The sequence below is a fragment of the Bradyrhizobium sp. Mp19 genome (assembly GCF_029952935.1).
In the GTDB taxonomy this organism is placed as follows: domain Bacteria; phylum Pseudomonadota; class Alphaproteobacteria; order Rhizobiales; family Xanthobacteraceae; genus Bradyrhizobium; species Bradyrhizobium elkanii.
Genome location: NZ_JASAUT010000043.1, coordinates 1 through 57671 on the forward strand (window position 1 = coordinate 1; position 57671 = coordinate 57671).

A 57671-nucleotide genomic window follows, 5' to 3' on the forward strand; every position below is an offset into this window, starting at 1 on the left:
GCTCGCCCGTAATTTTTTGGCCGCTGTTCATCTCGCCGCTCTCGTCGCATATTGGCTCAATTGAGTCTGGACCCTAACACGCCGCAGCTGTTCGTCGACATCGATCGCGTCAAGGCGCAGAAGCTCGGCGTTCCGATCGCCAACATCAACGACACGATCCAGACCTATTTTGGCTCCACCTACGTCAACGACTTCAACCTGTTCGGCCGCACCTATCATGTCACCGCGCAGGCCGACCTGCCGTTCCGGAAGGACAGCCCCGATCTTGCCCGGTTGCGTACCCGCAACGTTGCCGGCGACATGGTGATGCTCGGCAGCATCGTGGACTTCAAGGACGTCTCGGGACCCGACCGCGTTGCGCGCTATAATCTGTACTCGGCGTCCGAACTGCAGGGTGAGCCGGCACCGGGCGTGAGCTCGACGACGGCGCTCAACACCATCAAGCAACTCGCCGACCAGACCTTGCCGTCGGGCTTCTCCTTCGAATGGACCGATCTGTCCTATCAGCAGGTGACGGGCGGCAATGCCGGCCTCTACGTGTTCCCGATCTGCGTGCTTTTCGTCTATCTGGTGCTGGCCGCTCAATACGGTAGCTGGACGCTGCCGTTCGCGGTGATCCTGATCGTGCCGATGTGCCTGTTCGCGGCCACCATCGGCGTGCGCATCATGGGCCAGGACGTCAACATCCTGACCCAGATCGGCTTCGTGGTGCTGGTGGGGCTTGCGGCCAAGAACGCGATCCTGATCGTCGAATTCGCGCGCGACATCGAGCTCGAGGGCCGGCCGCGGCTGGACGCGGTGATCGAGGCCTGCCGGCTCCGCCTGCGGCCGATCCTGATGACCTCGTTCGCCTTCATCCTCGGCGTGCTGCCGTTGGTGGTGTCGACCGGCTCGGGTTCCGAGATGCGTCAGGCGGTCGGCGTCGCCGTGTTCTTCGGGATGCTCGGTGTCACGCTGTTCGGCCTGATCTTCACGCCGATCTTCTACATGGTGGTGCGCAACCTTGCGGAAGGAAAGAACGAGGGCAAGAAGGATCAGACGACCGCGGCTGCAGCCGAGTGAACCGCCCCGGGTTCCCCTGCGTCAGCGGGCATGCGGTTATTGGTCCGCGTGTGCCACCCTGCCAGCCGCAAGACCGAGGGGCGACTGGCTTTTCCGGACCGATGGAGTACGCTTTCTCGAGTGGCCGCGTGCGTGCTGCGCGGAGAGCTTGATTAGCCGACTTCAAGCTGAAGCCCGACGCCGGGATCTGACAGATGGTGCAGCAGTTGCTGAACGTCGCGTACTCGCATGGTAGCTCTCAGGTGTTGTGGGCGGACGGCGAGCGCGTGTTCAGCCGAGGCTGGCGACTGGATGACAATGGCAACCGGCTCGCCGTTCTGCTCGTTGCTCCTGCCGCCGACCAACCGTCGCGCTCAAGGCTCGATCGCCTCACGCACGAATACGAGCTGAAGGATGAGCTCGATAGCGCATGGGCGGCACGGCCGCTCGGTCTCATACGTGACGCCGGTCGGACCGTGTTGGTGATCGATGATCCGGGCGGCGTGCCGCTCGACCATCTGCTCGGTGCGCCCATGGATGTAGGGCGCTTTTTGCGGCTGGCTGTCGCTATCACTTCGGCTCTGGGAAAGCTTCATCAGCGCGGGCTTATTCACAAAGACATCAAGCCAGCCAATATCATGGTGGACTGCGCAGATGGAGAGGTGCGGCTCACCGGGTTTGGTATCGCATCGCGCCTGTCCCGCGAGCGGCAGGCTCCCGAACCGCCCGAGACCATCGCCGGTACGCTTGCCTACATGGCGCCTGAACAAACCGGGCGGATGAACCGCTCGGTCGATACCCGCAGCGATCTCTACGCCCTCGGCGTCACGCTGTATCAGATGCTCACGGGTGTCCTGCCCTTCACAGCGGCCGCCCCGATGGAGTGGGTGCACTGCCATATTGCAAGATCACCAGCGCCTCCCAGCGAGTGGTCAACGAATCTCCCAGGCATCGTCTCCGCGATCATTATGACGCTGCTCGCCAAGACGGCTGAGGAGCGTTACCAGACAGCTGCCGGCGCCGAGAGCGATCTACGGCGTTGCCTAGCTGAATGGGAAGGCCGACGCGACATCAACGAATTCCCGCTCGGGGAGCACGACACTCCAGACCGGCTGCTGATTCCCGAGAAACTGTATGGTCGGACTGCCGAGATCGATACCCTGCTTGCTTCCTTCCATCGTATCGCCGCCGGCGGCAGGCCGGAGTTGATGTTGGTTTCCGGATACTCTGGCGTCGGCAAATCCACAGTCGTCAACGAGCTTCAGAAGCGGCTCGTTTCGCTTCGTGGCCTTTTTGCATCGGGCAAGTTTGACCAGTACAAGCGCGACATTCCTTATGCCACACTTGCACAGGCCTTCCAGAGCCTGATCCGCCCGCTGCTGAGCAAGACCGAAGCGGAACTGCGGCAATGGCGGGAGGCACTGCTCAAGGCGCTCGAACCGAACGGCCGGCTCATTGTTGATCTCGTCCCGGAATTGAAGCACATCATCGGCGAGCAGCCACCGGTCCCCGAATTGTCGCCGCAGGATGTGCAGGGCCGCTTTCAGCTGGTGTTCCGGCGATTCATCAGCGTGTTCGCGCGGCCGGAACACCCGCTCGCCCTGTTCCTCGACGATCTCCAGTGGCTCGATGCAGCAACGCTCGATTTGCTCGACGATCTGTTGAGCCGGCCGGATGTGCGGAATCTGTTGTTGATTGGCGCTTACCGCAGCAACGAAGTCGATCTCGTCCACCCGCTGATGCGCAAGCTCGAAGCGATGCGCCAGGCTGGAGCGCGATTGCAAGACATCGAATTGGCCCCCCTAACCGGTGGAGACCTCAGACAACTCATTGCGGATTGCGTTCACAGCGAACCCGAGAGAATCGCGCCGCTGGCACGGCTGATTCACGAAAAGACAACCGGCAATCCGCTTTTTGCTATTCAGTTCATTTCGGCGCTCGTTGACGAAGCATTGCTCACTTTCGATTATGGCGAGGCACGATGGTGTTGGGACCTGAATCGCATTCACGCCAAGGGTTACACCGACAATGTCGTGGACCTAATGGTTGGGAAGCTGAATCGCCTGTCTGCCGAATCCCGGAACGCGTTGCAGAAGCTCGCCTGCCTGGGCAATGACGCAGGGTTCGCCATGTTGCGGATCATCTACCAGAGCTCCGAGGAGGAGATGCATGGCCAGCTTTGGGAAGCGGTGCGAGCAGGGCTGATCTTTCGTTCGGACAGTTCCTACACGTTTCTGCACGACCGTGTTCATGAAGCGGCCTACTCCTTGATTCCGGAAGAATCTCGCGCCGAAACCCACCTCCGAATAGGGATGCTGCTCGCAGCGCGAACCCCTCCAGAACAGCTGGAGGAGACGATTTTCGAAATCGTCAATCAGCTCAACCGCGGCTCGCGTCTTATCACGTCAATTGAGGAGCTTGAGCGGGTCGCCGAGTTGAATTTCATTGCAGGTAGACGCGCCAAGACCTCGACGGCGTATACCTCGGCGCTGAACTATCTGCTCTCCGGCGCGGCCCTGTTGCCTGCGGGCTCTTGGGAACGCCGTCGCGACCTGATCTTTGAGCTCGAGCTGCACCGGGCCGAATGTGAGTGCCTCACTGGTGCACTGGCGGAGGCAGAGCAGCGGCTGGCGGCGCTGTCAACCCGAGCCGCAACGACGATCGAACGAGCCCGCGTCACGTGCCTGCAGGTGGATCTTTACACGACACTGGACCAGGGCAGCCGTGCGATCGCAGTCGGTCTCGACTATCTCCGTCACCTCGGCATCGACTGGTCGCCGCACCCGACGGAAGACGAGGCTCGGCGCGAGTATCAGCGGATCTGGTCGCAACTCGGCTGCCGCACAATAGAAAGTCTTATTGATCAGCCGTTTATGAGCAATGCCACTTCGCTCGCGACCCTCGATGTCCTGACGAAGCTCGGGCCGCCTGCCCATTATACTGATGCGAAGTTGCGTTCGATGGTCATCTGTCGGGCGGTCAATCTTAGTCTCGAGGGCGGTAATTGCGACGGCTCGTGCTACGCCTATGCGGTGCTTGGCAGGCTTGCTGGACCGGAATTCGGCGACTATCAGGCGGGACTTCGATTCGGCCGTCTCGGCTATGAACTGGTCGAACGGCGGGGGTTAAGGCGCTTTCAGGCCAGGACCTATTTGAACTTTGGATATCTGCTCATGTTCTGGACGAGACATGTCCAGGAAGGCCGTGATCTGCTGCGGCATGCGTTCGAGACCGCAAACCAGATCGGCGACCTGACTTTTGCCGCATATTACTACACCCACCTGAACACGTATCTTCTCGCGGCGGGCGATCCGCTCGATGACGTGCAAATCGAGGTTGAGCATGGTCTCACCTTCGCGCGCAGCATGCGGTTTGGTTTTGCGGTTGATTCAATCGCCGGTCAGCTTGGGCTGATTCGGACACTCCGCGGCTTGACGCCGATTTTCGGTCGCTTTGACGACGGTCAGTTTGACGAACGTCTGCTGGAGTCTCGCTTCTGTAGGAACCCGGATCTTGCGTTGGCAGCGGGCTCGTATTGGACCCGCAAGCTGCAGGCACGCTTCTTTGCCGGCGACTATGCCGGCGCCCTCGAGGCGTCATTGAGGGCGCAACAGCTGCAGCCGACATCGGCGTCCTTTTTCGAATGCGCGGAATACCACTTTTATAGTGCGCTCTCCAGAGCTGCATTCTGCGAGCCCGCGGCGGCCGACCGATGCCAGGAGCATGTCAGGGCACTCGCCGTGCATCACCGGCAGCTCGAGGTCTGGGCGACGGCTTGCCCGGACAACTTCGAGAATCGCACCGCACTCGTCGGGGCTGAGGTCGCCAGGATCGAGGGTCGTGCGCTTGATGCCGAGCACCTTTACGAACATGCTATCCACTCGGCACACACGCATGGTTTTGTTCACAACGAGGCGCTCGCCAACGAGCTCGCTGCACGCTTTTATGCCGCACGCGGCTTCAGGAAGATCGCGAATGCCTATCTGCAAGATGCGCGGTCCGCGTACATCCGATGGGGAGCCGACGGCAAGGTACGCCAACTCGACGAGTTGTATCCGCACCTAGGAGAGGAGAAGCCGATTGCCGGATCCACCAGCACGATCGGAGCATCTGTTGAACAGCTGGATCTAGCTACCGTTATCAAAGTCTCGCAAGCGGTGTCGGGCGAGATCGTTCTAGACAAACTTGTCGACACACTTATGCGTACGGCGATTGAGCACGCGGGTGCCGAACGAGGGCTGTTGATTCTGGCGGTAGGTGATGTCTATCGGATTGAGGCGGAAGTTACGACAAGCAATAATAAGGTGACCGTCGGTCAGCGACGAGCGACTGTAACCGCCGCGGATCTGCCGGAGTCCATCCTACACTACGTGATCCGGACGAAAGAGAGCGTTCTTCTCAAGGATGCTGCAGCTCCGAGCTCGTTTTCTGCCGATAAGTACATTCATCAGCATCACGCCCGTTCAATTCTCTGCCTGCCGTTGCTCAAACAAGGCACGCTTGCTGGTTTGCTCTACCTCGAGAACAACCTGGCGGCCTACGTCTTCACACCCGATCGCGTCGCGGTGCTGAAAGTTCTCGCGTCGCAGGCGGCGATCTCGCTGGAAAATTCGCGGCTCTATCGCGACGTCGCAGATCGCGAAGGTAAGATTCGGCGTTTGGTCGACGCCAACATCATCGGAATCATCATCGCCGACGGCGAAGGCCAAATTCTTGAAGCCAATGACGCGTTTCTACGCATTTTGGGATATGACCGCGAGGATTTGGTTTCGGGCCGTATGCGCTGGACCGAGCTGTCCCCGCCCGAATGGCGCGAGCGCGACATGCTGACTCAAGCAGAACTGAGCTCGACCGGGAGAGTTCAGCCTTTCGAAAAGGAGTATATTCGGAAAGACGGCAGCCGTGTGCCCGTGCTTATTGGCGCCGCTTTGTTCAAGGAGGGAGGCGACGAAGGCCTTGCATTCGTACTCGACTTGACGGAGCGCAAGCGGGCCGAGGAAGCGCTGAGCCAAGCACAAAGGCTAAGCCGCACCGGAAATTGGATCTACGACGCGACAGCGATGCGTTATCTCTACTGGTCGGATGAGAGTTACAGGATTTGGGGGTTTGATCCGCTGCAAGGACTTCCAAGCCGGCAAAGTATGTGGGAACGCATTCACCCGGAGGACCGCGACAGAGTGTGGGCCGCGGTCCAGGGGGCCGTGCACCAGAAGAAAGATTTGATTACCGAGTTCAGACTCCTCCTGCCGGATGGGACGATCAAATGGGTCGAAGGAACCAGCTATCACGTGTTTTCCCCCCGGGGTACGCTGGCTGAGGTTATCAGCACAACCGTCGATGTGACTGAACGAAAGCTGGCACAGGAGGAACGTGAAAAGCTGCGCCAGCTCGAGCTGGATTTCGCCCACATCAACCGCGTGAGCATGATGGGGGAATTGGCAGCTTCGCTGTCTCACGAAATTCTGCATCCGATTGCGACCGCTCGCAACAATGCTCGTGCGGGGGTGCGTTTTCTGGAAATGAATCCACCAAACCTGGGGGAGGTCAGGGAAGCACTCGGTTGTGTCGTCCGGGACGTGGACCGGGCCAGGGACATCGTCGGACGGATGCGTGATCACGTCAAGAAAGCGCCAACGCGGAAGGAGTGTTTTGACCTCAACGCGGCCATCAACGAAGTGCTCATATTGGCGCAGAGCGTGACACATCGGAATGAGGTTTCAGTCAAAACCCGGCTTGTGGATGGACTGCCTCCAGTTCTGGGTGATCGCATTCAGCTGCAGCAAGTCTTGCTGAATCTGATTCTCAACGCGGTCGAGGCGATCAGCTTGGTTGCAGATGGAGCAAGGGAGCTGTTGATCGGCACAGAGCAGGATCCGACAGGCGTCCTCGTGGCCGTAAGGGATTCGGGGCCGGGCATTGATGCGCAGCATTTGGATCGGATCTTCGACGCCTTTTACACCACGAAGTCCAGCGGAACAGGGATGGGGTTGTCGATATGCCGATCTATCATCCACGCTCATGGGGGCAAGTTGTGGGTAGAAGCAAACGAACCTCGTGGAGCCGTATTTCGGTTCACTCTGCCTGCGGACGACGACTCATGAATTGTCTTCAATGGGCCGGCCCGGCTGCAGAGCCCAACGAAGGCATCGCTCGAGATGGTCGTCGTCCACCGGCTTGCTGAGGTAGCAAGCAACCCCGTCTTTAAGAGCCTGATGCCTGATGACCTCATCGGGGTAGGCGGTAACGAGGATTGTCGGGATCTGGTACCCTGCATCGACCAAATGCCTGTGCAACTCGAGTCCGGTCATTCCGGGCATGCTGACGTCGGTGATCAGGCAGGCGGTTTCAGCCAAGACAGGCGATGCCAGGAACTCGGCCGCCGACGGGAACGCTTCGACAATGTAGCCCAGAAACATTATGAGCTTCCGCATCGACTCACGATAGGGCTGGTCGTCGTCGACGATAGATATCACTGTACGGTTCAACATTGCGGGTTCCAGGCACGTCCACCGACCGGCACGGCGACACCTCGCAGCATGCAAGTTAATGTCACGGACATTCCCCGATAGCGCAAGGCCGCCGTTCCTAAGCTATGGCTTAGGCTTTTGGCTATCCGCTTAGGCGACGGATATTGTTCATCGCGACAGATCGGGCGTAGAATGACGCCGGAAATAGGGAAAATGTGCTTCCTCAACGCAGGATTACCGAGAATGGGTGAGGCAGATCCCAGTGTCTTGGTTATCGATGACGATCCCGAGTTTCGCGACTCGGTCGTGCGGCTGTTGCGGACAGTCGGCTTATCTGCCCGACAATTTTCGTCTGTTTCAGATTTTCTCAAGGCCGATCCGCCGGACGGTCCCACTTGCCTGGTGCTCGATGTGAGAATGCCGGGGCGAAGCGGTCTTGAGCTTCAACGTGATCTTGTCACCGCAAACAGGCAGGTGCCGATCATCTTCATTACGGCGCACGCGGACGTACCGATGACCGTGCAAGCAATGAAGGGCGGCGCGATCGAGTTCCTCACAAAGCCATTTCGTGATCAGGACTTGCTTGATGCCATTCAAGCCGGCCTCGATCGCGATCGCGCCCGTCGCGAGAGTGATAGCGCATTGGCCGCGCTCAAGGATCGCTTCGGCACGCTCAGCTCCCGCGAGCGTGAAGTCATGCTCGGCGTCGTGGCCGGTCGCCTGAACAAGCAGGTTGCCAACGATATCGGCATCACCGAATCCACGGTAAAGGTACATCGCGTGAATCTGATGCGAAAGATGAAGGCGCGTTCGCTTCCCGAGCTCAGCCGAATGGCGGACCTTCTCAAGGTAAGACACCAGCAACCGCAAAGCTCCTGACCTCAAGGGGCATGTCGTCAGCTCTGTTGTGCGAGCGCAGCCGTCTAATCGCAAATTGTGTCTGCCGCGTTTTGCCGCGCCGTTGATTCCCTCCCTCACGTGCCCATCCGGCTAACGGACACGTCGCGCGATCGCTTCTAAGCGAACGCTTAAAACGGGCGGCGACAAGCGAACCGCACAATACCTGCGTGCAATCGACCGCAGTACCCCAAGCTGCCAGACTGCGCTCAACAAGGTTCTCGTTGGAAAGCCGCCTTTCTAACTAAGCGAGCTTACAATGCGCCCAGTTATCGGCCGCTCGGCGCAGCCCGAACCGGGATTTGATGTGCATTACGGCACTCTTAGTCCGGATAGGGATCGGCAATCGTGTTCCATCAACTTGACGGAGATCAACCGTGGAGCTTCATCAAGTTCGCTACTTCCTCGCTGTGGCATCCACGCTCAACTTCACCCGCGCTGCCGAGCAGTGCAACGTTGCGCAACCCGCCCTGACCAAGGGAATACAGAAGCTGGAGCAGGAACTCGGCGGCCAGTTGATCTACCGCGAACGCCGGCTGACGCAGCTGACCGACCTTGGAAAGGCAGTCCTTCCAATGCTGGAGCGCACTCTGGCCTCGGCAGAGGCGGTGCGCCGCAGGGCACAGGAGTTCCAACGCAAGGAGGTCGCGCCACTGAAGATCGGCCTCGCCCCATCGATCTCTGCATCGCTCGTCCTCGATCCGATTGCGGAGACAGCGAAGTTCGTGCCTGGACTTCACGTCGAGCTGCGCGAGGAGGCCGCTGAGAAGCTCGTCGACCTCTTGCTCAAGGGGGATATCAGCGCCGCAATGGTCGGGGAAGTGCAGGACATGCCTGCCCGCATCGACGATTGGTCACTGTTCGAAGAGCGCTATGTCGCGGTACTCGCGCCGACACACGAGCTTGCAAATCATTCCTCGCTCGGCATCGATGACCTCCGTGAGACCGTCTTGCTGGAACGCGCCGGATGCGACATCACCCCGAAGATTCAACAGTCGTATTTCCCTGAGGGGCCATTCCATCTTGGGCACTCCGGAAGCAATGACTTGCACGTGCAACATCTGGCTGCCGCTGGCTTCGGTGTGATCATCGCGCCCGAGCACATGCCGCGTCTCGCGACGCTCAGGACGATCCCGCTCGAAGGCGATCTGGTCTCGCGGGAGGTGCGGCTGTTGACAGTGCAGGGGCGCCGCTACTCGCCGGCGCTGGACGCTTTCGTCAAGGTCGCACGGCTTCGCGACTGGTCGGCCGTTGTTCGGACGGCGTGAAGATCGTGGTCCGTCGCGCCGGGCGAGTGGAATGGAAATGATAACGACCCGGCATTTCTAATGATTGGCGTCCCTGCTTACTAGTTGTCTAACCGAGCTGAGTGACTGTTGCACGGGACGGCGTAGCCGTTCTCTTGGATACATCCGCTCTCCGCGTCGCAAGAATCGGCTCGAGCAATCAAGTCAGCAGGAGTCTCCGATGTCGTTCCGCTTCATCACCAAGTCCATCCACGCCTACCTGATCGACTACCCCGTTGCGATCGCCTTGATCGCGGCACCGTTCGTCCTGAAGCTCGGCCAGAGCGGGCCGGCCGCGATGTGGCTCTCGGTTGTCGCCGGTGCGGCCGCCCTGCTGCTGGCCGCGCTGACCGACCATCCGACCGGGCTCGTGCGCATTATTCCCTACTGGTTGCACCTTTGGGTCGATCGGGCCGTTGGGGTGGTGTTTGTCATTGCTCCGTTTGCCTTCGAATTCGCCGGGCTTGACGCCTGGTACTACTGGGTTCTCGCCGCCGCCGTCCTGATCACGACCTCAGTCCTGAACGCGCCCGAGAAGCCGGTTGCGATGCATTCGGAGTTCGGCAGGCGCGCCGCTGGTTGAAGGCGCCAATGATGCAATCGAGGGCGAGACATTGCTAAGTTTCGTCCGCTGGCGTTCGTCCCGAATGGGCGCGTTAGAGGCATGGACCGGATCATCCTTTTGAACGTCGATGGGTGGAAGGCTTGCGCGGTGCAAGCCTTCGAGCGGTGCGGCCAGATCCTCTAACGTCCGTGGAGTACGGCGGGTGACGATAACGACCGTCTATCGACTCCATGGCGAGAGGTGATTTCCCTCGCCGAGGTTGCAAGATCACCCTCCAAAGGCAAGGCCCGCTCAATCTCTTGATCAGCGCCGCGATAGCGTGGCGCCGATTATAGGCGTTGATCGGACGAAAAAATGGTTGCGAAAGAGAAAGACACAGATGTCCCAAGAGAGATATGACATCGTCATTGTCGGCGCGGGTGCGGCCGGCTGCGTGGTCGCGAGTTATCTCGCCGAACACACCGATGCGTCGATCGCGCTGATCGAAGCGGGCGAGATGGATCGCGATCCGTTCATCCACATTCCGGCGGGCTTCGCCAATATACTGGTTCACGACCGGCATGTCTGGAAATACGACACAGTTCCCCAGCACGGCAAGAGCCGAGCATATCGCTCGGGCAGGGTGCTAGGCGGGGGCTCCTCGATCAACGCGATGTGCTATGTGCGTGGCCAGATACGCGACTTCGCCGCGTGGCAAGATGCAGTCGGCGACACCGGTAAATGGTCGTATGAAGACCTGCTTCCCGTCTTCATGGCACAGGAGCGCAACGACACCTTCCACGACGAATATCACGGCATCAATGGTGGTCTGGCGGTGCAGTTGCCGAAGGGCATCAACGAGCTGAACCAATATTGCCTCAAGGCCTTCCAGGAGTATGGGATTCCCTATAATCCCGATTATAACGGCGAGAGCCAGATCGGTGTCTCGCCGGTGCAGTCGACGGTCGGAAATCAGCGCCGGTGCAGTGCAGTCGACGCCTATCTGCGTCCGCACCTCGTCTCAGGCCGCGTCACTCTCCTCACCAGCACGACCGTCGTTCGGATTCTTATCGAAAACGAGCGGGCTGTCGGTGTCGAGATGAAGGGCAACGATCTCGAGAGGATCACGGCCGGCGAGGTCGTGCTGTCGGCCGGGGCCGTCCATAGCCCGAAGATTCTCATGCACTCGGGTATTGGACCAGCCAGGCAACTGCAGCAGCACGGCATTGCGGTGATCGTCGATGCTCCGGGAGTGGGCGAAAATCTTCACGATCACCCGATGGTGCCCGTTCGTGCCTATGTGAAGGGCGATCTGGGCTATCAGGCCGCCGCGCAGGGGCTCGGCACCGTCAAGGCCGGCCTGCGCTATCTCATCACCAAGGATGGCCCGGCCTCGGGCAACGGTATCGAGACAGTTACCCATTGGAATCCGTCGGACTTCGCCGCCGACCCCACGATCCAATGTTATCACGCCCCTATCATCTTGAACGAGCAACTCGGCCCGACCGGCGACCGCTCGGGCGTCACTTTCGAACTCGTGGTGCTTCAGCCCAAGAGCCGTGGCTGGGTGCGCCTGGCCGATAGTGACCCGACGTCGATGCCCCTCATCAACCCGAACTTCGTCGGCGAGGAGGAGGATCTGAGGGCCGCGGTGCAATCGGTGCGCGCGATCCGTGAGGTAATGGCCCAGGAGTCGCTGGCGTCGGTGATTGAGCAAGAGATGGATCCTGGCTCGCAGGTCCAGTCGGATGCGGAGATCGGCGAGTGGGTGAAGCGTGTCGTGACGACGATGTGGCATCCGGTCGGCACGTGCCGGATGGGGCAGGATGAGAAAGCGGTGGTCGACGCGAGGCTCAGGGTCCGCGGGGTCGAGGGCCTGCGGGTGATAGACGCCTCGATCATGCCGAACATCACCAGCGGCAATACCAACGCTCCGACCCAGGCGCTTGCGCGCCACGCCACGGCGATGCTGGTCGACGATCTCAAGCGGGCCTAGCGAGCTCTGTTGAAAGCCGGCGACCCCGACGGTACCAGCCTCCCGCCCATGCCCGCGAGGGTATGCGCGGGAGATGGCTAGATATCCTTCCGGGCATCGTCATGCCTGGCCATCCGCCGATAGTCGCTCGGATCTCGATCGTACGCTTTTCGAAAAGCGCGCGCGAAACTTGAACGGCTCTCGTACCCCGCATTTTGAGCAACAACGTCGATCGACGTCGTCGTCGTCGCCAAATCGATCGCAGCCTGGCGCATTCTCAAGTCCCGCAGGATCGCCATCGGGGTTCGTCCAAAGACTTCAGAGAATCGGGCCATGAACGCCGAGCGGCTCAATCCCGCACTGTGTGCCAAGCTTTGAACCGAGTGGCCGGCTCCAGGCCGCGCCACCATTTCCGCAAAGGCGCGGGAGAGCTGCCTGTCGGCAAGTATCGAGAATCGCTCAGTCCAGCGCTCGGATGATCTGAGGGACCGTCGCACCAATGCGACGATGATCTGCTTGAGCAGGGACGCGGTCATGGCTCCAACGCCGACCTCTTGCTGCAACAGCTCGTCCATGGCTTCGCGAAGCTTCAGATCGATCCTGTCTGCGGGCTCGAACTGCTCGATCACCGGCTCCCGGAGGTCTGCGAACAGCCTCACGGACTGGCCGAACGATGCGTTAAAAAATCCGCATATCTGAACAATTTCGGGGAGCTCGTTTGGCACCGCGACGCGGAGGATGCCCTCTTGACGCGTCCAGCAGTCTCTCGAAATGAGCTTCGGTGGCCCGCCGTCTCCGTCAACCTCGATCGTGAAAGGCGTGTTTGGCGGCACGATGATGAGCAAGTGAGGGCTCAACTGTATCTTTGGTCCGCCGTTGATCGAGATGTGTCCGACGCCACTCAAGTTGTAGTGGATCCCGGGTGCGTCGATCATTCCCATCTCGACTCGATGGCTGCGGGGCACCAGAAGCTCGGTCAGCGCGATGACGTCGATGTCGAGGTCCTGCATCAGGTTGTTGAGGTCTGTTGCAGACAATTTGACAGTCGAGCGCGCGGGCGGAAAGGCGTTCTGCCCGACGACAGCCTGCGCTAGAACCGCTTTCGTGTGCATGACCGTAGTGGCCCTCTACTGTCTGGCTAATGGCGCCAGTCGTGCTTTGAAGCCTGTTCTCCAGCGACGGTGTCGCCCTACTCGCGCGCGCCGTTGACCGATCGTCGTCCCGGAATCGATAGAGCAATCATGATCAGAACGTCCTGGTAGGGAAGTGAAACTCTTGCAGGTCCAACCTGAACCACCTTCAGATCGAGGCAGTCGACCGGAACGAGGGTGTTCGACGCCGCATTGCGGAGCGCAGCTACGGGCTAGCCGAAACGCTGCGGCGCGGTGATGACGAGCAAGGACTAGGACGACGACTTAAGCGAATCCGTATCGATCGGCAGGCTGCGAACACGTTTGCCGGTAGCGGCAAAGATCGCATTGGTCACCGCAGCACTGACGATGGCCGTCGGAGCCTCACCAACGCCACCCGGAGCCTCCGCGTTCTTGATCAAATACGTCTCCACCTCCGGTACCTCGTCGATGCGCATCGGTAGATAGCTGTCGAAGTTGCTCTGCTCGACCCGCCCATCCTTGAAGGTGATCGAGCCATGAAGTGCGGCGGTCAGTCCGAAAAGTGTTCCACCCTGGATCTGGGCTTCGATCGTGTCTGGGTTGACGTGCATGCCGCAATCAAGTGCGCAGATGATCCGCTTGACTTTGACAGAGCCATCGGCCGCCACTTCGACCTCGGCGACCTGCGAGACGTAACTTCCGTACGCGAATTGGACCGAAATCCCGCGGCCGTGCCGCGGAGGAAGTGGTGATCCCCAGCCGGCTTTCTCTGCGGCAAGCGACAATACGGCAAGCGCGCGCGGATTGTGGCTAAGCAATTCCTTTCGATAAGCAACCGGATCCCGCTTTGCGGCATGGGCGAGCTCATCCATGAAGCTTTCGACCACAAACACGTTGTGAGTCGGTCCGACGCCGCGCCACCAGGACGTCTTGACGCCGCGAGGCTCGACTTGGACATAGTCGACATGGATGTTGGGCAGCGCATAGGGCGGCTCGGCAGCCGCTTCGACCGCATCAGGGTCCAGCCCATCCTTGATATATGGGGGATAATAGCGAGCGAAGATCGAGGAGCCGGCGATCCGGTGTGTCCAGGCAACCGGCCTGCCGGCGACGTCAAGACCGGCCGACAGCCGATCGAGATAGTAGGGCCGATACATGTCGTGCTGAATGTCTTCCTCGCGACTCCAGATCACCTTGACCGGGCCGTCGACGTGCTTGGCGATCTTGACGGCAAGCACGGTGCCATCGGCCTCCAGCCTCCGGCCGAAGCCACCGCCAATCAGATGATTGTGAATTTTGATCGCATCCTTCGGCAAGCCGGTGAGTTCGACCACCAGAGCTTGCGTGATGGTCGGCGCCTGTGTCCCGACCCAGATGTCGCAACGATCCTTCTGCAGATGAACGGTGCAGTTCATCGGCTCCATCGCCGCATGAGCCAGGAAAGGCACCTGATAGATGGCGTCGAGCCGTTGCGCCGCCGCAGCAAGAGCCTTGCCTGCATCCCCATCGCTGCGGGCTACCACGCCCGGCTTGCTTGATTCTTCCTCCAGTTGCCTGACGATGTCGGCGTTGTTGACCTTGCCGTTCGGCCCATCGTCCCACGTGATGGAGGCAGCCTCGAGTCCCTTCTTCGCCGCACCCATGTGATCCGCCACCACGGCGACAGCCTCATCGATGTTGACCACCTGCCGGACGCCCTTCACCGCCAGTGCGGCTTTCTCGTTCACTGTTTTCGCCTTGCCGCCGAGCACAGGCGAGATGGCAACCGCGGCAACCGTCATACCAGGCAGCCGTACATCGATGCCGTAGAGCGCGCGCCCATCGACCTTTATCGATGAATCCACGCGCTTGGCACGCGTGCCGATCAGCGCGAAATCCTTCGGATCCTTCAATTTTACGCTTGCTGCGGCCGGAACAGGCAGTTTCGCGGCATCATCCGCAAGTTCGCCGTAGCTCAGATGTTTCGAGCCTGACTTATCGAACACGATGCCGCCCTTGGCGCGGCAAGTCGCTGGATCGACATTCCAGCGCTTGGCGGCTGCCGCAATCAGCAGATTGCGACCGACTGCCCCTGCTTGACGCAGCGGCGTCCAGAAAGCCCGCACCGAAGCGGAACCGCCTGTGTTCTGAATGCCTATGATCGAGTTGACGTAAAGCGCGTGATTCGGCGGCGCATGCTGAACCTGAATCTGGTCCAGTCTGACTTCCAGTTCCTCAGCGAGAAGCATCGACAGCGACGTGTAAACGCCCTGTCCCATCTCGACCATCGGCATGATCAGCCTGACGGCGCCGGTTGGATTGATCCGAATGAATCCGTTCGGCGCGAAGGTACCCACGACCTCGTTTTCGACCACCTGCGAAGCGGACGCCGCAAAGACGGATTCAGGGCTCGTTCCGGTGAATGCAAAGCCAAGCAGCAAGCCGGTGCCTTGGAGAAAGGAGCGCCGCGACATCGCCGTTTCGTTGCCTCGGCCCTTCAGAATCTGCCTATCCATGGTCTCAAGCTCCCGCTGCGCGCTTGATCGCGGCGCGAATGCGCTGGTAGGTCCCGCAACGGCACACGTTGCCTGACATCGCTGAATCGATGTCCGCGTCGCTCGGCTTCGGAGTGTCTTTCAGCAAGGCCGCCGCCGACATGATCTGGCCGGACTGGCAGTAGCCGCACTGAACCACCTCCAGCTCGAGCCACGCCTTCTGCAAGGCCGCGCCTTGCGGCGCCTGGCCGATCGCCTCGATCGTGGTGACCGCGCTGTCGCCGACGCTGTCAACCGATGTCTGGCAGGAGCGGACCGCTTGGCCGTCGACATGCACGGTGCAGGCGCCGCACAGCGCCTGGCCGCAACCGAACTTGGTACCGGTCATGCCGAGGACGTCGCGCAGCACCCACAGCAACGGGATGTCGCCGTCGACATCGACTTTATGTGATGTGCCGTTGATCTTTAACGTGAAAGCCATGGATGCCTCTCGAGCGCGTTGGGAGCGGGGAGCACCCACGCATTGGAAGTCCCCAACATGATCCAGTCGCCTGATGCGGCCTGGTCCGGCGGATTGAGGTTGCGCTAGCGCTACTCGATGGGGTCTCGCGATAGCGACGCCCATTGATCGCAGCGCGGAACGAAATCTTCTAATAGCTGTCATGTATGGTTTCCATGACAGCGGGGAATACTGCCGCGGTGGCACCGTGCGCCGTTCGTGAATCATGGCAGTGCAGGTGAAATCAGCGCTGGGAAACCTTGGTCACGTGATAGGATGCCGAGCATGCGAAAACGGGTCATGGACGCGCTCGCGTGTGCGTATCGGCGCGGGTCGTCGATGAAGAGGAAGTGAGTAAGTGTCGAAGTTTGTTGATTTGTATCGTTCCGATTATGTGATGCAGGCTGTTGAGCGACAAGTGAATCCACGAACGGGTCGATGATGCCGGACATCTTGAAGAAAATCGAAAGCTATAAGCGCGAGGAGATTGCTGCCTCCAAACGTGCTCGTCCTCTCGCGAGCATCGAGGCTTGCGCCAAAGCGGCGTCGCCACCGCGCGGCTTCTTCCGTGCGATCAAGGAAAAGCATGGCGCCGGCGACTATGCGCTGATTGCCGAGATCAAGAAGGCTTCGCCATAGAAGGGCCTCATCCGCGCCGACTTCGATCCGCCCGCCTTGGCAAAAGCCTATGAGGCCGGAGGCGCGGCGTGCCTTTCGGTGCTGACCGATACGCCGTCGTTCCAAGGGCATCTCGACTTCATGGTCGCGGCGCGCGCCGTAACCAATCTACCAGTGCTGCGCAAGGACTTCATGTTCGACACCTATCAGGTTGTCGAAGCCCGCGCTCACTGCGCCGACTGCATCCTGATCATTATGGCCGCGCTCGACGATGCGGCCGCCCGAGATATCGAGGACGCGGCGATCTCGCTGCAGATGGATGTCTTGATCGAGATCCACGACCGGTTCGAACTCGACCGCGCGCTGAAACTCCGCTCGCCCATGATCGGCGTCAACAACCGCAATCTACGTACGTTCGAGACGACGCTCGCGACAAGTGAGGCGCTGGCGCCGCTGATCCCGGAGGAGCGGCTGATGGTCGGGGAGAGCGGCATTTTCACGTCGGACGATTTGGCCAGGCTTGAGCGGGTCGGCATGTCGACTTTTCTTGTCGGCGAGAGCCTGATGCGTCAGTGCGATGTAGCGGCTGCAACCCGCGCGCTGCTGGAGCGGAACAAGCCAACGACAGCGGCGGAAATACCCTCCGCGCGAACCGAGCCATCCTCTCGATGAGCCCGCGGCCCAAAGCCGAAGCGTTGAATTGAATTAGCGCGGTACGCGAAAGTACCAGCGTTATTTGACGTGCCTCGAATAGTAGGTTCCAGCTTTGGGAGGCAAAATTCTCCTTATCTTTCAATGGGGATTGACTGACACTCTCTCCGCCAAGTCGAGCTTCCGTTCTGTCCCTTCCGGCGGACCGAGCGCCCCTCAAGCTATTGTTTCAACGAGTAATTTGAGATGGTTGCAGGTCCCCGCAACCAAATCGTACGATTTTGTACGCCAAACTACGATTTTCCGCGATTTCCTGCGCTCGACGGCGCTGCTTTGGACGTCGTGGCTCCGAGAAGTGGCTCCCCGAAAGAAGGGGAGCCTCCGGCTGCGGACACCATCTCGGGCTACATTCAAGGCCTCCTTGATGGCATCGAGTTCAAGCAGACTGCCTACCCGTTGGATCGCGATTCGCGAAAGGCCGCCCTGCCGCGCTTCCTATAGAGAACTTCGAGCGGCGACCAACGGCTGATCGGGCAGGGGTGCCAATTGGCGGCTTAGGTTCTATGCCAATCTTGGCGGGCTAGCCTTAGTAGCAACGGCTGAACGCACTTAACTCGCGGTCAGCGAGAGTGCGATTAGCGACAGCGCCAGTGCGGGAGGCATGACCAGGATACCGAGCCGCAGAAAGTGGAGTGCACCAACGTGCACGCCCTCACGCCGCAGCGCGATCAGCCACAGGATCGTTGCGAGCGAGCCGGTGACCGACAGGTTGGGTCCGAGATCGACGCCGATCAGAACTGCGCCGGTGATGTGATGCGACACCTGCGCGGCATGCGTCGTGGTCGACGCGATTAGGCCCATTGGAAGATTGTTGATGAGGTTCGAGGCGATCGCCGTGATGATGCCGGCACCCCACGCGGTTGCGTGCGGCGACAGCGCGGCCATCTGCTTGAGTTCCTCGGCGAGTGTCGGCAGCACGCCGGTACGATTGAGGCCCTCGACCAGGATGAACAGCCCGGCGACGAGAGGAAGGACCGACCATGAGATGTCGCGAGCGATCGATAGCGGCGATTTGCGGCCGAGCAGAAGGACCATCCCGGTCACTGCCGCGCCGCAAGCAAAGGTCGGGATTCCAAGATCGCGATCGAAGGCAGACGCGGCGAGCAGCACCACCGCAGTCGCGCCGATGCCGGCGGCAACGATCGCAGCGCTCCTCGTCAAAATAACCGGCTCTCCGTCACGCTCGTCGACGCCGCCCGACAAGCTCTTGCGCAGGCTGAACCGGAGCACGATGAAGGTCGCAGCGATCGCCACGATCGAAGGCAGCAGGAAGTAGTGTAGCCATTCCAGCAGCGTCGGCATGTGTGCGCCGAACACCACGAGGTTCGCCGGGTTCGAGATCGGCAGCACGAAGCTGGCTGCGTTGGCGATGAATGCGCAGACGAACAGATAAGGCAGCGGCTTGACCTTCGCGGTACGGGTCGCAGCGTAGACGGCGGGTGTCAGCACGACCGCGGTGGCGTCGTTCGACAGGAAGATGGTGACCAGGGTACCGACCGCATACACGATCGAAAACAACCGGGTTGCCGAGTTGCGCGCATGCCCGACAGCCTGTTCGGCCAGCCAGTCGAACAGACCCTCCTTTCGCGCGACCTCGGCCAGCAGCATCATGCCGATCAGAAAAAAATAGACATCGGTGCCTTTCGCTGCGGCCGCGGCTGCATCCCACCACGGCAACAGATCGAATGCGATCAGCAAGAGTGCGCCGGTCACGGCCCAGATGTATTCCGGAAGATTCCACGGACGCGCTATGACGCCCAGAGTTGCGAGACCCGCGATACCCCAGGTCGCTGCGTTGCTCCCGAACATCAGGCGACACTCGCAATGCTTGAGACAGTCTTGTCTGTTAGCGGCCGCGCTTTCATTGCACAAGCAGGCTTCACCAACGGAGCGAAGACGCTCCACAGCGCGACCGAGACCGTGGCGAAGCCGCCGAGAATGAGAAACATCGCTCCGTATCCGAGCTCCTGCGCGATCCAGCCGCCGATCGCGGGACTGAGCGAGGCGCCGATGCCCTGCACTGTCATCACCGCGCCCTGGCCAGCATTGATCCGCCCGGTGCCATCGAGGATCCGTGCGACGAGTCCCGGCACCGCGACGCTCTGCAAGCCTGCTCCAACACCGTCGAGGATTTGCACCGGATAAACCCCCCATTTGTTCAAGAGCCATGCCGCGATGATACCCCGGATCGGCAAGGCCATGAACGATGCCAATAGGACCAGCCAGTAACCTTCCTTTTCGGCCATTCGCATAGCGGCCAGCGAGGTCAGGATCATGGTGCCCTGGGCGATGACGATGGTCATGGCGACGAAGCTCGCCGGATCGGCCTGCTTGTCTGCGACGACGGCCAAACCGTAAAGCGGAAGCATGGCCGCATTGCCGAGGTGGAAGAAGAGCAGCGCCGCGGCAAGGATCAGCAACGGCTTCGACTCGGCCAGCACCCGCAGCCCGTTTGCCGGCCCGTCATTATTGCCCTTGCGTTCCAGCCCGCGGGCTGCGTCGTCGTCGATCGATGCGCTCGGGATCATCAGCACGGAGACGATTGAGAGGACGCCGAATAGCGCAGCAAGCCAGAATACCGCGGTGAATCCGTAGACCCACCCGACGAATCCGGACAAGCCGGCGCCCACCATGTTGCCGGCATGATTGAAGGCCTGGTTGCGGCCGTTCTGCTGGTTGAAACCGGCCTGGCGCACGATGCCGAGCGTGATGCCCGCGACCGCCGGCCCGATCGAAGCACCCGCGATCGCGGTCGCGACCTGAGAGGCAGCCACCAGCCAGAACTCCTGCGACAGCAGCACGATGCCGGACGCGATGACGGTGCAGATACCGGGGATGATGACGAAGAGCTTCTTGCTGCGGGTGGCGTCGATCAGCGCGCCAGCGGGCGTCGTCATCAGCATGCCGGCGACGCCGCCCGCCGTCATCACCGTTCCGATCCAGCCGCTCTGCCAGCCGTGCGCGAGCAGGAACACGCCGAGGAACGGGCCGATGCCGGCCTGCATGTCTGCCATGAAGAAGTTCAACGCGAGCAGCGGACGAAGCACGCCATCTCGATTTGCACTGAGTGTGGTCATCGGCGTTGCTCTTCAAATGCTCGAACTAAGGAAAATGCCGGCCTGTACCAGTCGCGTCGAAATTTCATGGATCGCATCGAGACGTTGCATCCCCAAGCTTGATTGAACAATCGCGCCCGCGCGATGAGGCCCTCAACGAACCCCCGAGCCGGTGAGTTCCGGCTCGGGCTCGCTTCGACGTTGCGCGACTTGGTCAGAGCGGACGTCAGTCGTCCCAAGCGCTAAGCGGTGTCGTGTCCCGCGCCGACAAGCTTGGCTTTCCGGATTCGTCCGCCCAATTCGACGTGGAGTTCGTAAGTCTCGCCGTTGCGCCGGCCGTCGAGTTCGAAATGCTTGGGCTTGCGGCGGGGCGTGCCCAGCGGCTCGAACCCGGCAGCGCGCGCGGCCTCGACGGCCGTAGCGACGTCGGCGGGTTCGTGGTGGCCGTGATCGGGCTTCTTCTTGTGCTGGATCGTCACAGTCTCGCCGTCGCACGCGAACCGCGTCACCTTGAGCTCGGAGGGCTTCTGTTCGCCTTCCAGCACGACGTCGGCGCCGATCCGGAGCTTGACGCGATCCGCGCCGTGCGGCGTGAGATCGGCAAGTACGGCGCCGCTCGAGGTCTGAACCACAAAGCGGTGCGCGAACACGTACACGATCTTTCCGGATAGCTTGATCTTGTCTTCTGACATCCTGATCTCCTGATTGTTATCCACTTGTCATTGTCAAAGCGCCCTTTTCCCCGGCGCCCTGTTTCCTGGAGTGTCTTTTTCTCAAAGCGTCTTGGGCCCCGGAGGCGGCGGTGGCGGGGCATCGGCCCGCGGCGGTGGCGGCGGAGGAACGTCAGCCCGCGGGGGCGGCGGAGGAGGCGGCCCGTCGGCCCGCGGCGGTGGCGGCGCTCCGCGAGGTGGATGCGGCGGAGGACCGAACGCCTCGGTTCGGCCGTCGGCATGAGAGACGATCTGAGCGCGGAAGATGCCCTGATCGAACATGCCCTGGACTGTCACCGCCTCGCCTTTGACGATGTCGGCGTTCTCGCCGCGCGGTCCGAGATCGATCAGAGCGCGGCCGCTGCCGTCCTCGACAACGAACATGTGGCCGAAGATTTCGGCGACGTTGCCGCGCACGGCGGATGGGCCGCCGGGTTGCAGCCTGTCTATCGCAGTCGGCTGCAGCAGCAAGACGCTGCGCGGCTGCCAATTCTGGGCGACGCGAACGCCGCCGGCACCGGCAGCCGCACCTGCGAGAAGCACGGCAAGTGCGGCTCCGGCCAGCAGGCCGCGATGCCGGACCTGCCGGCGTTCGGGCGGCGACGGGGTGGGGTCACTCTGTGCATCGCTTTCGGTCATTGGAGGCTCCTTTCATCGATTGCGATGCCTGGAGCCTAGGGTGCCGTCCCCAATCCAGCCTGAACCGTTCCGTTCAGGTTGGGTTAAGCTTGGGCGCCTAGTTCCGGTCCGAGGTGTGAACCGAATGAAAATCCTTCTGGTCGAAGACGATCGCCTGCTGGCGCACGAGATCGCCCGCGCCCTGCGCGAGGAGAATTTTGCGGTCGACATCGCCGTCAATGGTGAGGACGGGCAGCACCTCGGCGAAACGGAATCCTACGATGCCGCGGTGCTCGATCTCGGGCTGCCCAAGGTGCCCGGGGTCGAGGTGCTGCGCGGCTGGCGCAAGAACGGCCGGCATTTGCCAGTGTTGATCCTGACCGCACGCGACGGCTGGACCGACAAGGTGGACGGCTTCAAGGCGGGCGCTGACGACTATCTCACCAAGCCGTTCCGGATCGAGGAATTGGTGATGCGGCTGCGCGCACTGGTCCGTCGCGCCTCCGGGCACGCCGCACCGCGCATTTGCTGCGGGCCGCTCAGCTTCGAAACCCAGACGGGCGTGTTCGAGCTGGACGGACTGCCGTTGAAGCTGACCGCGCTGGAATGGCGCATTCTTGAATGCCTGATCCTGCGCAAAGACACCGTGGTCGAGCGCGGCCTCCTGGCGGAAAAGGTTTATGAAGGCGACGTCGGTACGGATTCGAATTCGATCGAGGTGATCGCCGCGCGGCTCAGGCGCAAGGTCGGGAAGGCACTGATCGAGACCGAAAGGGGCCGCGGCTACAAGCTCAATTCCGGATCCCGATGATGAGCCGGAACGCATCGCTCGGCCGGCGTCTCATGATCGGGGCCGGCGTGTTCATCACCGCGGCCCTGATCGTTGCCGCGATTCTGATATCATTCGTGCTGCATCGGTTCGTGCAGGGCCAAATCGATCAAAGGCTCGACGCCCAAATCCTCTTCCTCGCGTCCATGCTTGAAGTGGACGGCGCCGGCTACATGCGTCTCGCGGGATCCGCCGATGGGCCGCCGTTCGATCGACGCCGGCACGGCTGGTACTGGCAACTGTCCGGACCAAAGAATGTCTTGCGGTCGCGGTCGCTCGATGGGGCGGATCTTGCTGCGCCCGACCTCCGCAATAGACCGTTGCCGCCCCCGCCGCCGCGTCCTCCGGCCGGCGACGATCCGCCGCCGCGAGAACGCCCGCTGCCTGCCGACGGCAAGGGTCCATACGACCGCATGCTTCACTTCCGCATCTTGAACGTGGCGGTGGCCGGCACCCCCGTCACGATCGTGGCCTCTGCGCCCAGAGACGCGGTGCGCGGACCGCTGTGGGAGGCGATGCGCACATTGGGCCTGTCGCTCGGGGTGCTCGGCGTCGCACTGATCTGCGCGATGCTGATCCAGGTTCGTCTGGGATTGCGACCGCTGGAACGGCTTCGTCTGGCGGTCGCCGATGTGAGATCGGGCCGTCGCGACACAGTGCCCGATGCTCAGCCGGACGAAGTGCAGCCGTTGGCGACCGAGCTCAATGCGCTGCTGATCCAGAATACCACCAATCTTGAGCGGGCGCGCAAACACGTCTCGAACTTGGCACACGGACTGAAGACGCCGCTCGCCACACTGGCGATCGCGCTGCAAAAGCAGCCGTCGGGTTCAGACGATCTTCACGGCATCGTCGTGCTGATGGACCGACGCATCCGGCATCATCTGGGGCGCGCCCGGTCGGCCGCAATCGGCGGTCCGGTTCGGGCCAGAACGGTGATCGCGTCACGCGTCACGGATCTTGCTCTCGTTCTCGGCAAAGTAAACGCTGACAAGGCAATCGATTTTGTCAATGACATGCCGGCTAGCCTCGCCGTGGCCTGCGAACCGCAAGATGTGGACGAAATATTGGGAAACGTGCTGAAGAACGCGTTTTCCTGGTGCCGCAGCAAGATCGCTGTCGGATCTCTCGAGGAGATGCGAAGCGTCATCATCGTCGTCGACGATGATGGACCGGGACTTTCGCCGGAGCAGATGTCGCAAGCGGTGCAAGCCGGCCAACGGCTCGACGAGAGCTCTCCAGGATTCGGCTTCGGTCTGTCGATCACGCGCGAGCTTGCCGAGTTGTATGCCGGATCCCTGACTCTGGACCGGTCACCACTCGGAGGACTTCGAGTAGCGATACGTCTGCCGTCCGCGGGCCCGGATCGACCAATTATTCCAGATGCCTCGCGACGTCCTCATTGAACAGTCGCGGGTGCGTCGCCGCCAGGAGCTTTGGCTCCCGGATAAACGACAGGCAGGCGAACACCGTCCGGTGCTTTTGAGGGCGGTCCTTGCATGGTCCTCGACGAACCAGCATAGCGGTGGCGTTCAACACCGGGAAACGGCGATGGAGCAGGCGTAGCGAGAACTGGTTCGGTGCGGAATCGCGGGCTCGCTTTTCGAATCAAATTACAAGAACTGCTTCGTCCAACGATGGCATCCTGCGCCCGATGCCAAAGGCGAAGCGGCTGTGTCGACGTATGCCGATCCGAAGCAAAAGCCGGCCGCAGCCCGTGTCTACTCGGCCGCGAGGAGCGCCTCCCGGGGCTCCTCGTGGAGAATGACGCCAGACAGCGGGTCGAATTCGCCGATCCAGGGCCGGCGTTGCAGCACCGCCTTGGTGTGCGCATAGCCAGCGTCCCAGCGTTGCATGATGCCCGACGGACTGAAGTCGATATCCTTGGTGTGGGTCTCGCGGTCGAGCTGCGGCGCCAGCAGGCGAACGACGTGCATGCGTGTTGGGCAGCCATAGCTTGCGAGTTCGCGGACGGCCGCGCTGTTGCGTTCGGCCTCCGGTAGGCGTTCGGCGAGCTGATTGATGACATGGCGCAGACGATGCGCCTGCTGCTGGCGCGCGATGTGGCTGGCAATCCGGCTGGAATATTGCACGTCCTTGTGCCGGTTCAACACCTCCGCCATTGTGGTCGGCTCGGCGCCGGATGGATTCCAGAGGTGCACGGCAAAGATCAGCGAATTCCGGCGCGGATTGTCGTCGAACACCGCTTCCGTCGGGGTGTTGGACAGAATGCCACCGTCCCAATAGAGCTCGCCATCGATGCGGATGGCGGGGAATGCTGGTGGCAGCGCGCCGGAGGCCATGACGTGCCTGAGGCCAAGCCTGACGTCGCGGCTGTCAAAATAGTGCATCTCGCTGGTGCGAACATGCGCCGCGCCGACTGTGAGCCTTGGTCGGCATTGGTTGACGAGGTCGAAATCGACGAGCTCGGTGAGCGTCTTCTCCAGCGGGGCTGTCGAATAATAGCCGGCATTGTCGGCGCCGAGCGGATAGCTGTCACCCGCATGCGCAAGCGCGTTCGGCCGGAAGAAGCCGGGAATGCCGTTGGTCACCGTTGACCAGTACGACAGCTTCTCGTTGAAGCCTGGAAAGACATCGCGAAAGCTCCAGACCGGGCTCTGCTCCATCTTCTTCCAGAACTCGCGCAGCCGCGACACCCGCCTCTCTGGCGCATTGCCGGCGATGAGGCTGGCATTGATTGCGCCAATCGAGGTGCCGATGATCCAGTCCGGCTCGATTCCGGCCTCGTGCAGCGCCTGGTAGACGCCGGCCTGGTAGGAGCCGAGCGCACCGCCGCCTTGCAGCACCAGGACGACTTGCCCTGGATCGGAAGCCTGCGTCTTCGACGAACAATTGTTCTGGCGGGTCATATCAAGCTCCCTGCTGTTCATCCCTGATGCGGTATTCGCTGACCAATGGTCCCTGTTACCTTCACGTTTCAGTGCGCGGTCCAGCCGCCATCGACCGGCAGCGCAACGCCGGTGATGGAGGCCGCAGCGTCGCTGGCGAGAAACACCGTCAGCGCGCCAAGCTCATCGACGCCGGCGAAATGCTTGTTCGGCTGCTGCGCCAGCAGCACGTCCCGGATGACCTTGTCGCGCGAGATGCCGTGTGCCTTGGCCTGGCTGTCGATCTGTGCCTCGACCAGCGGCGTGTAGACGTAGCCGGGGCAGATTGCGTTGCAAGTGATGCCGTCCTCGGCGGTTTCCAGAGCTGTTACCTTCGTGAGGCCAACCAGGCCGTGCTTGGCCGCGACATAAGCCGATTTGTAAGACGAACCGACCAGCCCATGCGCTGAGGCGATGTTGACGATCCGGCCGAACTTGTTCTGCCGCATCACCGGCAGCCCCAGCCGCGTGGTGTGAAACGCCGAGGACAGGTCGATGGAGAGGATCATCTCCCACTTCTCGACCGGAAACTGCTCGAGTGGCGCGACATGCTGGATGCCGGCATTGTTGACCAGCACATCGAGCCGGCCATGGGTCGCGATCGTCATCGCGATCATCTCGGCAATCGCCATGGCATTGGTCATGTCGGCTGACGAATAGCTCACGGCGACGCCGAACTGATCCGCCAGCTGGTCCCTGGTCTTGGCGATCTCGCTGGCGATCCCTAGCCCGTTCAAAACCAGCGTTGAGCCCGCCTGGGCCAGAGTTCGTGCGATGCCAAGCCCGATCCCGCTGGTCGATCCCGTAACCAGGGCGACCTTGCCGGCAAGCGGTCTGGCGGCGGCATCCTGGGGCTTCAACTGTATGTTCATGGCGTATCCTTCGGTTCCTGACGACTACCGCACCGTGCGCCTTGCGCGAACCCAACTGAAATGCCCGTTCGCTTCCATAACGATAGGCCGCCGCTATCGACGTCTGGGTGTCAATCCGCCGGGGTTTGGGCTAGTTTGGCGCATGAGAGCATGCAGGGCAGCAGCGTCATGGAAATGCATCAGGTCAGGTATTTCCTCGCCGTCGCGCGGTTGTTGAACTTCACGCGCGCCGCCGACGAGTGCAACGTGACGCAACCGTCACTGACGCGCGCGATCAAGCAGCTCGAGGCCGAGCTCGGCGGCGACCTGTTTCGCCGCGAGCGCCCGGCCGCACAACTGACCGAGCTCGGCCAGCGCATGCTGCCGCTGCTGCAGCAGTGCTACGATGCCGCCTCCGGCGCGCGCATGCTGGCCTCGTCCTTCAAGAGCGGCGAGATCGGTGCGCTGCGGATCGCGCTGACCCATTCAGTGGATCTGTCGCTGCTGATCCCCTATCTCGACCAGATCAAGCGGCAGTTCAACCGGCTGGAATTCCGCTTTCTCCGTGGCAGCAGCGCAGAGGTCGCCGAATATCTGAAGAAGGGCGAGGCTGAGCTCGGCATCGCCGCTGAGCTCGGCAGCGATTGGGATCGGCTCGACACCTGGCCGCTATTCACGGAGCACTTCTGCCTGGTGATGAGCAGGATGCACCCGCTGGCCGCCCGGGATCGCATCGGCTTCGACGATCTGCAAGGTCAGCAGCTGCTGTCGCGTAGCTATTGCGAGCACGCCGATCGCGTCGGCAACGCGTTGCGCGAGCATGGCGTGGCGGTCGACGGCAGCCACCAGATCTCCTCCGAACGCGATCTGATTGAACTGGTCGAGGCCGACATCGGCATCTCCGTGATGCCGCACACCGCGACGATCCCGGAAACGCTGAAGCGTGCGACGGTCGATGGGCTGGATTCGCGGCGGACCGTGCATCTCTATGGGGTCGCCGGCCGCGAACGCACGGCGGTTGCATCCGCCGTGATGCGGATGCTGCGCGGCACGGACTGGCAGCAATATCTGGCCAACGGCGCCTGAAGGCGCGCCTTGAGTAACCGCCGTTCAGCGGCCGGCGTCTTCCACCGCTTTGATGAGATCGTCGATCTCCATCCGCTTGCGGAAGTCGGGGTCGACGAAGCGGGCCTTCACCAGTCCGTCGCGGCCGATCACGAAGGTCGCGGGGATCGGCAGCACCCAACCGTCATTGCCGTGGAAACCGGACAAATCGAGATATGACAGCAGATCCTGGATCTCCGCGCCGAGCCAGATCGCGAGGTTGAGCGACAGCGCATAGCCGTTGTCGAGATCGGTCAGGATCGGAAACGGCGCGTCCGCCTCGGCCTTGAATTGCGAGGCATATTTCTGCGTCTCCGGCATGATGCCTACAACCTGCCCGCCGAGCGCCGTGATATCCGCTAGCGCCTTGACGACGGACCCGACATTGATCCGGCAGTATGGGCACCAGTGCCCGCGGAAGAACATGGCGATCACCGGCCCCTGCCGCAGCAGTGCCGGCAGCGTGACGAGCTGGCCACGTTCGTCGGGCAGCATGAAGGGCGGCATCATATCGCCCGGCCGCGGCGCATTGTTGCCGCCGCCATTCTGTTTCAGCCGTTCGACCAAGCGGTCGACCGCATCGCTATAGGCCGGGAAGATGTCGCGGCCGGCTGCTGCATAGGCTTCGAGCCGCTCGCGCAGCGAGCCCTCCATATCACGGCAGTGCAGGAAGGCCTGCCTGAGACGTTCGGCGCTGGCAGGCGAGAGCTGCGTCATGTCTGGCTCCGGCGGACGAGTTGAAGGTGATCTTATTTTCCGGCGATGGCCGCCCGCAAGGGGCGGCCCCGCTACAGCTACGATCAATTGATATAGAAATTGCCGGTCGGATCGAGCCGGCCCGACGCCGAATAGAGCTGGCCGTTGTCCATGAAGAAGACGGTGTTGTTCGGCACCTTTGTGGCGTGCTTCATCATCGTTTCGTGGTTCTTCTCGGTCGCGGCCATTGCCATAGCCGACATCTTCCCGGGGCCGACATATATGTAGGCCATGCCGGATTTGAGCTCCCACGCGGCCTGCGCGAGAGCCGAAGTAGCGACGACAGCAAGCGCCGCGGCGGTGATCAGGATCTTGGAATGGTTGGTCATGGGGGCTCCTTGAGGACGCCCGCCAATCGGGCGCGGCTTTATCAAGGAGCAGCCTGTCCTCGCAATGAAATGCCGATGCCCAATCGGTTCGATAGCCGCCATGCATCGCGCGCCGATAGCGCCTGGCTATCGAGACGAGAGCAGGTTCGCATTTCCGTGATGCGGTCCGGACCTCCATCCTGTGCACGACGCCAAGCACAGGAGAAATGCTATGCCCCGTCTCGTCCTCCGCCGGTTTGCAACCCTCTGCGCGCCGCTACTGATCGCTCTCGCCCTCTCGATCCCTCCTTCAGCCCGCGCCGACAGCGACGACGGCGTGGTTCGCGTCAAGAGCGCGGTGCCGATGGCCGAGGCGATCGCCCGCATCAAGGGCGACATCGCCAGCAAAGGCATCAAGTTCTTCTCCGAAATCGATCAGTCGAAGCTTGCCGCCGACGCCGGCATCAAGCTGCGGCCGTCCACCTTGCTCGTGTTCGGCAACCCGCCGCTCGGGACTCAATTCATCACGTCGAACCCGAATGCCGGGCTCGACTGGCCGGTGCGGCTGCTGGTGACGCAGGACCAGAATGGCGATGTCTGGGCCGTCTGGACCGATTTCCAATGGATCGGCCGCCGGCACAACATTCATGACCGCGACGCCCAGCTCAGAATGGCGACGGCGGTGGTGCAATCAATCACCGCGACGATCGCCGCCAAGTAACGCGCGCGGAGCCTGGACCGTAGAATCAGCGGGCCGCGTCACAGATGCGGCCCTGTGCCTGTTGTTGGAGGATATGAGGATGGAACAATTCGATGTCGTGATCCTCGGCGGTGGCAATGCCGGGATCGGCGTCACCGGACCGGTGCGCCGCGCCGGCATGTCGGTCGCGATGATTGAAGGAGATTTGCTTGGCGGCACCTGCCCCAACCGTGGCTGCACGCCGAAAAAGGTGCTGGTCGCGGCCGGCCATGCCCTGCATGAGATTGAGCGCGCCTCGGTGCACGGCATCACCGTCGATAAACCCAAACTCGACTGGGCCGCGCTAATCGACCGCGAAAAGGACCTGATCAAGGACATTCCGGCAAATCTTGCGCGGTCGATGGCCCATCGCAATGTCGAGGTTATCAGGGGATACGGTGCCTTCGCCGGCCCGAACGCGATCCGCGTCGGCGGACGCCTGCTCGAAGCCAAACACATCGTGATTGCCACCGGATCGAAGCCGCGGCCGCTCCCGATTCCCGGCTCGGCACACATGATCACCTCTGACGACATGTTGAGTGAGCGAACGCTGCCCGGCTCCGTGGTTTTCGTTGGCGGCGGCGTGATATCGCTGGAGTTCGGCCATGTCTATGCGCGCGCTGGTGCCGAGGTCACGATCCTGGAGGCCCTTCCGCAGCTGCTGCCGTCGCTGGACAGCGACGCTGTCGCACAATTGCGCGCCGACAGCGAGCGGATCGGTATCCGCATCAAGACCGGCGTCAGCGTCAAACGGGTGGAACAGGCCGACGGACCGCTGCGTGTCGTCTTCGTTCATGACGGCGTCGAACAAACTGTCCTCGCCGACCGCGTCGTCAACGGCGCCGGACGCATCGCCAATGTCGACGGGGTGGACCTTCCGGCGGGCCAAGTTGCCCACGACAACGGCCGGATCAATATCGACAACTATTTGCGTTCGACCTCAAATGCGTTGGTCCATGTCTGTGGTGATGCGGTGCCGATCTCGCCGCAGCTGTCCCCGATCGCAACCTATGAAGGCGATATCGTCGGCCGCAACATCGTGGATGGGCCGGTGCACAGCCCGGACTACGCCAGCATGGCGACTTCGGTCTATACCGTGCCCGCGCTCGCTTCGGTCGGGCTGGCCGAGGCCGTCGCCAGAAGGAACGGCCTTGCCGTCGACGTCCACGTCAACGACATGCACGACTGGTTCTCGGCGCGGACCTATGCCGAGACGATTGCGTGGTCGAAGATCATAGTCGAAAGGACCAGCGATCGCATCATCGGCGCGCATTTCGTCGGCCATGCCGGCCAGGAGCTGATCAATCTGTTCGGGCTGGCGATGCGATTCGGTATCACCGCGCGGCAGATCCGCGAGCAGGTTTACGCCTATCCGACCTTCACCTCCGACATCAAGAACATGCTCGGTTGCGGATAGCGCGGCGCTATCGAGTCCAGAGCGAGTAGGCATTTCAAGCCACGCGCGATTTCGATCATGGTGCCGTCATCGCCAGCCACACCCGAAGGCCACGGCAGAACCAGAGGAGACCACCATGTTAAAGCCCACGCATTCACGTTCGCTACGCCAAGGCATCGCCCTTGCCGTCGCCATTGCAGGCTCGCTGGCGGCCGCGACCGCGGCGTCTGCCGGCGAATGTCCGGCAGGCAAGATGAAGGCGGATGTCCGCGAGAAAGTCGATTACAAGCCGGTCGGCGTCACCGACGTCACGCTCGGTTCGATCGACCTCGAAAAGCAGCCCGCCCACCTCAAGGATCGCGAGTTGCGCTTCCGCAAGCTGACCATCGAGCCCGGCGGCATCGTGCCCTGGCACAGCCATGACGATCGTCCGGCGCTGATCTTTGTCCAGCAGGGCGAGATCGTCGAATACGCCAGCAACTGCGCCGAGCCGATCGTGCACAAGGCCGGAGACATCCGCCCCGAAGTGTTCGGCACCTCGCACTGGTGGAAGAACCTCGGCAAGGAAACCGTGATCCTCTATGTCGGCGACGTCCGCAAGGACCCGCACGACCACAACATGTGAACGAGATCAACGAGCGTAGCCCTGCGCTTCGTTGCCGGATGTGACGCCCTGGAGTCTCGTGCTGCCCCACACGTGCCGGGCGTCACATCCCCCTTATTGTGGAGCGGGCCATGACAGAGATATCACCCTCATTCAAGGCGCACGCGATGGTGGGGTATTCGCCCGGCGCCACGTTGCGTTCGTTGGTCATCGGCCTGACCGCCTTCCTGACGGTTGTTGACCTGTTTGCAACGCAGGCGATCCTGCCTTCGCTGACCCGGCACTATAATGTCACGCCGGCGGCGATGGGTTTTGCGGTCAATGCCAGCACCTTGGGCATGGCGATCGCGGGGCTGGTCGTCGGCTTCCTCAGCCCGCATATCGAGCGCCGTCTAGGCATTCTGGTCAGCCTGCTGCTGCTCGCCATTCCGACCAGCCTGCTCGCGGTGGCGCCTGATCTCACTACCTTCACGTTCCTGCGCGTGATGCAGGGCCTGTGCATGGCGTCCGCCTTTGCGCTCACGCTCGCCTATCTCGGCGAGCAATGCAGCGCGATAGATGCCGGCAACGCCTTCGCAGCCTACATCGCCGGCAATGTCGTCAGCAATCTGATCGGCCGCCTGGTGTCGGCGGCAGTCGCCGACACGTTCGGTCTGGCGTCGAATTTCTACTTCTTCGCGATGCTCAATCTCGCCGGCGCGGCCCTGGTCTTTGTCACGATCAAGCGTGCCCAGCCGATGCATGCGATGCCGACCACGCAATCGCCGTTGCAGGCGACGATCGCGCATTGGCGCAATCCGGCATTGCGGGCCGCATTTGCAGTCGGCTTCTGCATCCTGTTCGCCTTTATCGGCACGTTCACTTTCGTCAACTTCGTGCTGGTACGCGCGCCGCTGTCATTGGGCATGATGGATCTTGGCTTCGTCTACTTCGTCTTTCTTCCATCGGTAGTGACGACCCTGCTGGCTGGTCAGGCCGTCGCGCGCTTCGGCACGCGTCAGGCGATCTGGGGGGCGCTGGCATTGGCCGGGCTGGGAATGCCGTTGTTGTTGACCTCTCATCTCGCCGCTGTGCTGACCGGACTGGTCGTGGTCGGTGTCGGGACGTTCTTTGCGCAGGCGGCTGCGACCGGATTTGTCGGTCGTGCCGCGCAGCACAATCGCGGCGTGGCGAGCGGGACTTATCTGGCATGCTATTTTTTCGGCGGTCTGGTCGGTACCGCTGTGCTCGGTCAACTGTTTGATCGCTTCGGATGGACGGCTTGCGTGAGTGGCATCGTGCTGTCGCTTGCGTTGGCGGCGTTTATGACCCTCCATCTGAGGGATCCGCGGTCTCATAGCTGATTTCCGCGTTCGAGACAGGCGATCGGGCAACGATAGCGGCCCACCCGGCATGGCATGAAATCACCCGGAGTTTGGCATGATATCACCTTGCCGGATGGGGTCCGGATTCTAATGCTCGGACCCTGGAGAGGAGACACCCCGAGTCTTGAATCTAAGCGGCGTAACGCGCGCGGATGGGCACGGCGATCAGAAGATGTCTCCGAGGGAGGAATCGGATGCTGCAACTGTCGCCGGACCGCACGCGAGAAATCCTTGCCGATGCCGCGTTCAGGGAGCTCGTCTCGGGACGCGCGCGGCTGCGATGGGGTCTGTCCATTCTGACGCTGCTCATGTTCTTCGGCTTCATCGCCCTGATCTCGACCGCGAAAGCCGCGCTCGGCGCGAGTTTTGCCGGCAGCGCGATGCCGCTCGGCTTCGCGCTCGCGCTTCTCATGGTCGCGGCGATCATCGCCTTCACGGGCTTCTATGTTCAGCGATCAAACGCGCGTTTCGACGAACTCGCGCGCAGCGTCAAGCGGGAGCTCGGCCGATGATCGCCAGATCGCTGTTGATCACGCTGTGCGTGGCGTTTCCGTATGCCGCGGCGGCCCAGGGAGTGTCCACTGCAGGGGCGCGCGGGCCCGACTGGATCGCGGTCGCAATGTTCCTCATGATCGTTGCCGTCACGCTCGGCATCACCTGGCGATCGGCCGGCAGCACCGGATCGAAGGCCGGCTTCTACACCGCCGGACACGCGATCACGCCGGTGCAGAACGGGCTGGCGACCGCCGGCGATTTCCTGTCGGCGGCGGCCTTCCTCGGCATATCCGCGCTGGTCTATGCCAACGGGTTCGACGGCTTCATTTACGCACTCGGGTTTCTCACGGGATGGCCGATCGTGCTGTTCCTGATGTCGGAGCGGATGCGCAATCTGGGCAGCTACACGTTTGCGGATGCCGCCGCGTTCCGCCTGCAGCGGACGCCGGTGCGGCTGGTCGCCGCGACCGGAAGTCTCGTCGTCGTCCTGTTCTACCTGATCGCGCAGCTCATCGGCGCCGGCAAGGTGATCCAGCTCCTGTTCGGCATCAACTACATCTTTGCCGTGCTCGGCGTCGGCGTGCTGATGATTCTCTATGTGATCGTCGGCGGCATGCAGGCGACCACCTGGGTGCAGATCACCAAGGCCGTGCTGCTGCTGTGCGGCGGAACGCTGCTCGCGCTGGCGGCGCTGTGGCATTTCGACTTCAGTCTCGGGCGGCTGCTTTCGGCCGCAAGCCGCGTCCATCCCAAGGGGGCCGCCATTCTCGTCCCAGGCGGGCTGTTTGCCGAGCCGGTGTCCGCCATCTCGCTTGGCCTCGCTTTGGTGTTCGGCACGGCCGGCCTGCCGCATATCCTGATGCGGTTCTTCACGGTGAAGGATGCCGCGGCCGCCCGCAAATCGGTGTTCTATGCGACCGCCTGCGTGGCGTATTTCTGCTGGATCATTCCGGTTCTGGGCTTTGCCGCTGCGGCGATCCTGATGACCGATCCAAGCTACTTCAATGTCGCGGCGTCCGGGCAGTTCAACAAGATTGCCGACCTGGTCGGCGGGCCGAACATGGCGTCGATCCATCTTGCCCATGCGATGGGCGGCCCGCTGCTGCTCGGGTTCATCTCGGCAGTGGCATTTGCGACCATTCTTGCCGTCGTCGCCGGCCTAACGCTCGCCGGCGCGTCCGCCGTCGGCCATGACATCTACGGCCAGGTGCTAGCCGGCGGCAAAGCATCGGAAGCGCGCGAGCTGTTGGTCTCGAAGATATCGGCTGTCGCCATCGGCGTCGTTGCGGTTCTGCTGGCCTATGCCTTCGAGAACCAGAACGTGGCATTCATGGCAGGACTTGCGTTGTCGGTGGCCGCGAGCTGCAATTTTCCGGTGCTTGTGATGGCGATGTTCTGGCGGGGCACCACCACGCGCGGTGCCGTCGCCGGCGGCCTCGCCGGGCTGGTAGCATCGGTCGTGCTGGTCGTGCTCAGCAAGACGGTCTGGGTCGCCGTCTTCGGTTTTCCGACCGCGCTGTTCCCGTACGACAATCCTGCGCTGGTCTCGATGCCGCTCGCCTTCCTGTTCGTCTGGCTGTTCTCGGTAACGGACCGCAGCGAACGCGCGGCGCGCGAACGCGAGGCGTTCGCGGCGCAGTTCATCCAATCCGAGATCGGAACGGTTTTGGCCAGCGAACGCCCGGCGCTCGCCGCCGCGGCCTCGTGACATCGGGGAGCCTGGAAGACAGCATGGCCAACGCGTATCAGCTGGACGAGACCCACGACCCGGCAAGGCGCAGCTTTGTCGAGGCGGCAAACGGCGACGCGACCGACTTCCCGATCCAGAATTTGCCGCTCGGCATCTTCAGCACCGGGGCCGATCCCCAGCCGCGGACCGGCACCGCAATTGGGGATTTGGTCTTCGACCTGAAGCGAGCGCTCGGTTCGGATGAGCGCCTCCCGGTACCGATCCGCCAGGCCCTCGGGCGGGGCACGCTCAATGAGCTGTTCGCGCTCGGACCTGTGGCGATGCGGGAGCTGCGCCGCCGTGTCGCCGATCTGCTTGGACAGGGCAGCGCGGCCAATGACACCAGGCGGCGTGCCTCCGAACTGCTGACGCCGCTCGCCGACGCAACGCTGCATCTGCCCACACGCGTCCCGAACTACACGGACTTCTATGCCGGCATCCATCACGCACAGGCGGCAGGTGCGCTGCTGACGCCGGAGAACCCGCTTCCCGCGAACTACAGATGGGTGCCCATCGCCTATCACGGCCGCGCCTCGTCCGTGCAGGTCGGCCGCGGGATCGTGCGGCGGCCGCTCGGGCAGCGTCCGCCCACGGTGGCGGGCGGCGCGCCGGGCTTCGGCCCGTGCGAACGGTTGGATTTCGAGCTCGAGATGGGTTTCTACCTCGCTGCCGGCAACCGGCTCGGCAATCCCGTCCCGATTTCCGAGGCATCGCAGCAGATCGTCGGCTATTCGCTGCTGAACGACTGGTCAGCGCGCGACATCCAGCGCTGGGAGATGTTTCCGCTCGGACCGTTCCTCAGCAAGAGCTTTGCGACCTCGGTGTCGCCATGGGTGGTCACGTCGGATGCGTTGGCGCCGTTCCGGGTCGCGGCGCTGGCCCGGCCCGACGGCGATCCGCGTCCGCTCGATTATCTGTTCGACATGGCCGATCAGTCGCACGGCGGACTCGACGTTCATCTCGAGGTCCGGATCTCGACGGCAAAGATGCGCGCTGCGAACCAGCCCGCCGCGGCAATTCTCACATCCAATGCCAAATACCTGTATTGGACACCTGCGCAGATGGTCGCGCACCACAGCATCAACGGCTGCAATCTGCAGCCGGGCGACCTGATCGGCTCCGGCACCATCTCGGGACCGAGTCCGGCCCAGCTCTCGAGCATGCTCGAGTTCACCGCCGCAGGAGCGAGGCCGGCCGTGCTTCCGAACGGCGAGCGCCGCGGCTTCCTCGAGGACGGCGACGAGGTGACCTTCCGCGGCCGCTGCAGCCGGGAAGGTTTTGCGAGCATCGGGTTCGGCTCATGTGTCGGCCGGATCGGCCCAGCCGATGCCGTCATTGCCGGAAGTAACCACGCCTGACAGCGCGAGGCTGATGTGGAGTGTCAATCGCTGCTCATCTACGCACATCTTCAGACGGGAGCGGTCGACCCGGACGATGTCCGCTTGGGACAGCTCGTGACCTTGGCGGTTGGACTGTCGCTGCTCCTGGTCACGCGTCTGGTGATGCTGCTGCTCGCGGCCCTGTAGGGTGACGGAAGTCGGACGGCGAACGGCTTGTCCATTTCTTGAACGCCTTGCGAAAGCTGGTCGCATCGGCAAAGCCGACACGCTCGGCGACCTGGTCGATTGCCAGATGGGTGTTCTCGAGCAGCTCCGTCGCGATCGACCGCCGCATCCCGTCCACGATCGACTGGAACGACTGCCCGTCCTCCGCCAGCCTGCGGTGGAAGGTTCGCAACGACAGCCCGAGCTGCGATGCGATCTCCGGCGCGCCGGCAAATCGGTTGGGACTGTTGAGGCAGGCGGCCCTGATCCGCCTGACCAGCTCGGATTCGCCGGCCCGCTCGGTCATGACGACGTCGCAGAGCTGGTGGCAGATCTTCGCGGTGATCGGGTTCGCGTTGGGGCAGGGCAGATCGAGCACCTTGGCGTCGAAATGCCATTCCATCCGATCGGCGCTGAAGTCGATCGGGCAGTTGAACATCCGCTCGTAGTTGCGCCAGTGCACTGGGGCGGCGAACGGAAAGATCATCCGCTTGCTCGGGAACGGCGATTCGAGGATGCGGCTGAACACCGCGGTCATCGAGCTGCGCCAGAATTCCGCGGCGAACGGCAGCAGCGCGCCCAGCGGGTCGAGCCCATGGCTGCGCAGGATCGCGGTTGTTCCGTGCTCGATCCGGAAGCTGATCTGCCGCACCGCCGGCCCCGCCATCGTGATGTGATCGAGCGAGAACATCAGCGCTTCGCCGAATGTGCGGCTCGACACCAGCGCATAGCCGTAGATGCCGTAATCGCTGATGCGTTGCCGGGCTCCCGCGAGCAGCCCGATGTCGGATCGCTTCGCCAGCCGCATCGCGTTGCGGTAGATCGCCAGCCGTTGGCGGTGCGAGATTCGGGCATGGGGATCCTCGAGCTGGGAAGCGTCGAGACCGGTCCGCGCAAACAGCTCGCGAACCGACACGCCCTGTGCCGCGAGCTCGGCAGCCAGCGCGCCGAGGCCCAGCAGGCTCTGCGTCGGCGCATCGGGATCGCTTGAGATCGGCATCACGATCTTGATCGGCTTCATGGCACGTCCTCCACGTCCGGCTGGCACAGATTGACAAGCCGACGAACGGCTCTTCCGGCCGTTTGGCAATTTTCGACATCATAATTGGCAGAGCTTGACGTTGTCACGCTTGTTATGACGCGTGACATTCAAATGGTCGGAACCGCGGGAGCTGTACGGAACGGCCCTGCAAGAGGAGACGTCTGGCCGCCGTGACGCCGCGCCGAAAGCGGGGCCGGCCGGCTTTTGCATCGAGCGGAGGGAACCTGGATGGCGACGGTACTTCATGAGATGGACGGCAAGGTCGGCGTGGTAACGCTTGCGAAGCCGCCGCACAATTTGCTCGACGACCAGCTCATCAACGATGTGGTCGGCGCGTACCACGCCGTGGTCGCAGCCGGCTGCCGCGCCATCCTGCTGCGCAGCGCGATGCGGCACTTCTGCGCCGGCGCGGAGATGGCCTCGTGGGGAACCGGCACCAAACTTCACACCGATCAGGCTGGGCTCGAAAGAGTCTGGCGCAGTCTCGAGGATGTACCGGTCCCGACCGTTGCAGCCGTCAACGGCGGCGTGCTCGGCGGCGGGCTTGAGCTCGCTTTGACCTGTGACATGATCGTCGCCGCGAACACCGCGTTCCTTGGCCAGGTCGAGGTTGCGGTCGGATTGCTCCCGTTGCTCGGGGGTACGCAGCGCATCGCGCAACGCGCCGGCATCGCGCGGGCCAAGGAGATCGCGATGCTAGGCCGCCGTCACACGCCCGAGGCGTTCGAGCGCTGGGGCATCATCAACCTCGTCGTCCCGGAAGCGGAGCTGGCGGCATCATCGATGACCATGGCCCGGCAGCTCGCCGCCGGCCCGACCAAGGTCATCGCGGGCGTCAAGATGCAAGCGAACCTGCAGGCACGCGGCGGCGTCGCGGCGGCAGATGCGCGACAGGTCGAAATCAACGACATGATCTGGAAAGCGAAGGATCGCCAGCGCGGTGCCGATGCCTTCTTCTCGTCGGGCCCGGCAACGGCCGTCTTCGAGGGAGATTGATGATGTCCGCTGCACCTCTCCAAGGATTGCGGGTGGTCGATTTTACCCGCGTGCTGGCTGGTCCTCATTGCACCAAGGCGCTACGCGACCTCGGCGCCGACGTCACCAAAATCGAACCGCCGTCAGGCGACATCGGCCGCGCCGGACTGCCCCATGTCGGCGGCATGGGCCTCTATTTCGTGCAGCAGAACGCCGGCAAGCGGAATCTCAGCATCGACCTGAACTACGCGGAGGGGCGCGAGATCGTCGCTCGTCTGTGTAAAGATGCCGACATCATCGTCGAGAATTTCCGTCCCGGCACCTTGGCGCGATTCGGCTTTAGCTATGATGACGTCCGCGCCTTCAACCCCGGCATCATCTACGTCTCGCTGAGCGGCTACGGGCAGTCGACCTCGTGGCGCAATCGTCCGGCCTTTGCGCCAACGGTGCAGGCCGAGACCGGCCTGACCTCGATCGTGCAGGATCACTTCGGCGAGGCGCTGTCCGAGCCGCGCGGCGATTCCTGCAGCCATGCCGATGTCTATACCGGGCTGCAGGGCGTGATCGCCGTGCTCGCCGCGCTTCAGCATCGCAACCGCACCGGCGAGGGACAGCACATCGACGTGTCGATGGCCGCGACGATGCTGTCGGTCAACGAGCGCGCTGGGGCGATGATGTCGGGGATTGATACCGACGGCGAGCCGATCGCTCTGTCGGCGAACGAGTCGCACATCTTCGAGATGTCCGACGGCGTCCGGCTGACGATCGCCGCGAGCCCGATCTATTCGCCGATGTTCACGCGCTACTGCGCGATGATGCGTCGAAGCGATCTGCTGGTGGATCCGCGCTACGCCACCGCCAGCCTGCGCCGGCAGAACCTCGCGCCGTTGCTCGCGGAAATCCGTGCCTGGATCACCACGTTCGAGAACCTCGAACAGTTGCAGGCACAGGTCAGTGAAGCCGGGCTCGCGGTCGGGCGCGTGCGTACCGTCAACGAGTTCGTGGAGACCGAATGGGCCAGGGAGTGGAACGCCGTGGTCGAGGTCGATGACCGCGCCGGCGGGCTGGTCCGCATGCCGGGCAACCCCTGGATCTTCAGCCGCTCGGAACTGCCGTCGCCCGGCGTGCCGGCCTATCAGGGCGAGCACAATGAAGACGTTCTTGGCCAGCTCGACTTTGCGCCCGCGAGGATCAAGGATCTGCAGCAACGGAACATCCTGCTCAGCCGGCGGTAGGCGGAACTTGTCCGAGGCTGGTCAAAAGAGCGCTTCAATTGCATGGAGGAGGAACCCGACAGGATCAGGCGGCCCGCGCCGAGCTTCTCGGCATGGTCCGCTGCGGAGTTTTTTGCGACGCAGACTCCCCAGGGCCGGCGGCTAACTGATTCCGACCCTCTTGCCGTGGCCTTAGGCCTCGGCCTCGAAGAGCAATTTGAGATGGTTGCAGGTCCCCGCAACCAAGTTGATGAAAAACCCCAGTAATCTCAACGGATTGCTGGGGTTGTTCTTGCTTCTTAAATCGGCCCTAACAACATCAATGACTTAGCTCATAGGTTCAAATCACGACGTAACCACGCACATGATGTCGTCGCGGCACGAACTTCGGCCGGCAAGCGCTACGTTTCTGAATCCAATGGCCAAGCTCAGCATAGCGTGAGCACGTCATTTCAACAGTTCGTCGAGTGGCTCATGTTCCGGGGGCATTGTGGCCCGCTTCACCGCATCGATGACGACGGCGGCCGTATCAGAGGTACGGCACGTCCGTCGACTGGCAGCCTCCATCCAGTCGAAACGCTCAGCGCGCCGACGATGGCGTGTGATCTCAACAGGCTCGAAGCGGGCGCGTTGCCGAAACGCGCCGAGCTTGCGGCGGAATTTCCAGATCGTCGTCGTGATCATGGTATCAACTGGTACTTTGACATCTTTCATACGAGTAGATGCAACATCGTCGACGTCAGACCGTGCGAATGGACCTGCGGCGCTGTCCACGAGCGGCAGTTTATTTTGTTTTGGCGAGAAAGCGGCGCTTGCGCGCCTTGGCTCGTTTGGGTTCGAACTGCTTACATCCGATCTGGCGACCGATCAGGCGAGCAAGCGTCCGGAGGGCCTCATTCGCGCGGATGGAAATGACACGAGTGTCATCAATCCGAATCTCTTCCTCAGCTTTCGCCATACCCACGCGCTAGTCCTCTAGATGTTGCTGAATCAGTTTGGTTTCGCGGTAGACCATGGCCCAGGTACGACGCCCGAGTCGAACTCCGCGACGTAGGACAGTTGCGGGTCTCGCGCCCACCAAGTGCTCGGGTGCGATCTCTCGTTCGGCAAGGCAAGGGTCGACGATCTTGCCGAGGCCCATCTTCCGTTCGCGGAATGGGCAGTTATGGAAAGAAAATCGTCCTCTCCGCCCATGGCTGGTGGCCCAAAGACAACGTTGGCGATGTTGAGATCGTGGGAAATTATCACCAAATTTGAGGAGGCGCGGTGTTCTAGAATTTCTCTGCTTTTGCATGCGGCGACAGAACGAGGTCTCGCGTTCGGCATCCTATGGCGGGTACACGTTGTCAAAGTTGCCATTTTTGCGCCAATCGGAAACCGCCACGTTCGACGTTCATATCACCGGGCCGATGCCTATTGCGGCTTCCATTTGCCGCGAAACTCTCTCGGCGTAACTCCGGAAAAGCGTCGGAAAGCTCGAGTGAAATGCGCAGGGTCGGTGTAGCCCGAGGAAAATGCGACATCGATGATCTTGGAATTCGTGTCGCGCAGAAGTTTAGCGGCATTTTCAAAGCGGACCCCGTCAAGCAGGTCAGAATACGTAACCCCGGCGCTTGAAAGCTTGCGTTGAAAGCTTCTGATACTGATGCCGGCCATCTCTGCGATTTCCGCGAGGGTTGGAATCCTTTCGTCCAAATAGGACGGCAGCATCAATTTGACTGCTGAGACGATTTCGTGGCCGGACGGCGCAACCCCGTCGTCATGTGAAGCCGCCTGTGTCTCGCTTGCGAGATTGGGGAGATCCAGGAATGAAACGGGAATATCGATCCATGAGGAATTCTGATCCGATAAGAAGCGGGTATTTTGCCAGAACGACCGTGTCTCAAGGCTCGGTTCATAGCGGGCTTCGAAGGCCATCGTCGCCGGAACCCAGTGGGGGCCGGTAAATTGCCTTACGATTTGCATCACGTAAACATTCTGAAGCCACTGCGAATGCTCAAGATGCGGCATCCTGGCCGCGCCCGCGAGCTTGCTGCAAACTCTCACGTGATTGTCGTTGCGCTCCAGCCAAACACTCACGGTCGTGTCTTCAAGCGACGCCCACTTGCACAATTGCTGCAAGGCAATGAACAGCGTCGGCGAGAAGCGGATGATGGCGCGCATCTTTTCGCTCACGTTGCAGAATTGCAGCCGGCGAGCAGCTTGAAATCCAATGTCTGTGATGTCTTGCGACCGCTGTGCGGCTTCCGCGAAACGTGTGGCTAGCAGGATCGGGATATAGTGCTCTGGCTTTTCCTCTAAAGAAGCCGGAAGGCGAAACTTGGTCAGCAACGCCTCCGTTGGAGCACCGATCTCATCACAAATGTGAGCGAAAGGAATAATGAATTGGCAACGAGTTAGAGGAAGTACGGTCATTTTTGGGTTCTCGCGCAGAAATTGAGTTCGGCGATTTTCCACGTTTTCGGCGTGCGGCCTGGCTGAGTTGCCGAAAGGTTAGTGGCTCCCGGTTGGCGTGTATTGCAAAATATTTACTCGCTGCATTGGGGGAATAGGCGGGGCTGGCCCATTGGGAGCAGGCGCGCCCTTCGGTTTTAACTTGGCGGCTTATGGCAAGACCTCCGACGATTCGTCACCGATGCTCCAGCAAAAGCGAAGGTTAGACGAGGCGTCTCGCCGTTTGGTCTTCACACCACATGTCTTGGGTCCCATGAAGCCTGTTCATATCCCTTCCCTGTACTCGGTGCGGGCGGCGATTGCCGCCTCACTGCGTCACGGTGACGCAGCGCTTCAACGCACCGCATTCCAACTGCGGATGAGCCCGCGCTCGTTGCAGCGTCATCTCGCCGGAATGGGCACCAGCTACAGCGACATGGTTGCGGAAGTGCGCCTCGATACAGCCTGCTACCTGCTTCTAGAATCCAACCAGCGCATATCGGAGATCGCCCTGCGTCTCGGCTATGCGGGAACGAGCAGCTTCAGCCGTGTCTTCATGCGTTTGACAGAAATACAGCCCGTCATCTATCGGCGGCAGCGAACTGTTCAAGGAAACGACAAGTCCCGACTCGGGAAGGGGCCGCATGCGGGCAATCAGCAGAAATCGTCGCGATTGGCGCGAAATGGCAAGACATCTTCGCTGCCAAGCGGGAGTAACGTCGCGCCCCCTCGACAAGGGAAAAAACAGCGTTCCAACGGCACTGACTGAAGAACATTAGCGTCAGCCTGCCGCCGCTACGACAGGACAAACGATGGCTATCATTCTCGTCAGTTACCTTGTCCTGATTTGGCTGGCATTTTCAAAGTTCAAGCTGATACGCCTGACCTGGTCGTCCGGAACCGTCGCTGCCCTTGCAGGCATTGCCATTCTCGCCGTCTTCATGGCGATGCTGAATTATCTCACCCCCAACGGGCGCGTCGTGGTCGTATCACGCGTCGTGGAAGTGACGCCGAACGTCAGTGGTGAGGTGATTGCAATCCCCGTCAAACCAAACGTGCCGGTAAAGGCCGACGCGGTCTTGTTCGAAATTGACCCGACGCCGTTTCGATTCAAGGTTCGTCAGCTTGAAGCCGCACTAATAGCCGCTCAGCATCAGGCCGAGGTGCTGAAGGCGAATTACGATCAGGCCAATGCAAATGTGGCTGGTCTTGAAAAGCAGGTCTCTTTTCATGAAAAGAGGCTGAACGATATCGCCTCCTTGACAAACAGCGGAGCCACCACGTCGTTTCGCGAACAGGACACGCGCGAACAGTTCAACATTGCGGTGGCCCAGTTGCAGTCCGCAGAGGCGCAGCAGCAGAGCGCAAAGGCCTCGTTCGAATCGTCGATCGGCGGTGTCAACACAACCGTGCTGCAGACTCGCGCACAGCTCGATGACGCAAAATGGGAGCTTGAGCAGACGACGGTCAAGGCACCGTCGGACGGCTACGCTAGCGTCGTGGCGCTCGCGGTTGGTGCCCGCGCCCTGCAGGCGCGTGCGGCGATGTCATTTATCATAGAGTCGGACGTTTCCATTGTCGGTGTGTTTTCGCAGAATGGCTTTCGCACCATCAAGCCCGGCGCGCAGGTGAAACTCGTTTTCGACAATGACCCGGGACGCATCTACGAGGCCAGGATCGCGGAGATTCCGGAGGGCGTCGGGCAGGGTCAGATCGCGGTATCAGGGACGCTCGCTCGTGTCGGATCAATCGGCGGTACGAGCGCGTACCCCGCGGTGATTTCGATTCCAGCGAATGCCGACCGCTCTACCTTGCGCCTCGGTACATCGGGCACGGCGACGGTGTTCGCCGAAAATGCGGGACCCATCGGGCTCATCGCCCATATCGTGCTCTGGATCCAGTCCTACACGGCCTATCTGTAAGGATCCGATCTGATAGCCGCATGCGAGGGGTGTAGCCGGCAACCGGAGATGCAGCGTCGGGGCATGGCTGCCGTCCGTCAAACCCGATCAGCAGGCATCCGTACTCCAGCGATCCAAAAGCCTGCAACCCGCGTGATCTTGTCGAGCGCTTGTTTTGTCGGCTCGACGATTTCACGGGCTTCGCGGATCCGGCAGCAAGAATTGGCAAAGCGCGCCGCTATTGGCGTGAAATGGCAAGACATCCTCCTCAATGGCCGTGAAATAGCGAGATGAAAACCATTTCCCGGTGCTCACCGGATGCCAGCAACGATGGTCCAAGTTGGGGCGGAGAGCATGACACGGGACACGGTGATCTGGCAGTCGAGGTGCCCCGTTAGAGGGCACGACATCGGTCTGCCGCCGTGTGGACAGGATACAGAAAGATGAACCAATGACAATATTGCGCGCCGCTCTTCTCGCCATTGCCGCCGCTGGTATGGCGTGTGTGCCGACGGTTCTTTCCGCTCAATCGGCAGCCGAGCCGAAGCAGCATATGCCGTTGGAGAAATCCATCGGACAGTCGAAGCCCGAGGTCGTTCCGTCGTTGTTTGTTCTCAACTCCAAGGGCGCCGTCCTGAAGGACGGAAAGCTTGTCCTGGCCGGAATTTCTCCGAATGCCATCGTGTTTGCGGATCGCCCGGTGCGGGCCGCCGGGCATGATCTGACGGCGCGGATCGTCGAGGATTGGGGCAACGGAAGCGACAATTTCGCGAAGGATCCGCCGAACGCAACGGTTTCCGGATTCAAGAAGGACGGATCGGCTGTTGTCGACGCCGTGGTTGTGCTGAAGTCACCGAAGCTTGAAGGCGACAAGCTGACTTTCGATGTTGACGTGCTCGAAGGCGACCTGGCGGGGTCCGATGGACCGGCATCGGTCTTCATCGACATCATTGGCCGGCCGTTTACGCCGCTATCGTTTGCTGGTGTCGCCCGCAGAACGGCATGGCGCGGCGCTTACTATCGCGGCGCTGCCGTTGCCGGAGCCGCGGCTGTTGGAGCGGCCGCAGTCGCCTATCCTTATTACTACCCGCCGCGCTGTGGCTATTACCCCTATCCGCCTTGCTACTAAGGATACGTGCGACCAGCGGCCCCTGCGCAGGACCGGGCGCGGAGGCCGCGGTGTCGGTCGGCATATCAACCAATAAGCTGCAATGGATTTCCTGACATCCGAATGCAGATCGTTTCGATAGCTCAATCGAACAACAAAGGAGTACGGCAAATGTTGACGAAGCGAGACTTACTTCGCTCCACCGCGGCGATCGCCGCGCTCGCCGCCACGACGGCGAAGTACACCCCGGCAATTGCGCAGAACAAAACCGATTGGCCCAGGCTGTTAGAGGCCAAGGACATCGCTGAGGAAGGCTTCATCTACGGCTTGCCGCTCGTGATGAATTATGCGGTCATGCAAGAATATGCCGTGGACAGGAACTCGGGGCAGTTCAAGGCACCGTTCAACGAAATCTACAACATGCACCACGTCGCCACCCCGGCGGACACGGCAATCATCACGCCGAACAGCGACACCCCTTACTCGATACTCTGGCTGGATTTGCGCGCCGAACCAATGGTCATCTCGGTGCCGACGGTCGAAAAGGACCGCTACTACTCGGTCCAGCTGATCGACGGCAACACCTACAATTTCGGCTACATCGGCACGCGCGCCACGGGGACCGAGCCGGGCGACTATCTGGTGGTCGGCCCTGACTGGAAAGGCGAAACGCCGACCGGAATCAAGAAGGTTTTCCGATCGACGACGCCGTTCACATTCGCGGCTTTCCGCACCCAGCTCTTCAATCCCGGCGACATGCCGAACGTCGAGAAAGTTCAGGCCGGCTACAAGGCCCAACCGCTTTCCGCCTTCCTCAAACAGCCCGCCCCGCCCGCCGCGCCGAAGATCGATTTCCTTCCTGCCACCACGGCCGGGATCAAGGATAACTTCTTCCAATATCTCGACGCAGCCCTGCAATTCGTCCCCGAGACGCCGAGGGACAAGGCGATCCGTGCGAAACTTGCGAGAATTGGCATCGGTCCCGGCAAGACCTTCGCGTTCAGGGATCTATCGCTCGAACACAAGGCCGAAATCCTGGTCGGCATGAAGCAGGGTGACGACAAGGTCGACAAATGGCTGGCCAGCGGAAACAAAAACATCAATGGCTGGAACGTTGGTTCGTTCTTTGGCGACGAGGCCTTCTTCAACGGCGATTGGGCGATGCGGGCAGGCGCCGCCAAGGGCGGTCTCTATGGCAACGATGCCGTAGAAGCGATGTACCCCTACACCCGGAAGGACGCGGCCGGTGAGTTGCTCGACGGCAGCAAGCACAAGTACACCATCACCTTTGCACCCGACCAGTTGCCGCCAGTGAATGCGTTTTGGTCCGTTACGATGTACGACGGCAAGAGCCAGCTCTTGGTCAAGAATCCGATCAATCGCTACCTCATTAACTCTCCGATGTTGTCGGCGATGAAAAAGGACGCAGACGGTTCGCTGACGCTGTACATTCAAAAAGACAGCCCCGGCGCGGACAGGGAAGCCAATTGGCTTCCGGCGCCGGACGACAAGATCTACCTCGTGATGCGCCTCTATTGGCCGAAGCCTACGCCGCCGTCGATCTTGCCGGCGGGTCAAGGAACTTGGCAACCGCCCGGTATCAAGCGGGTCTGATGGCACCTGGACCAATCATGCTGCCTGGAAAGTGATTTGAGCGCGCGAACTCGTGCCGGCCTTTTTTGGCGGGCGCGAGTTCGAGCGTGACCCACAGGCTCTCAAGCAGCAATCGGAAACGAAGATGGTGAGCAATTACACACAGAGCGCTGATCGTCGCAGCAAGGATACATCGACGTTCAGACGCTGACCTGCGCTCAACTTGCGGGCGCTTGGCAGGAAGACGCGGAGTTGCTCACCACGTAGTACGGCGGCTGCTGCGACGGTCTCGCGCGTAAGCATCGTCTCAACGTCATGAGAGCGAAAGAAGCGGGGCACGACGTCATCCAGTGCTGCAAGGCCGATCCCAGCAAGCTGGTCGTCGAAGTGATTGCTGTCGTGTTCAAGGATATGCGCGCGAAGCTTGGCATCAAGATGAAGCCGTAGGCGAGCCTGTAGGAAACCGGGTGGGAGGACTTTTCCGTTGGCGGCTGCGAGCGACGTAGCATCATACAGCCTTAGCTTTGACGAATATTCCGACATGGTTATTGGAGCGACGGGGAATTTTCTGCTGACTGGTCCCAGTCAAGCTCCTTGGTCGGTCGATCATTGCAAACTGGGTTCGATCGTCTTGCAGTTTGGCCTGGAGGGAGGCTCCAAGATCTTGCACGGCGTTTCGTGTCCAGATGCTTTGAGCTTTATCGTTCAGGATGAGCAAATTGCTGATTGCCTGATATTTGACGGTCAAATCCTTCGGCCTCACGACTTCGTGGTGCTTCCGCCTGGGAGCGATTTTACGTTCGCGTCGTGCGGCATCCATCGTTGGATGTCGATTTCGATGCCTGTTGGGCTCTTTGAAACATTTGTTGTCAGGACCGGCAGAAACCATCTTACACGGCTCAAGAAAGCAAAGTGCGTCATTTCGTCCCCGAAACAATTTCTCAATTGTTTGACTGAGGCAACCGCGAGCACAGCCGCGCTCGTACGCAAGGAGCAAACGTCGACGCTCCACGGACTTAGCATTGCCCGGTTGTTAAACGCATTGATCGGTGCAATTGCGGATTTGGACAACGAAATGTGCCTCCCAACGGAAAAGTCGCGATTGTCCAGTAACACTGTGACAAAAGCGTTGGAGCACGCCCATGGTCAGAAATGGGGAGGGCTCCAGGTTGCTGACCTGGCCCTCGCGGCTGACGTAACAAGCCGGACGCTCCTGAGGACGTTCCGGCAGCAGCTGGGCGTTGGTCCAGCAAGCTATCTCAAGCTACGTCAACTCAACATGGTCCGCCGTGCACTCCGCGGAAAATGTGGGCCGTCAAGCAAAGTCACAAACATCATGAGCGAACACGGCGTTACCGAATTCGGTCGTTTTGCCTCGGAATACAGAGCCCTTTTTGGAGAGCGCCCGTCGGAGACGGTGGCGAGGTCGCGGGTGCAAAGTGCGGGATGAATCGACTCGCTTCAGCCAGCGTCGTCAACCGCAATACCCAAATTTGCAAAGTGCGAGTCGCGTCTCCGGGCGCGCCGAGAAGGAGCGCGGGTGCGATCGTCTGCGCAATGGCATTCGACAGCTGACTGTCGGCGTGTCGGATAGCTTTGATCCGGCCTGAAACAGAAACGTCACGCTGCGGTGTACCGAATTTGCAACGGGCCGACTTCTTTCGATTGGTTGTCCGATTTTACATAGCGACTGGGAGTTGACCTAAATACTTTTCGGTACAGGCCCTCGAACTTGAGGCTGATGTGTTTGCAAGGGATTTTGAAATGAGAAAGATCGTACTCACCGCCGCCGCATTCACTGCATTCGTAGCTCCTGCGTTCGCTGCCGACCTGCCGCAGCGGCCCTACCCGGCCAAGGCCCCCATGATGGCTGCCGTCTACGATTGGACCGGCTTCTACATCGGCGGTAATGGCGGATATGGCACGAGCCGCAATTGCTGGGGTGTCGTACCGGCAGGTGGCCTGGTCATTCCTGATGGTTGCCACAGTCAGTCTGGAGGCGTCATCGGTGGACAGCTGGGGTACCGTTGGCAGGCCGGTCAGTTTGTGTTCGGTTTGGAAGGCCAGGGCGACTGGGCAAATATGCGCAGTTCACACGTGAGCGTTGTCAATCCGCTTCTTACCAATTCTTCCAAGGTCACCAGCTTGGGTCTTTTCACCGGCCAGATCGGCTACGCGTGGAACGCTGCGTTGCTGTATTTGAAAGGCGGCGCGGCGGTGACGAACAACGACCTTCTTCAAGCTACCACGATTGGAGGCGTTGGCCTGAACTATGCGACCTCAACCCGTTGGGGCGGCGCCATCGGCGTTGGGTTTGAATACGGCTTCACGCCGAACTGGTCGGCCGCCATTGAATATGATCGCTTGATCATGGGTAACGCCAACAATTCCTTCTCGGTACCGGCAGGCGCTGCTGCCGTGGTCAATCAGGTCAGCCAAGACGTGGATCTGATCACCGTGCGCGTGAACTACAAATTCGGTGGACCCGTCGCTACGAGTTACTGATCTTTGCCGGCGAGGGCCGGCTTAGCAGCCGGCCCTTGTTGGCCTCTTGACCAATTTGGGACGAAATTTTCGTGATGGACGACATGAAGAAACTTATCATTGGGGCAGGATTTGCTGCCGTCAGTTCTACCTGCGCCTTTGCGGCAGACCTTCCCATGCAGACCTACAAGAGCGCGCCCGTGGTGGCCCAGGTCTATAATTGGACCGGCCTTTACGTCGGAGTGAACGGCGGTTACGGCTGGGGCACGCAAGATCCGCTGACGCTCGTCTCTGGCAGGTTTGACCGTGCAAGCTTCGATATCAGTGGCGGGATGTTCGGCGGCACCATGGGTGCCCAAATCCAGCAGGGATATGTCGTGATCGGCCTTGAGGGCGATCTTGATTGGGCGAACGTGAAGGGCAACGGCATCATAAGTCCGGCTATCGCGGGCATCGGGCAGGGTATTACACTCAATATCGCGTCCAACATCAGCGCCGTTGGAACGGCTCGGGCGCGAGTCGGCGTCGCCGTCAATAATCTGCTTTTGTATGTCACCGGTGGTGCTGCTTTCGTGAAATCGAGCGCGAATGGCACCTCAATTGCCGGCGTCGCATGTGGTACGCTCGGCGTACTTCCAAATTGCACAGCCTCAGCCTGGCGTCCTGGCATTGTTGCAGGCTTGGGTATCGAATATGGTTTCACGCCGAACTGGTCCCTGAAGGGTGAATATCTCTACACCCAGGTGGTCGGCACGGGCGTAAGCACCGACAAGCTCAACACCTTCCGCGGCGGCATCAATTATCGATTTTGAAACGGAAGATGCGGGTAGGGCGCTATCATGAATCCTAAGGCGTTGGCTCTCTGTGCAACGTTGGTTGCACTCACCGGTCCTGCTTCGGCCCAGACCCCGACATGGACCCAGACGGGTATGCTCACCTGCAAGCTTAACCCGAGCATTGGATTCATTATCGTCGGACACCAGTCGATGGAGTGCCGCTTCGTGCCATCCATGCCCGGTCCCCCACAATTTTACGAAGGCGCCCTCAACACGGTAGGAATTGATATTGGGGTAATCGGTGGCGGCGCCTTGGCGTGGGGCGTTCTGGCGCCCGTCGCCGGCGTTCCTGCCGGGGCTCTGGCTGGCACCTATGTTGGTGCGAGCGGTGACGTGGCGTTGGGTGTTGGTGTCGGGGCAAACGTTCTGGTCGGCGGATCCAACAGAAGCTTCGCGCTGCAACCGGTATCAGTCGAAGGTTCGGTCGCGCTGAATGTCACGCTTGGCCTGTCAGCGCTTCAACTGCGAGGGGTCCCTTGAGCAAAGCGCGCCTGCCGCGGAACACCCAAGTCGAACAAGAGACGCGAGATAGAGGATCTAGAATGCGGTATTGCTACCTTCTTGCAGTTGCTACGACAATTGCGTGCTCCAGCGCTCTCGCCCAGACGCCGCTTTCGGCCTATGTCGACGGCAACGGCTTCATTGATGTTCAAAAGCTGACATGTGCCCAACTCGCGGGTACCTACCAGGAAGACGCGGACGCCCTGACGGCCTGGTACAGCGGTTGGTACAACGGCCTAGCCAAGAAGCATTATCTGGATCTCAGGAAGGGAAAGGTCGTGGAGCATGAGGTGATCCAGTACTGCAAGGCAAATCCAGACAAGCTGATTATCGAAGCCATCGCCGTCGTATTCAAGGATGAGCGGGCGAGACTGGGAATTCGGATGAAGGCCGATTGAGACAAGAGCGCCATTCGTTAGGCCCGGCGTTCGATGAGGGGGGGACCTACTGATGTTGTCCTTTGCGAAGCGTATAGTCAGCGCCAACGTGCTGTTTGGTGGGGCAGGCGGGCATCAGCGTTTCCTTAGGGTATCCGGCCTGATGCTGGCGTTCGTACCGTGATGCCATGAGCAACCTCGCAATCAATCTGTGGCCGCGATGGCTCAGGGTACTGATTGTCGGAGCAGCCACGGCCGCGGCGATCGGCAGCGGATGGTTCGCGTATCGCTACTTCGCAAAGCCTGTTGTGCTCACCGTGGCTGCCGGGTCGGCCGATGGCGAATCGCTGGCGCTGATCTCGGCGATATCAGCGCGCCTGTCGGCGTCGAACTCGCATGTCCGGTTGAAGGTCAGCGATGCCGGAAGTTCAGCGAAGGCCGCCGAACTGCTGGCGGAGGGCAAGGCCGATCTTGCAATCGTTCGAGGCGATACCAGAGGCCTGGCAGACGCGCGGAGCGTTCTGCTCCTGACCCATGGGGTGGTCCTGATCGTGACGCCCGCAGCCACCAGCGCCGACAGCCTCGGTGGTTTACACGATATGACCATTGGCGTGGTCGGCGGCGCCATCAACGCTCCGACAGTTGAGGCCCTCAAGCAGGTGTATCAGTTCGACCGCGCCAAGGTCACCTTTCTGAATGTTGCCATCAACGACGCCGCGGCGTCGCTCGCATCAGGAAAGGTTCACGCGTTGCTGGCCGTTGTTCCTCTAACGGAAAAATACCTCTCCAAAGTCAGGCAATTCTTTCACCAGGAACGCGCCAAAGGGTCAGCGCCAAAACTGATCGAAATCGAGTCGGCCGGTGCGGTCGCCAACGTCGCGCAGCAATACGAGAGCTATGACATCCCGAAAGGCACCTTGCGGGGCGCTCCGCCGGTTCCCTCCGATGACCTGACCTCGCTGCGCTTGTCGTACTTTCTCGTCGCCAATAAGTCAGTCAATGCCGACACCATTACCGATCTGGCGCAGTCACTGGTCGATGCAAAACGGGATCTGCTGTCACAGTTTCCGATATTGGCCCAGGCCGCGGCGCCGAGCACGGATGCGGATGCGTTGATCCCGATCCATCCGGGAGCTGCGACCTACTACAATGGCAACCAGCAGAGCTTCTTCGACAAATACGACGACAAGCTCTATTACGGGTCGCTGTTGCTGGGCTCACTGATCTCCATCCTCGTGGCAGCCTGGCGCTTTGCCCGCTCAGGCAGCGGACCGCAAAGTATGCTGGAGCCGCTTTATGAGCTTGGCAACGAAATCAGGATGGCGAAGAGCGAGGCCGAACTGGACCAAATCGAACGGAGAATTGACGGTATCCTCAAGGCTGAACTCGCCAGGAATGCAGGCGGTGAGGGCGCCGACGGCGCCGAGATGGCCGCGCTAGGTCTTGCCGCCCAACGGCTCCAATACCTGATGAGCCATTGCCGGACCCGGCTTGGCCACACATCGGTTCGCCCGGCAAGCAACTAGCGCGTGCCCGAACACTCACTCTGCAGGGCAAACGCCGCATCCTTGATCTGGATAGGCGCGCTCCGGTTGCGCTTCGCTGCTCGACTCAGCTGTCGTCAGAGGAGCCATGATAGTGACCGAACCGCGAAGCAGTCAGGCAAGGGCGATGTGCCTCCTGAACAGGAGCTGAAACGCCCCTTTGAGGTTGAAAGGACCCGTTCGATCCACGTCATCGGCATAAGTCGTTGAAACCGCAGCAAATGCGACCTCCCTCCGAGCGCGCCATAAATCCACGTTCGGCTTCGAAGTCGCCGGCCGCGACATGGATAGAAGTGGCCGTCAGCTGCCTGGCTCCCAGGCGGCAGCCAAAAGGCCATCTGTTGGTCAAGGAGGTTCAACCTCGAATGACGAAGAACTTTTTCTCCTCCCTCCCTATCCCGTATGCCAAAGTCTGGTCCGGCCGTACAACGGGACAATGGAAAATCCGAAATCATGATCATGGACCGTGGAATTGCCGACGCCGGTACGCTGGGTGAGGGGGCTCTGCCCGGGCTTCGATCGCGGGCTCTCAACCGCCGGGCGTTTCTGTTCGGCTCCGCTGCTGGTCTCGCCGCACTGGGCCTGGCCGGTTGCGCATCCGACTACATGAGCTTGGCCGAGGCGGAGAAAGTCTACGGGCCTGTGCCGAACGAGAAATTCCCGATCCCTGCGGTCGATGTTAGTAAGGTCAATCCGAAATATCTTCGCAAGACAGTGCGCTATGACAGTAGTGAGGCGCCCGGTACGATTATCGTCGATCCCAGCAAATACTATGTTTACCGCATCGAGGGCGAGGGAAACGCGACCCGCTATGGAGCCAATGTCGGCCGCGATGGATTCCGGTGGAGCGGGGAGGCTTATGTCGGGCGCAAAGCCGAATGGCCTACCTGGACGCCACCTAAGGAGATGATCGCGCGCCAGCCGGAGGCGGGCAAATATGCTCGCGGCATGCCGGGAGGTCTCGACAATCCACTTGGTGCCCGCGTGCTCTACCTCTATCAAAATGGGGTGTACACGCTTTACACGATCTATAGCACCACCGACCCCGAAACGATTGGGAACGGCATTACGAGCGGCTGTACCGGCCTCCTCAGTCAGGACATGATCGACCTATATGCGCGAACGCCCGTCAATACGAAGGTGATCGTGCTGCCGGCATAGGCTTGCCGACACGTCTTTGCACGGCGAAGAGCCAATTCGGACTTTGTCGCCGGCTTCCTCGGTGCGCTGTGGGTCCTTCAATCCGCCGGTGTGTAAGCGCGTCATCGAGAGACGGGGTTTGACCAGGGGGCTCGAAATTGTCTGAATAGAAATTCCAATGGGTGAATGGATGTAGCTGGCTATTGTCGCGCGGCGGCCGGCCAACGTTCATCGAACGATGATCAGCGCTTGGCCACACGCAGAACGGGCTGGGGGATAGCTTGAAGATATACGGGGCCTCAACGTCGTCGCCGAGCCGCTCGAAGGACGGCCCCCACAGGACCGTCGCGACGAACCCCAGAACAAGGAGCGTGATCAACAGGATTGTGGAGGCGGTGTCGCTAATCGAGGCTCCCATCTGGACATTCCGCTTCTTGGATGTGGTTGAGAAATTTACAACATCTACGGGTTGAAGCATAGCTTCCGACGCGCCCCAATCTAGGCAACAAGCGAAAAGCGCTGTCTCTTCTTGGCCCATTGTCGACCTCGCAAAGAGTTGGCATCGTGGTGCGATGAATAAACAACCGCTTGCCCATCTGCGTACATGGTCGCTCTGTTTTGCGATTTATTGCGTCGCGTGCACCAACGCCGTTGCCTGCGTAATCCCAGGCGCCGGATCAAGTATTTTATTTGAGCAGGTTCCGACCGACCCCCGCTTTTCTTCCTCCGAGATAATTGAAGCATCGGTCTATGATCGTACGCGAGTCGAACGGGCTGGTTCTGGTTATCAGGTGGAACTGTTGACCGCACGCGTTGATCACGTGGTCAAGGGATCGACCAATACCGAGACCGTGAAAATCCTCCTGCACCCCGGTTGCCCCATAGTTGGTTACAACGGGCACGGCATTATTCTCGGAGAGCTTCAGGACGATCCGCAGCTCGGGCTTGTGCTGATACCGAAGGAGCATGGGCTGAGGGAGCCGTTGTGAGAAACAGGCTGGCTTGCTTCCGCTTGTGGCCCTTAGCGGACTTGATTGGCGTTGTGGCTGACTTCCGCTTTGCCGGAGATAGCCGACATCATTGCCAAAGGAGAGACTGCTTCTGTCGATCCCTCTCCGTCGGCGGGAAAGGCAAGGATCGTGGGTGGCACTGTCGCGTCCACTCATCAGCAGACGAGCTTGCCTGACGCCGTTGCGAACTTTCGTGTGAACGAAAACAGCACGTATCTGGTGCGATTTCTGTTGCGGTCGTCGCGGTGGGGGCAACTAAGATCCCGTAAGACATTAATCTCATTGGTGGCCCGGCAGGACTCGAACCTGCAACCAGACCGCTATGAGCGGCAGAATAGCGATCAGCCTCGTTGCCTTTGTCGCGCATTCGGTCGCTTCTGCTCGCGTTTGTTACGTTTTGACGATGTCGCTCCCGCTTTGGTCGCCACCCAGCGATCAGTCAAAACGTCTCGGTAATCTTGCTCAGGCGAGGGGGACGATCCGGGTCAAATCCACGGGCGCATGCCGCCTGCTCGATCATCCGATAGGCCGGAACGAGCATGGTGATCGGGTCGGTGGCGGGGTCATCCTCGACCAACCAAGGCAGCGAGCCATGCGGTCCGCCGCAGAGATGCAGCGCGATCTTTTGCTCACGCAATTCCTCTGCCAGTGCGTCCACCGTGGTCGCCGTTTCATCCATGACACGCATCATGACAACTGGCGTGCGCGACGATAACGCGGCACGTGGCCCATGCTGCAGCTCGGCGGCGCTCAGTCCGATGGAGGGCAGGCGCATGATTTCCGAAAGCTTGAGCGCGATCTCCCTCGCCGAGCCCAGGCCCAGGCCCCGAGCCGCCACAAACACAGCTGACGCCTTGACGAGATCATCGGCAATTTCCGACCAGTCGAGCGCCAGCGCGCGGTGCAGGCGCTCGGGTAGCCGGTCGAGGGCTGACCGTAGCGCACGATCTTGCGCCAGCTCGGCAACCAGTCCGGCGCTGGCGGCCATCGAGCCGATTACGGTCTTCGTCGCCGCTACGGAGTGCTCTTGGCCGGCTTCGATCGGAACGACGAACTCCGCTTCGTCAGCCACCGGCGACGACGTCGCATTGACGATTGCAATCGTGCGTGCGCCCGAGGCTCGCGCCGACCTGGTCGCTGCGACGAGATCCGGGCTGCGCCCGGATTGCGAGATCACGATGAACAGCGCACCGCGCAGCATCAAGGGTGTGCGAAATGCCGTGATCACCGAGGGAGCACTTGCTGAAACGGGAAGGCGAAGCCGCGTCTCGACAAGATATCTCAAGAAAACCCCGGCATGCCCGGAGCTTCCCCGACCACACACGACGCACAAAGGGGCGGAGTCAATCCCAATCCGCTGTGCGATGTCGCGCGTGGCGGGTCGGCTGCGAACAATGTTGGCGACAACATCCGCGCTTTCCCCGATTTCGCTCGCCATCGCGGATGTCGTCACGGCTCAACCACTCCGCCTCGGCCGCGTCCCGCCGCTCCCTTTGGGAGTCGGTCACGATGCGAGTCACGATTCTTGGCAAGCTCGACAAACACTTGCCGAAGGTTGCCGTCACAGTTCTCCAGAACGGTCTCCGCATCAACCCTGTCGACACCGAGCGCCAGAAGGACTGCAATCTTGATGTCTCCCTCGGCCTGCTCGAGCGAGCGTGCCGCGTGCGACGGATTACAGCGCGCGATTTGCGCCACCATGGCCTCGGCGCGCCGCTTTAGCTTGGCATTGGTCGGCGGCATGTTCACCATCATGCCGCGATATACCCGGCCAAGGCGCAGCATGATCCCTGAGGAGATCAGGTTGAGCACGACCTTCTGCGCGGTGCCCGCCTTCATCCGCGTGGAGCCGGCGATCAGCTCTCGGCCGGTCTCGACCAGGATCGGAAACGTTGCCAATGCCAGCAGTGCGGTGCCGGGATTGTTGGCGACACCAATCGTTACTGCATCGAAAGACCCTGCCTGCTGCAGCGCCGCGACCGTGAACGGCGTGGTGCCGCTGGCGGCTACCGCAATCACCACGTCGTGCGGCGTGAGCCGTGCGGCGCTGATCTGCGTGACTGCATCATCGACATCGTCCTCCGCGCCCTCGATGCTGGTGACGAACGCGCTGTCACCGCCGGCAACGACGAAGCGGACGCGCTCGCGGGGCCAGGCGAAGGTCGGCGTCAGCTCGGCGCCGTCCTGGACCGCCACGCGGCCTGACGTGCCAGCGCCGACATATACAATGCGACCACGGTCGCCCAGCACCGTCTTGGCCGCTTCGGCTGCCGCAGTGATCGCGGGAAGGGCATGGCCGATCGCGGCGACCGCCGCAAGCTGGCCCTCCCACATCGCTTCCATCGCTGACGTCAGCGACCATGCATCAAGGTCGGCAAATCTGGGATCGACTTCTTCGGTGGCCATATCCGTGATCCAAGCACCATCAAACGCGGAACTTCGAAGTCTGTTCATGGTCAGTTTCTCTCTTGGGCGGGTCCAGCTTGCGCAGGTCGAGCCGCCCTCGCGCCACAAGCAGCGCGCCGGCCGCTGCGTCGGCGTCAGGACGCCTCAGGCGGGCGCGCAGGTCAGGCGTTAGCCAGGGCGTAATCGCATCCGCGAGCCCGCCCACCAGCGCGAGCCGGTCAATTCCTTTAGCCAGGAACAGATCAAGCAGATCGCCAATGGCATCGGCCGCGTGTTCGACAATGCGGCGGCCGACCGGATCGCCCTGATTGGCGTGCCGCATCACGGTCGGCGCGAACGCAGCGTAGTCGGTGGCCCTGGCTTCTTCGGACCGCGCCACGGCCTGATAAGGATCTTGATCGAATGCGCCCAGCACCTCTGCGAGCAATGGTGTCAGCTCGCCGCGGCGATCCGCGGCCCGCAGCGCCAGTCGAACGACCTGCAGGCCAATGT

General features: G+C 61.3%; 49 protein-coding genes and 2 pseudogenes (1 of these 51 running past the window's edge). 33 read left to right on the forward strand and 18 right to left on the reverse strand.

All coding sequences use genetic code 11. From position 1 onward, the window contains the following. Positions 1-75: 75 nt before the first annotated feature. Positions 76-1062 (forward strand): annotated as a pseudogene (locus QJT82_RS33195) (efflux RND transporter permease subunit); the annotation flags it as partial. 194 nt (positions 1063-1256) lie between these two features. Continuing rightward, positions 1257-7142 carry an AAA family ATPase gene (locus QJT82_RS33200; protein ID WP_051447954.1) on the forward strand — a complete coding sequence of 1962 codons (5886 nt, stop codon included), beginning with the start codon at positions 1257-1259 and terminating at the stop codon, positions 7140-7142. Here the strand turns inward: QJT82_RS33200 and QJT82_RS33205 are convergent. Then, positions 7137-7529 (reverse strand): response regulator, encoded by a 393-nt coding sequence (locus QJT82_RS33205; protein WP_028341943.1) that lies wholly within the window; start codon positions 7527-7529, stop codon positions 7137-7139. The two genes, QJT82_RS33200 and QJT82_RS33205, sit on opposite strands and share 6 nt — an antisense overlap. 222 nt (positions 7530-7751) lie before the next feature. Here QJT82_RS33205 and QJT82_RS33210 point away from each other — a divergent pair, with 222 nt between their 5' ends. From QJT82_RS33210 to QJT82_RS33225, 4 genes are all read left to right on the forward strand, one after another. Beyond that, a complete protein-coding gene (locus QJT82_RS33210; RefSeq protein ID WP_028341944.1) occupies positions 7752-8387 on the forward strand; it encodes a response regulator in 636 nt (211 codons plus the stop codon). Positions 8388-8782: 395 nt separating this feature from the next. Next, on the forward strand, positions 8783-9673 hold the full coding sequence (locus QJT82_RS33215) for a LysR family transcriptional regulator (protein ID WP_028341945.1): 891 nt from the start codon (positions 8783-8785) through the stop codon (positions 9671-9673). Between the two features lie 199 nt (positions 9674-9872). Beyond that, positions 9873-10274: a hypothetical protein gene (locus QJT82_RS33220; RefSeq protein WP_028341946.1), complete on the forward strand. Its 402-nt coding sequence runs from the start codon at positions 9873-9875 to the stop codon at positions 10272-10274. Between the two features lie 361 nt (positions 10275-10635). Further along, positions 10636-12231, forward strand: a complete 1596-nt coding sequence (locus tag QJT82_RS33225; protein WP_028341947.1) for a GMC family oxidoreductase N-terminal domain-containing protein — start codon at positions 10636-10638, stop codon at positions 12229-12231. A gap of 77 nt (positions 12232-12308) precedes the next feature. On the opposite strand, the gene QJT82_RS33230 is transcribed toward QJT82_RS33225, so the two are convergent. The 3 genes from QJT82_RS33230 to QJT82_RS33240 form a co-directional block, all read right to left on the reverse strand. Further along, the gene (locus QJT82_RS33230) at positions 12309-13322 is read right to left on the reverse strand and encodes a helix-turn-helix domain-containing protein (RefSeq protein WP_028341948.1); all 1014 of its coding nucleotides are present in this window, start codon (positions 13320-13322) and stop codon (positions 12309-12311) included. Positions 13323-13612: 290 nt separating this feature from the next. Continuing rightward, positions 13613-15775 (reverse strand): xanthine dehydrogenase family protein molybdopterin-binding subunit, encoded by a 2163-nt coding sequence (locus tag QJT82_RS33235; RefSeq protein WP_245288780.1) that lies wholly within the window; start codon positions 15773-15775, stop codon positions 13613-13615. A gap of 46 nt (positions 15776-15821) precedes the next feature. After that, a complete protein-coding gene (locus QJT82_RS33240; protein WP_028341950.1) occupies positions 15822-16277 on the reverse strand; it encodes a (2Fe-2S)-binding protein in 456 nt (151 codons plus the stop codon). A gap of 459 nt (positions 16278-16736) precedes the next feature. Here QJT82_RS33240 and trpC point away from each other — a divergent pair. After that, positions 16737-17585: pseudogene (gene trpC, locus QJT82_RS33245) on the forward strand (indole-3-glycerol phosphate synthase TrpC). A gap of 588 nt (positions 17586-18173) precedes the next feature. Here trpC and QJT82_RS33250 read toward each other — a convergent pair. The 3 genes from QJT82_RS33250 to QJT82_RS33260 form a co-directional block, all read right to left on the reverse strand. Then, positions 18174-19433, reverse strand: coding sequence for an arsenic transporter (locus QJT82_RS33250; protein WP_264641730.1), 1260 nt, complete (start codon positions 19431-19433; stop codon positions 18174-18176). Continuing rightward, positions 19433-20701: an MFS transporter gene (locus QJT82_RS33255; protein WP_051447955.1), complete on the reverse strand. Its 1269-nt coding sequence runs from the start codon at positions 20699-20701 to the stop codon at positions 19433-19435. Before QJT82_RS33255 ends, QJT82_RS33250 begins: the two co-directional genes overlap by 1 nt. 221 nt (positions 20702-20922) lie before the next feature. Beyond that, entirely contained in the window at positions 20923-21372 is a 450-nt protein-coding gene (locus tag QJT82_RS33260; RefSeq protein WP_028341952.1) for a hypothetical protein, read from the reverse strand. Between the two features lie 258 nt (positions 21373-21630). Here QJT82_RS33260 and QJT82_RS33265 point away from each other — a divergent pair, with 258 nt between their 5' ends. The 3 genes from QJT82_RS33265 (at position 21631) to QJT82_RS33275 (ending at position 24243) form a co-directional block, all read left to right on the forward strand. Beyond that, positions 21631-22068: a hypothetical protein gene (locus QJT82_RS33265; protein ID WP_035631964.1), complete on the forward strand. Its 438-nt coding sequence runs from the start codon at positions 21631-21633 to the stop codon at positions 22066-22068. Positions 22069-22153: 85 nt separating this feature from the next. Beyond that, positions 22154-22819 carry a response regulator transcription factor gene (locus tag QJT82_RS33270; RefSeq protein WP_028341954.1) on the forward strand — a complete coding sequence of 222 codons (666 nt, stop codon included), beginning with the start codon at positions 22154-22156 and terminating at the stop codon, positions 22817-22819. Continuing rightward, entirely contained in the window at positions 22819-24243 is a 1425-nt protein-coding gene (locus QJT82_RS33275) for a sensor histidine kinase (protein WP_259266125.1), read from the forward strand. The genes QJT82_RS33270 and QJT82_RS33275 overlap by 1 nt, the downstream gene beginning before the upstream one ends. A gap of 315 nt (positions 24244-24558) precedes the next feature. Here QJT82_RS33275 and QJT82_RS33280 read toward each other — a convergent pair whose 3' ends face one another. Beyond that, complete coding sequence (locus QJT82_RS33280) at positions 24559-25707, reverse strand: patatin-like phospholipase family protein (protein WP_028341955.1); 1149 nt, start codon at positions 25705-25707, stop codon at positions 24559-24561. A 68-nt stretch (positions 25708-25775) separates the two neighbouring features. Further along, positions 25776-26597, reverse strand: a complete 822-nt coding sequence (locus tag QJT82_RS33285) for a 3-hydroxybutyrate dehydrogenase (protein ID WP_028341956.1) — start codon at positions 26595-26597, stop codon at positions 25776-25778. Positions 26598-26765: 168 nt separating this feature from the next. Here QJT82_RS33285 and QJT82_RS33290 point away from each other — a divergent pair, with 168 nt between their 5' ends. Then, positions 26766-27662, forward strand: a complete 897-nt coding sequence (locus QJT82_RS33290; protein WP_028341957.1) for a LysR family transcriptional regulator — start codon at positions 26766-26768, stop codon at positions 27660-27662. Positions 27663-27686: 24 nt separating this feature from the next. On the opposite strand, the gene QJT82_RS33295 is transcribed toward QJT82_RS33290, so the two are convergent. Together QJT82_RS33295 and QJT82_RS33300 are read right to left on the reverse strand one after the other, a co-directional pair. Beyond that, positions 27687-28397: a peroxiredoxin-like family protein gene (locus QJT82_RS33295; protein ID WP_028341958.1), complete on the reverse strand. Its 711-nt coding sequence runs from the start codon at positions 28395-28397 to the stop codon at positions 27687-27689. Positions 28398-28480: 83 nt separating this feature from the next. Continuing rightward, the gene (locus tag QJT82_RS33300; RefSeq protein WP_028341959.1) at positions 28481-28765 is read right to left on the reverse strand and encodes a hypothetical protein; all 285 of its coding nucleotides are present in this window, start codon (positions 28763-28765) and stop codon (positions 28481-28483) included. Positions 28766-28976: 211 nt separating this feature from the next. On the opposite strand from QJT82_RS33300, the gene QJT82_RS33305 reads away from it, so the two are divergent. From QJT82_RS33305 to fahA, 7 genes are all read left to right on the forward strand, one after another. Beyond that, positions 28977-29465: a DUF302 domain-containing protein gene (locus tag QJT82_RS33305; protein ID WP_028341960.1), complete on the forward strand. Its 489-nt coding sequence runs from the start codon at positions 28977-28979 to the stop codon at positions 29463-29465. Positions 29466-29544: 79 nt separating this feature from the next. Next, positions 29545-30900 (forward strand): NAD(P)/FAD-dependent oxidoreductase, encoded by a 1356-nt coding sequence (locus QJT82_RS33310; RefSeq protein ID WP_035631965.1) that lies wholly within the window; start codon positions 29545-29547, stop codon positions 30898-30900. A 115-nt stretch (positions 30901-31015) separates the two neighbouring features. After that, positions 31016-31504, forward strand: a complete 489-nt coding sequence (locus tag QJT82_RS33315; protein ID WP_028341962.1) for a cupin domain-containing protein — start codon at positions 31016-31018, stop codon at positions 31502-31504. Positions 31505-31614: 110 nt separating this feature from the next. Then, the gene (locus QJT82_RS33320; protein ID WP_028341963.1) at positions 31615-32826 is read left to right on the forward strand and encodes an MFS transporter; all 1212 of its coding nucleotides are present in this window, start codon (positions 31615-31617) and stop codon (positions 32824-32826) included. A 215-nt stretch (positions 32827-33041) separates the two neighbouring features. Then, the gene (locus tag QJT82_RS33325) at positions 33042-33359 is read left to right on the forward strand and encodes a DUF485 domain-containing protein (protein WP_051447956.1); all 318 of its coding nucleotides are present in this window, start codon (positions 33042-33044) and stop codon (positions 33357-33359) included. Continuing rightward, positions 33356-35050 carry a cation/acetate symporter ActP gene (gene actP, locus QJT82_RS33330; RefSeq protein ID WP_051447957.1) on the forward strand — a complete coding sequence of 565 codons (1695 nt, stop codon included), beginning with the start codon at positions 33356-33358 and terminating at the stop codon, positions 35048-35050. Before QJT82_RS33325 ends, actP begins: the two co-directional genes overlap by 4 nt. Before the next feature lie 23 nt (positions 35051-35073). Next, a complete protein-coding gene (gene fahA / locus QJT82_RS33335; RefSeq protein WP_035631966.1) occupies positions 35074-36429 on the forward strand; it encodes a fumarylacetoacetase in 1356 nt (451 codons plus the stop codon). A gap of 130 nt (positions 36430-36559) precedes the next feature. Here the strand turns inward: fahA and QJT82_RS33340 are convergent, their stop codons facing one another. After that, the gene (locus QJT82_RS33340) at positions 36560-37636 is read right to left on the reverse strand and encodes an AraC family transcriptional regulator (protein WP_028341966.1); all 1077 of its coding nucleotides are present in this window, start codon (positions 37634-37636) and stop codon (positions 36560-36562) included. A 249-nt stretch (positions 37637-37885) separates the two neighbouring features. On the opposite strand from QJT82_RS33340, the gene QJT82_RS33345 reads away from it, so the two are divergent. Together QJT82_RS33345 and QJT82_RS33350 are read left to right on the forward strand one after the other, a co-directional pair. Next, entirely contained in the window at positions 37886-38653 is a 768-nt protein-coding gene (locus QJT82_RS33345; protein WP_028341967.1) for an enoyl-CoA hydratase/isomerase family protein, read from the forward strand. 2 nt (positions 38654-38655) lie between these two features. After that, positions 38656-39867, forward strand: coding sequence for a CoA transferase (locus QJT82_RS33350; protein WP_028341968.1), 1212 nt, complete (start codon positions 38656-38658; stop codon positions 39865-39867). A gap of 426 nt (positions 39868-40293) precedes the next feature. Here QJT82_RS33350 and QJT82_RS33355 read toward each other — a convergent pair whose 3' ends face one another. The 3 genes from QJT82_RS33355 to QJT82_RS33365 all read right to left on the reverse strand — a co-directional run bounded on the left by QJT82_RS33355 (position 40294) and on the right by QJT82_RS33365 (position 42261). Then, positions 40294-40530 (reverse strand): hypothetical protein, encoded by a 237-nt coding sequence (locus QJT82_RS33355; protein ID WP_028341970.1) that lies wholly within the window; start codon positions 40528-40530, stop codon positions 40294-40296. A gap of 100 nt (positions 40531-40630) precedes the next feature. Further along, entirely contained in the window at positions 40631-40810 is a 180-nt protein-coding gene (locus tag QJT82_RS33360) for a hypothetical protein (protein ID WP_028341971.1), read from the reverse strand. 449 nt (positions 40811-41259) lie between these two features. Beyond that, on the reverse strand, positions 41260-42261 hold the full coding sequence (locus tag QJT82_RS33365) for an AraC family transcriptional regulator (protein WP_080686810.1): 1002 nt from the start codon (positions 42259-42261) through the stop codon (positions 41260-41262). A gap of 292 nt (positions 42262-42553) precedes the next feature. On the opposite strand from QJT82_RS33365, the gene QJT82_RS33370 reads away from it, so the two are divergent. The 13 genes from QJT82_RS33370 (at position 42554) to QJT82_RS33430 (ending at position 54752) form a co-directional block, all read left to right on the forward strand. Then, positions 42554-43048: an AraC family transcriptional regulator gene (locus QJT82_RS33370; protein WP_080686812.1), complete on the forward strand. Its 495-nt coding sequence runs from the start codon at positions 42554-42556 to the stop codon at positions 43046-43048. 43 nt (positions 43049-43091) lie between these two features. Next, complete coding sequence (locus QJT82_RS33375) at positions 43092-44201, forward strand: biotin/lipoyl-binding protein (protein WP_028341973.1); 1110 nt, start codon at positions 43092-43094, stop codon at positions 44199-44201. A gap of 475 nt (positions 44202-44676) precedes the next feature. Further along, the gene (locus tag QJT82_RS33380) at positions 44677-45309 is read left to right on the forward strand and encodes a hypothetical protein (RefSeq protein WP_245288782.1); all 633 of its coding nucleotides are present in this window, start codon (positions 44677-44679) and stop codon (positions 45307-45309) included. A 150-nt stretch (positions 45310-45459) separates the two neighbouring features. After that, positions 45460-46902: a DUF1254 domain-containing protein gene (locus QJT82_RS33385; protein ID WP_281446676.1), complete on the forward strand. Its 1443-nt coding sequence runs from the start codon at positions 45460-45462 to the stop codon at positions 46900-46902. 294 nt (positions 46903-47196) lie between these two features. Beyond that, the gene (locus QJT82_RS33390; RefSeq protein WP_259244937.1) at positions 47197-47328 is read left to right on the forward strand and encodes a hypothetical protein; all 132 of its coding nucleotides are present in this window, start codon (positions 47197-47199) and stop codon (positions 47326-47328) included. Between the two features lie 37 nt (positions 47329-47365). Beyond that, entirely contained in the window at positions 47366-48331 is a 966-nt protein-coding gene (locus QJT82_RS33395; RefSeq protein ID WP_155258776.1) for a helix-turn-helix domain-containing protein, read from the forward strand. A gap of 314 nt (positions 48332-48645) precedes the next feature. Continuing rightward, positions 48646-49386 carry an outer membrane beta-barrel protein gene (locus tag QJT82_RS33400; protein ID WP_028344252.1) on the forward strand — a complete coding sequence of 247 codons (741 nt, stop codon included), beginning with the start codon at positions 48646-48648 and terminating at the stop codon, positions 49384-49386. A gap of 74 nt (positions 49387-49460) precedes the next feature. Then, positions 49461-50177, forward strand: a complete 717-nt coding sequence (locus tag QJT82_RS33405; protein WP_080686973.1) for an outer membrane protein — start codon at positions 49461-49463, stop codon at positions 50175-50177. Positions 50178-50204: 27 nt separating this feature from the next. Continuing rightward, the gene (locus QJT82_RS33410) at positions 50205-50681 is read left to right on the forward strand and encodes a DUF992 domain-containing protein (protein WP_035633366.1); all 477 of its coding nucleotides are present in this window, start codon (positions 50205-50207) and stop codon (positions 50679-50681) included. Between the two features lie 62 nt (positions 50682-50743). Then, the gene (locus QJT82_RS33415; RefSeq protein WP_028344254.1) at positions 50744-51100 is read left to right on the forward strand and encodes an HdeA/HdeB family chaperone; all 357 of its coding nucleotides are present in this window, start codon (positions 50744-50746) and stop codon (positions 51098-51100) included. A gap of 167 nt (positions 51101-51267) precedes the next feature. Continuing rightward, positions 51268-52605: a TAXI family TRAP transporter solute-binding subunit gene (locus QJT82_RS33420; protein ID WP_035633370.1), complete on the forward strand. Its 1338-nt coding sequence runs from the start codon at positions 51268-51270 to the stop codon at positions 52603-52605. Positions 52606-53076: 471 nt separating this feature from the next. Further along, a complete protein-coding gene (locus QJT82_RS33425; RefSeq protein WP_028344255.1) occupies positions 53077-53784 on the forward strand; it encodes a L,D-transpeptidase in 708 nt (235 codons plus the stop codon). A 551-nt stretch (positions 53785-54335) separates the two neighbouring features. Beyond that, the gene (locus QJT82_RS33430) at positions 54336-54752 is read left to right on the forward strand and encodes a hypothetical protein (protein ID WP_155258777.1); all 417 of its coding nucleotides are present in this window, start codon (positions 54336-54338) and stop codon (positions 54750-54752) included. 460 nt (positions 54753-55212) lie between these two features. Here QJT82_RS33430 and QJT82_RS33435 read toward each other — a convergent pair whose 3' ends face one another. The 3 genes in view from QJT82_RS33435 to QJT82_RS33445 are tightly spaced (at most 19 nt apart) and all read right to left on the reverse strand, a layout consistent with a single transcriptional unit that may run on beyond the window. Continuing rightward, complete coding sequence (locus QJT82_RS33435) at positions 55213-56211, reverse strand: SIS domain-containing protein (protein WP_028344257.1); 999 nt, start codon at positions 56209-56211, stop codon at positions 55213-55215. A gap of 11 nt (positions 56212-56222) precedes the next feature. Beyond that, the gene (locus QJT82_RS33440; protein ID WP_028344258.1) at positions 56223-57179 is read right to left on the reverse strand and encodes an N-acetylmuramic acid 6-phosphate etherase; all 957 of its coding nucleotides are present in this window, start codon (positions 57177-57179) and stop codon (positions 56223-56225) included. A gap of 19 nt (positions 57180-57198) precedes the next feature. Continuing rightward, positions 57199-57671 carry the 3' portion of a BadF/BadG/BcrA/BcrD ATPase family protein gene (locus QJT82_RS33445; protein WP_264641729.1) on the reverse strand. It continues 466 nt past the right edge of the window, so only the last 473 of its 939 coding nucleotides appear in the window; its start codon lies off the right edge, out of view; its stop codon occupies positions 57199-57201.

Bases quoted from the DNA above. Each gene is read 5' to 3' on its own strand.
- QJT82_RS33200 (WP_051447954.1), top strand. From the start codon at position 1,257: ATGGTGCAGCAGTTGCTGAACGTCGCGTACTCGCATGGTAGCTCTCAG.
- QJT82_RS33205 (WP_028341943.1), bottom strand. From the start codon at position 7,529: ATGTTGAACCGTACAGTGATATCTATCGTCGACGACGACCAGCCCTAT.
- QJT82_RS33210 (WP_028341944.1), top strand. From the start codon at position 7,752: ATGGGTGAGGCAGATCCCAGTGTCTTGGTTATCGATGACGATCCCGAG.
- QJT82_RS33220 (WP_028341946.1), top strand. From the start codon at position 9,873: ATGTCGTTCCGCTTCATCACCAAGTCCATCCACGCCTACCTGATCGAC.
- QJT82_RS33225 (WP_028341947.1), top strand. From the start codon at position 10,636: ATGTCCCAAGAGAGATATGACATCGTCATTGTCGGCGCGGGTGCGGCC.
- QJT82_RS33230 (WP_028341948.1), bottom strand. From the start codon at position 13,322: ATGCACACGAAAGCGGTTCTAGCGCAGGCTGTCGTCGGGCAGAACGCC.
- QJT82_RS33235 (WP_245288780.1), bottom strand. From the start codon at position 15,775: ATGTCGCGGCGCTCCTTTCTCCAAGGCACCGGCTTGCTGCTTGGCTTT.
- QJT82_RS33240 (WP_028341950.1), bottom strand. From the start codon at position 16,277: ATGGCTTTCACGTTAAAGATCAACGGCACATCACATAAAGTCGATGTC.
- QJT82_RS33250 (WP_264641730.1), bottom strand. From the start codon at position 19,433: ATGTTCGGGAGCAACGCAGCGACCTGGGGTATCGCGGGTCTCGCAACT.
- QJT82_RS33255 (WP_051447955.1), bottom strand. From the start codon at position 20,701: ATGACCACACTCAGTGCAAATCGAGATGGCGTGCTTCGTCCGCTGCTC.
- QJT82_RS33260 (WP_028341952.1), bottom strand. From the start codon at position 21,372: ATGTCAGAAGACAAGATCAAGCTATCCGGAAAGATCGTGTACGTGTTC.
- QJT82_RS33265 (WP_035631964.1), top strand. From the start codon at position 21,631: ATGAGAGACGATCTGAGCGCGGAAGATGCCCTGATCGAACATGCCCTG.
- QJT82_RS33270 (WP_028341954.1), top strand. From the start codon at position 22,154: ATGAAAATCCTTCTGGTCGAAGACGATCGCCTGCTGGCGCACGAGATC.
- QJT82_RS33275 (WP_259266125.1), top strand. From the start codon at position 22,819: ATGAGCCGGAACGCATCGCTCGGCCGGCGTCTCATGATCGGGGCCGGC.
- QJT82_RS33280 (WP_028341955.1), bottom strand. From the start codon at position 25,707: ATGACCCGCCAGAACAATTGTTCGTCGAAGACGCAGGCTTCCGATCCA.
- QJT82_RS33285 (WP_028341956.1), bottom strand. From the start codon at position 26,597: ATGAACATACAGTTGAAGCCCCAGGATGCCGCCGCCAGACCGCTTGCC.
- QJT82_RS33290 (WP_028341957.1), top strand. From the start codon at position 26,766: ATGGAAATGCATCAGGTCAGGTATTTCCTCGCCGTCGCGCGGTTGTTG.
- QJT82_RS33295 (WP_028341958.1), bottom strand. From the start codon at position 28,397: ATGACGCAGCTCTCGCCTGCCAGCGCCGAACGTCTCAGGCAGGCCTTC.
- QJT82_RS33300 (WP_028341959.1), bottom strand. From the start codon at position 28,765: ATGACCAACCATTCCAAGATCCTGATCACCGCCGCGGCGCTTGCTGTC.
- QJT82_RS33305 (WP_028341960.1), top strand. From the start codon at position 28,977: ATGCCCCGTCTCGTCCTCCGCCGGTTTGCAACCCTCTGCGCGCCGCTA.
- QJT82_RS33310 (WP_035631965.1), top strand. From the start codon at position 29,545: ATGGAACAATTCGATGTCGTGATCCTCGGCGGTGGCAATGCCGGGATC.
- QJT82_RS33315 (WP_028341962.1), top strand. From the start codon at position 31,016: ATGTTAAAGCCCACGCATTCACGTTCGCTACGCCAAGGCATCGCCCTT.
- QJT82_RS33320 (WP_028341963.1), top strand. From the start codon at position 31,615: ATGACAGAGATATCACCCTCATTCAAGGCGCACGCGATGGTGGGGTAT.
- QJT82_RS33325 (WP_051447956.1), top strand. From the start codon at position 33,042: ATGCTGCAACTGTCGCCGGACCGCACGCGAGAAATCCTTGCCGATGCC.
- actP (WP_051447957.1), top strand. From the start codon at position 33,356: ATGATCGCCAGATCGCTGTTGATCACGCTGTGCGTGGCGTTTCCGTAT.
- fahA (WP_035631966.1), top strand. From the start codon at position 35,074: ATGGCCAACGCGTATCAGCTGGACGAGACCCACGACCCGGCAAGGCGC.
- QJT82_RS33340 (WP_028341966.1), bottom strand. From the start codon at position 37,636: ATGAAGCCGATCAAGATCGTGATGCCGATCTCAAGCGATCCCGATGCG.
- QJT82_RS33345 (WP_028341967.1), top strand. From the start codon at position 37,886: ATGGCGACGGTACTTCATGAGATGGACGGCAAGGTCGGCGTGGTAACG.
- QJT82_RS33350 (WP_028341968.1), top strand. From the start codon at position 38,656: ATGTCCGCTGCACCTCTCCAAGGATTGCGGGTGGTCGATTTTACCCGC.
- QJT82_RS33355 (WP_028341970.1), bottom strand. From the start codon at position 40,530: ATGATCACGACGACGATCTGGAAATTCCGCCGCAAGCTCGGCGCGTTT.
- QJT82_RS33365 (WP_080686810.1), bottom strand. From the start codon at position 42,261: ATGACCGTACTTCCTCTAACTCGTTGCCAATTCATTATTCCTTTCGCT.
- QJT82_RS33370 (WP_080686812.1), top strand. From the start codon at position 42,554: ATGAAGCCTGTTCATATCCCTTCCCTGTACTCGGTGCGGGCGGCGATT.
- QJT82_RS33375 (WP_028341973.1), top strand. From the start codon at position 43,092: ATGGCTATCATTCTCGTCAGTTACCTTGTCCTGATTTGGCTGGCATTT.
- QJT82_RS33380 (WP_245288782.1), top strand. From the start codon at position 44,677: ATGGCGTGTGTGCCGACGGTTCTTTCCGCTCAATCGGCAGCCGAGCCG.
- QJT82_RS33385 (WP_281446676.1), top strand. From the start codon at position 45,460: ATGTTGACGAAGCGAGACTTACTTCGCTCCACCGCGGCGATCGCCGCG.
- QJT82_RS33390 (WP_259244937.1), top strand. From the start codon at position 47,197: ATGAGAGCGAAAGAAGCGGGGCACGACGTCATCCAGTGCTGCAAGGCC.
- QJT82_RS33400 (WP_028344252.1), top strand. From the start codon at position 48,646: ATGAGAAAGATCGTACTCACCGCCGCCGCATTCACTGCATTCGTAGCT.
- QJT82_RS33405 (WP_080686973.1), top strand. From the start codon at position 49,461: ATGGACGACATGAAGAAACTTATCATTGGGGCAGGATTTGCTGCCGTC.
- QJT82_RS33410 (WP_035633366.1), top strand. From the start codon at position 50,205: ATGAATCCTAAGGCGTTGGCTCTCTGTGCAACGTTGGTTGCACTCACC.
- QJT82_RS33415 (WP_028344254.1), top strand. From the start codon at position 50,744: ATGCGGTATTGCTACCTTCTTGCAGTTGCTACGACAATTGCGTGCTCC.
- QJT82_RS33420 (WP_035633370.1), top strand. From the start codon at position 51,268: ATGAGCAACCTCGCAATCAATCTGTGGCCGCGATGGCTCAGGGTACTG.
- QJT82_RS33425 (WP_028344255.1), top strand. From the start codon at position 53,077: ATGATCATGGACCGTGGAATTGCCGACGCCGGTACGCTGGGTGAGGGG.
- QJT82_RS33430 (WP_155258777.1), top strand. From the start codon at position 54,336: ATGAATAAACAACCGCTTGCCCATCTGCGTACATGGTCGCTCTGTTTT.
- QJT82_RS33435 (WP_028344257.1), bottom strand. From the start codon at position 56,211: ATGGCGAGCGAAATCGGGGAAAGCGCGGATGTTGTCGCCAACATTGTT.
- QJT82_RS33440 (WP_028344258.1), bottom strand. From the start codon at position 57,179: ATGGCCACCGAAGAAGTCGATCCCAGATTTGCCGACCTTGATGCATGG.